Source organism: Methanosarcina thermophila TM-1 (assembly GCF_000969885.1).
Taxonomy (GTDB): Archaea; Halobacteriota; Methanosarcinia; order Methanosarcinales; family Methanosarcinaceae; genus Methanosarcina; species Methanosarcina thermophila.
The window spans coordinates 634,386-692,056 of sequence record NZ_CP009501.1; the positions used below are offsets into that span (position 1 = coordinate 634,386).

Consider the following 57,671-nt stretch of genomic DNA (forward strand, 5'->3'; position numbering starts at 1 on the left):
ATGGATCTGTACGATATCGGGATTTACTTTTTCAATCAGCTTTACAGCTGTATCCGAATTCTCAGGCATAATAACCAGTACAGCACTCAGGGTTTGAGGAACACTGGAAACCAGGTAAGCAGCAGTAGAGGAATCAAGCCTTCTTGGACTTTCGATAGGAACCTCTGTGATAAATCCCACTGCATCGGCTCCGTAGAGATCTGCGAGTTCTATTTCTTCAGGGGTGCGGATCCCACAGATTTTCGTTCTTGTTTTTAATTTCAAGCCCTCTCCCCCGAAGCCGGGCTTAATATAGAAGTTCTGGAACAAACTTTGATGTCTTTTCCCGAAAGACTTACCTTACTGCTCTGCCTGTAAAACCCTGAGGTAAAAGTCCTAAACTGGTTGAATTTAACCATGACTTTTCCGCTGTCAATAGCATCCTCAGCGATAGGAATAGCCTGCCGTATAGAACTCACAATCCCGCTAACGTAAAGAGCTGCGGCAGCATTTATTATTACCAGATCCCTTTTCGGACCTTTCTTGCCCTTGAAAATCTGCAGCAAATCCCTGGCATTTTCCTTCGGAGAGCCGCCTAAAACATCATCCAGGCTTGCTCTCAGTATACCCAGGGATTCAGGGGTCAGGGTATAAGTCGAAACCTTCCCCTGTTTTAGTTCTGCAACATAGGTCTCACCCGTATTTGAAATTTCATCCATTCCATCTCCATGCACTACAAGGGCATGTTCGGTTCCAAGTTCAGCAAGGGCAAAAGCTATTGGCTCGCAGAGTTTCTTATCAAAAACCCCTATAACCTGTCCTTTCGCACCTGCCGGGTTTGTAAGGGGTCCAAGAATATTGAATATCGTGCGGACTCCGAGCTTCTTCCTGACCCCCGCAACCCTTTTCATAGCAGGGTGGAAAACCGGAGCAAACATGAACCCTATTCCTATTTCTTCAATTGTCTGCTTGACGGGTTCAGGTGCCAGGTCAATTTTAATTCCCAGGGCTTCGAGCACATCCGAACTTCCTGACTTTGAAGTAGCAGCTCGGTTTCCGTGCTTGGCTACAGGTACGCCTGCAGCTGCTGTTACTATTGCTGCGGCTGTCGAAACATTAATTGTATTAAGCCCGTCCCCTCCTGTACCGCAGGTGTCTACAAGCCTGAAAGGTGTTCTGGGCTTGATTGTGTTTGCGGCTTTCTTCATTCCCCTTACAAAACCTGCAATTTCAGCGGGCTTCTCCCCTTTTGCCCTTAGGGCAAGCAAAAACATCCCGATCTCCTCATCATTTGCAGTGCTGAGGATTTTGTCTATTGCTGCTTCGGCTTCGTCTGGGCTCAGATCACAGCCTTCTTCCAGCTTTTTAATATACCTCTGCATATCTCCTGCCTCCTTTCAATTCCTGATCTTTCCCTTTCCAATCTGTTCCAGAAGCTTCGCAACTTTTCACGTCATTGACTTTCCTGGTTTTTTTCCAAAATCTCTTTTAACTGGCTCTCTTCATTCCGGATTTGAGTTCTTTTGCAAGAGCCTCCAGCCTTTCGTTCACGTCCTTTCCTTCTTCTATAATCTTGACAAAAGCCGAGCCGACTATGACCCCATCCGCTCCTGCTGCTCTAATTTCCTCTGCCTGTTTTCCCGTAGAGATCCCGAATCCTACAGCCTTCGGGAGTGTTGTTTGTATTCTAGAAAGCAACTCTTTTGTTGAGGACGAGACATCTTTCCTGGCACCCGTGACCCCTAACCTTGAGATAAGGTAGAGGAAACCTGAACCCTTTTCCAGGATCTTTCTAACTCTTGCTTCGGTTGTTGTGGGAGCAACCAGAAAGATAAGATCAAGCCCATGCTTCTCACAGCTATATTTCAGGTCAGCCACTTCCTCAACAGGAATATCAGGCACTATCAATCCACTTATTCCGGCGTCAGCAGCCTGTTCTACAAATTTTTCCACTCCGTACCTGAACACAGGATTGTAGTAGGTCATGCAAACAAGCGGAATCCGGACCTTTAGGGCTTTAACAAGCTCAAAATAACGTTCTGTATCCATGCCAGCTGCAAGTGCCCGCTGACCTGCTACCTGGATGGTTGGTCCGTCCGCTACAGGATCTGAAAAGGGGAAACCCAGTTCTATAATGTCCGCTCCTCCGTTTACTAGAGCCTTAACAATCTCCCCTGTTTGCTCTGCGGTTGGATCTCCTGCCATTATGTAGCATATAAGGGCTCCTTCGTCCTTCTTTCTGAGTTCGGAGAATTTCTCGGAGATTTTTTGCCTTCTCATCTCAGACTCCCCCCTTCAGGCTCAGGACAGTTTCCAGATCCTTATCCCCTCTTCCGGAAAGGTTTACAACCACTACCTCTCCCAGTTCTCCGGCTTCTGACGCTTTTTTCAGGTAAGCAAGGGCGTGAGAGGATTCAAGAGCAGGAATTATTCCTTCAAGCCTGCTCAGTTCATGAAAAGCTTCAAGGGCTTCGCTGTCGGTCGCATATCGGGCTGTAACCCTGCCGCTTTCAGAGAGATAAGCTAGTTCAGGCCCGACTCCTGAGTAATCAAGACCTGCTGAAACGGATTCGGATTCAAGGATCTGCCCGTTTTTATCCTGCAGCACCTTTGTTCTTGCTCCGTGCAGGATCCCTTCTTCACCTGCACAGAGGGAGGCTGAGTGGAAGGCTGCTTTTTCCGTGCACTTCAGGGCTTTTCCACCGGCTTCGACAGCAATCAGCTTGACTTCAGTATTCTCTACAAAGGGATGGAAAATTCCCATTGCATTGCTTCCGCCGCCTGCGCACGCAATTATCGAATCGGGCATATGCCCCTCCTTTTGCAAAATCTGTTCTTTTACCTCGAGTCCTATAACGCTCTGGAAATCCCTTACAATTAAAGGATAAGGATGGGGACCTACAACCGAGCCTATGAGATAGTGCGTGTTTTCTATATTCGTGACCCAATCCCTGAAAGCCTCGTTAATGGCATCCTTAAGGGTTTTTGAGCCAGTCTCCACGGGCTTTACTTCCGCACCCATGAGTTCCATACGATAGACATTCATCTGCTGGCGTTTGACATCCTTGGCTCCCATGTACACAACAGTTTCAAGTCCGAGATTCGCCCCTGCCATAGCTGTTGCAGTTCCGTGCTGTCCTGCCCCGGTTTCGGCAATTAGCCTGGTTTTTCCCATATATTTTGCAAGCAGTGCCTGTCCGATGGCATTGTTTAACTTGTGGGCTCCTCCGTGCACGAGGTCTTCCCTTTTGAGATAGATTTTTGATCCGTATTTTTTGCTCAGATTCCGGGCAAAATAGAGTGGGGTCTTCCTGCCGGCAAATTCCCGCAGGTAATAGTCAAGCTCGGCAAGGAATTCAGGGTCGTTTTTATACCGCTCATAACCTTCTTCCAGCTCTTCTAAGGCTGGCATGAGGATTTCAGGTACATATTGTCCCCCATAATTCCCGTATTTTCCTTTTACCTGGGTGGTCGTTCTGGAATATTCCTTCGAACCTGCAAGCTCATTTAAACATGAATCTTCTGTCGGAAATTTTGAAATTTTAATCCCTGTCAACTCAATTACTCCCTTATTATTTGTGCAATTCTGTAGCATGGCTTTGATATCGCATCTGGCAGCATGGTTTTTGGTATAATGATTAAAGCAAAATCCAAGCAAAGTTCAGTTTGAATCTATCCTGAAAGAATCCTGAACAAATCTTAATGAACCTTGAATGGATTTTGAGAGGATTTTTCAACCCTGTCCAGCAGGCTGAAAGCTCCGAAAAGTCTGAAAAATAGTTATTAACGCCAGCAAATGCCCTGGACAAATTCTTTCGTTTTATCAAAAACAGAATCACTTTCCATAAGTGCAGATCCTATGAGCACGGCATCTGCGCCTGCCTGGACTGCCCTCCGAACATCCTCTACTCTGTTCATCCCGCTTTCGCTTATTATAAGGTGCCTGGTCCCATGGTCAAGGTCGTATTCCCGGATAAGAGGAGCCAGTTCTTCCGTGGTAGCGAGGTTAGTTTTAAGTGTCTCAAAGCTCCGGTTATTTATTCCTATAATTCTTGCATCAGTTTTCAGGGCGGATTCAAGTTCTTCTCTGTTATGGACCTCAACCAGTGGCTCAAGTCCTTTTTCAAGGGCAAGCTCAACAAAAAGCTCAAGTTCTTCCCCAAGAATGCCTGCAATGAGAAGCACAAGATCACTTTCGGCTTCTTCAAGCTGTCTTTTGTCAATAATAAAGTCTTTTCTCAGAACAGGCAAACATACGGCTTTTCGGACTGTATCCAGGTTTTCAAGCGAACCCCGGAATACTCCGGGCTCAGTCAGAACAGACACTGCAACAGCACCTGCTTCTTCCATCTCCCTGGCAAGCCTGGCTGCCATTTCAGGCGAAATATCCCTGAAAGTTCTCCCTGGTGATGCGGGCTTAATCTCTGCAATTACAGGCACCCGCCCGTCATTCTTTGCATCTGCCACCGCAGAGAAAAAATCCCTTTTCTCAAAGCCCGTACTCAGGTCTTCACGGCAGGTTTGTGACCCGAAAGCCTGTACGCGGGTTTTTGTTGTGTTGAGGATATGGAGGATTGAAGTGTGCATTGTTTATCACTGATGTATATTTATGCTCATCAGTGACTAATGACGGACATAGTATAAATAGATTTTGGGTAAGGTTGTGTAGTTTATGGAGTTAAGATCTTTCTACCCTCATTAAAAAAATCGGGGACTAAAATTGATGCATATCAATAAATAAGTCCCATTATTGCTTTGAATTGCAGCAATCTGATAATACTATATTTTCACATTACTTTCCACAGAAACAGATACCTCTCCGTGTACTGGTGATATGAAGAGGTTGTATAAGCCCGGCTGCCTGTTAGAAAGAGAAGCCCAAGAATATAGTTTCTAATTATACCTTCTCAGGAAATTTTATACTATTATTCCAATTAGTGAGTATCTTATATTATGCCAATTGACAAAACGCAATTATTAGAAATCATTGAAAATCAGGTGATATATATGGCAATTTCTGGACAGTGGAATCTTCATTATAGTTGGGGCTGCAGTGGAAGTTACATTCAGGTTGGGATAACTTTCAATAGTAATGGCACTTTCAGTATCCCATCACAAAACCTTGCTGGAAGATGGACTCAAAACGATGGAATGATACTCTGGCAGTTTAATAACAATGCAAGTTACGGGGGAAATCTTGCTGGAAACGCAATGGTTGGTATAATGTCTACCTTTGCCGGATTAAATGGCTGCTGGTATGCAATAAAGGCAGGAAGCACAGTAATGCCGGCTGAAGAGGAAAAGGTAGAATTTGACGCAGCCGGCGAAGAGGTGAAATAACAAAAACAAGTGGATTATTTGAAAAGTTGTCAAAATGAGTATTTACCAGACATTTGCTCACAAAGCCTGTACATCCAAAGCATCCTTCTCGATTTCATTATTAACGTTAATCCTCTAGATTTCAGTATTAGCATTAACCCTTCAGATTTCACTATCAACCTCAGCCCAGCACCTCTACCATTGTTTCTAGGCATTTGAGCATATTTGCATTTGTGGACATGCTGCTGTCAGGCTCTCCAAAGATCGAATTGGCAACTTCTATCATATCTCCCATGTATTCGAGGCTTGTATTGAGCTGTGCCCTATTTTCATTCAAGGAAATCAACGCAGTTTCCATTTCGCTCAGGTTTTCAGGAGCCTGTTCGATCTGTTCAGTTCCATTGTATGTTAATGCAGAATTCGTTTTCTCAATTTCATCCACCAGAATATTCTCCACTTTGTGATTTAATGCTACCGAAACTGGAAGCACCAGTAGCACAACCAGGAGAATTGCTGCTATCTGCAGGTAAAATCCCCGGCGTCTCTCCATAAGAATTTCCCCCACTGTCACTTATCTAGATTTAATAAAAGTTTCCTCCTTGGTAGGAAATAATCTAATTAGTATATAAAAAATTAGTTATTCGTATAAAATTACAAATCAAGTATAACACATTGTAAAGAGCAAAGAATCCCTAAAAACCCTAGAGAAATGTTATCCAGCTTATTAGCTGTTAGCCTCAGTGAACGAAATATGATGGTGCCGTCAATAAACTGATACTTTTCCTCTAAATTAGCCCTCTTGAGCGAAGCGAAAAGGGCAGCGTGCTGTTGCACTTGCAGTGCAACTCCTAGAAAATCTTCGATTTTCTGTGATCCCGAAGCGCAATTCGGGCGGTACGGAACTCGGGCAGCGAAGCATTTACATGCAAGACGAACATAAAGTGCACAAAAAGCTGCCAGAAAGGTTTGCGCAATAAAGACTAAACCAAAAGACTATCAGAGGAAAATTAATGGTTGTTTGGAAGGGAAAGAAAGTGGTCCTGCATACCACTATGGGCGATATAACAATTGAACTGTTTGAAGACATGCCAATTACGGCAGGAAATTTCGCAAAACTTGTTGAGCAAGGTTTCTATGATGGAGTTATTTTCCACAGGGTAATTGACAACTTCATGATTCAAGGCGGAGATCCGACAGGTACGGGCATGGGTGGACCTGGCTATACTATTCCGGATGAGTTTACAAACCACAACCGGAACGACAGAGGCACCATAGCAATGGCAAATGCAGGTCCCAATACCGGTGGCAGCCAGTTCTTTATAAACCTCGTGAATAACAATTATCTCGATAAAATGCACCCTGTTTTCGGGAAGGTAGTTGATGGCATGGATGTTGTGGATTCTATCGGTAAGGTGAAGACTGACCGCCAAGATCGTCCGAAAACTGAGGTAAAAATTATAAAGGCTGAACTGGTCTAAAATTTCTTTTATTTAAGGGTAATCCCTGCTCTTATTTTTACTCTTTTTTATTTTTTAATTTTCTACTCTATTTTAATTTTTAACTTCTTTTAATTTTTAATTTCTTTTAATTTTTTAATCTTTTTAATTTTTAATCTTTTTTAATTTTTTAATCATTTTTACTCTTCTTTACTTTTTTTCTCTTTGTTCTTACTCTCTGTTTTCTTAACTTTTCTTTCTAATCGAAATTACTGACCGCATTTTCGGATACAATGATAAAAAAGCCCGTCCAATATGAATATAATTTCTTTTTGCGGAAATTGAAGCCTGCTGAATTTTCACAGGAGAAGAGATTTGTGTGGGAAACAGAAGAAGGATTAGATTTTCTGGCAAGTGAAACCCTTAAAGCCAGATATCTGCTTGAGGGAGAAAAGGATTGGAACGATATTTGTGAGAGAGTTGCAAAGGCAATAGCGACAAGTGAAAAAGAGTATCTGGAGTTTAAAGACCTAATCATCAAAAAAATCTTTCTTCCGAGCTCTCCCACGCTCATGAATGCGGGCACAGAATTCGGACAGCTTGCAGCCTGTTTTGTAATACCCGTTGAGGACAGCGTTGAGGAGATCTTTAATTCGATCAAAATCGCAGCCCTGATTCAAAAAACTGGAGGAGGCACAGGTTTTAATTTTTCAAAAATACGCTCTGGCTGTTCTTCCGGCTCCTGTGCTGATAAAGAAGAGATCGGTCCTGTATCCGTCATGAAACTTTTCAATGAGGCAACTGAAATCGTAAAGCGATATGGAAAACGCCGGGGAGCCAATATGGGCATCCTTGATATTTCCCACAATGACATTCTTTCTTTTATCAGGGCAAAACGTGTAGAGGGAGAATTAAGCAATTTCAATATCTCGGTCATGATTCCTGACGCTTTCATGGAACTCGTTGAGGCTGATAGGGTCGATGAAGTCTGGAACAGACAGACAGGTCTGACGGTTGGGCAGATCTTTTCTGAAATTGTTGAGGGAATCTGGAGAAACGGCGAACCAGGAGTTCTTTTTTATGACCGCATAAATAGAGACAATTTCACGCCCGCACTTGGCGACATCTCGGCTACCAATCCTTGCGGGGAAGAACCGCTTCTGCCATTTGAATCCTGCAACCTGGGTAGCATTAACCTTTCCCTTTTCGTTGTTGACGGAAAAGTAAACTGGGATTTTCTAAGGGAAGTAGCCGGAAAAGCTATCCGTTTCCTGGATAATGAAATTGACAAGAATGCATATCCTGTACCAGAGATCGAGGCTGCAACAAAAAAGACCCGGAAAGCAGGGCTTGGGGTAATGGGTTTCCATGATATGCTTTTGAAGCTTGGGTTGCCTTATGACTCCCTGGAAGCTCTTGAGCTTGCGGAAAAACTTATGGAACAGATTACCTGGGCTGCAATTCGGGAATCCAGAAAACTCGCTGCGGAAAAAGGACCTTTTCCGGAATTTGAGGACTCCACATGGGAACTTCCGATGAGAAATGCAGCATTAACTGCGATCGCCCCAACAGGCACAATTAGCATTCTTGCCAGTTGCTCTTCAGGAATTGAACCAGTTTTCAGCTGGGTATACAGGCGAACTCAGCTCTCAGGCAGGAAATTCACGCTTGTTCATCCTTTGTTTAAAGCACACTTTAAATCAAAACTGACCGAGACTGACTATAACTGGCTTCTTGAGCACGTCTATAAGTACGGTACCCTGCAGAACGTGGAAAAACCTGAACTCGTAAGTGAAGAAGAAAAGCGGCTCTTCAGGTCAGCCCTTGATATTGATTGGAAGGCTCATATTGATGTACAGGCGGCATTTCAAAAGCACTGTCACGGCGGTATTTCGAAAACTATCAATATGCCTCATTCTGCAGGAAAAGAGGATATTAAGCAAGCTTTGATTTATGCCTGGAGGCATGGGCTCAAAGGACTTACCATCTACAGGACAGGAAGCAGGCAGTATGTGGTACTCAGCCTGCAAAAATCTCAAGACTAAAACACAGCGTTTAAATAGGGCTTTGTGCCCTTAAAGCTTATTAATTATACACAAAACAAGATCGGGAGAAAACTTATTAATTATTATTAGAAAGTATTATCTTACTAAAAATATATATACATTCCTTTCCTTCTAAATAATCTATGACTGCTGTTACTAATCATCATCTGGAACTGTTAATCGCTTGCATAATTTACGGTACTGTCGGAATCTACATGCAACACCTGGATGATATGTCCATTGGTTCGATTATTTTTTATAGAGTGCTATTCGGACTTTCAGCCATTATGCTTTATCTGGCAGTTACCGGAAATTTAAATCAACTCGCATTGAAAAGAAAGAAGAACTACCTGCTCCTCCTCGGGATCCTGTATGTTTTGCAAATGTTTTCATATTATTCAGCAATTCGCTATTTAGGAGCTTCTTCAGCCGTTCTGCTTCTTTATACAGATCCTATTTATCTAACAATCCTTGCCCCCCTCCTGCTTGGAGAAAAGAATACAGGAAAAACCATCTTTGCACTTTTCTTGGGCTTGATAGGAGTCTTCTATGTAACAAGGCCAGAAGGAGGTTTTGAACAGCTTGAATTCGGGAGTGATTATCTTAAGGGAGTGCTTTTCGGGCTTGCAGGAGGCCTTTTCAGCAGCGGTGTAATAATCTCAGTTCGTTACCTCAGAGATGAATATAATGGGCTCACCCAGCTCTTCTGGCAAAGTGTAATCAGCCTGTTCTTCTTTTCACCATTTGCAGTTTCCGTTCCACGGAATGTGCTTGCTGAAAACCTTCCAGTCCTTGTACTCTTCGGGGTATTAATAACAGGCGTCGGGGCGGTGTTTTATATAAGGGGTGTAACAGGCGTGAACGCAGTTACAGCCAGCATCCTTACTCTGCTTGAGCCGGTCTCCTGTATATTTTTTGATTACACTATACTTGGAAACCCGATTCACAGTGGGATGCTTACTGGCTGCATTTTCATCCTTGCGGCAGCAATTGTTATAAGCCTGGACGACTCGGTTTCTCTAAGAAAACTGTTTATATGGGACAGAATAACCTTCAACAAGGGAGCTTTTGTCAGAAGAAAACCGGTTTTAAGAGCACATAATAAGTAAAAGTTTCTTTTAATCTTTCTTTTACTTTATTTTTTATCTTTTATTAAAATTTTAATCTTTTCTTGCCCATAAAGGTATATATCAGCAAGCTTTTAACTCTCGTCCATGCCTGTGCAAGAAAGCTCATTAAAACCGCATTTTGAAGTTATAACTGGCAGCATAATTTACGGTACTATAGGGGTTTTTCTGAATATGACTGAAGATATGTCAGCAGGATCCCTCCTTTTCTCAAGGCTCTTTTTTGGCTTCTTTATCATTCTCTTTTACCTGTTGCTCAACAGAGAAATCGAGCAGCTAAGACCTAAAAAGAGAAGAAAGTACTTATTGCTCCTTGGCTTTTCAAATGCAGTAACAGGCATATGTTATTTTTCATCTATCCAATATAGTGGAGTCTCGGTAGCTGTCCTTCTGTTTTATACGGCTCCAATATACGTTAATATACTAGCTCCACCCATTCTCGGGGAGAGTAGAAGCAGTAACAGCTTTCTATCCCTCCTGCTTGCAATCACGGGAGTTTTATTGATCGCCCGACCGTCAGAGATTCTGATTGATACAGGTTCTGACTTTCAGAAAGGGTTTATATTCGGGCTGCTATCAGGGCTATCATTCAGTGTGACTATAATAACAATCCGATATCTCAGGAACGACTACACAGGAATAGCTCAGACTTTCTGGCTGACAGGTATAAGTCTTCTCTTTACACTGCCAGCCGCACTTGCCACCCCACTTGCTGTTTTCGTAAAAAATCTAGACGTCCTGTTTTTCTTCGGCTTAACAATTACCCTTGCGGCTGTAATCTACCTTAAAGGGATCTCAGGAGTCAAGGCACAGACAGGAAGTATTCTTGCCCTAATGGAGCCTGTCTCCGGAATTTTCTTTGATGTGACGATCCTTAAAACCCCTCTTTATATCTCGACTTTTCTGGGCTGTGCTCTGATCCTTGCAGCAGCGTATATTGTAAGTAAAAAAGATGGATAAAAAAGTGGAACGAAAGTCTAAACCGCAAGAATGAGATCTACAGCTCCATTAATAAGAAAGAAGATAGAATGAAGCCTGGTTCATATTAGAGATTTTCCGCAGGATCCTGGGCTTTGCCCAAAAGCTATTTACTAAAAGAGCCTCTATTTTTATCACAATGGTTTTGAAAATGCAGGAAAAGCATGACTGAAGAAAGCCCAATTATCGAGCTTAAAAACCTAACAAAAATATATAAAAACGGAATGGAATTTCGCGCGCTCGACAATGCAAATCTGAAAATTAAGAAAGGAGAATTTGTAGCAATTGTCGGGCCATCGGGTTCAGGCAAAAGCACTCTTATGCACCTTATAGGTCTGCTCGACACTCCAAGTTTTGGGACACTCCTGATAGACGGCAAAGATGTAACGAAAATGTCGGATAAGGAGCGCTCCGAGATGCGGAACAGAATGCTCGGTTTTGTCTTCCAGTACCATCACCTGCTCCCAGATTTCACAGCCCTGGAAAATGTAGCGATGCCGCTCTTGATTGCGGGAAAAAGCAGGAAAGAAGCAAAAGAAATTGCCGAAAAACTTCTTAAGGAGGTTGGGCTTGAAGACCGGATGAATCATAAACCCAGTGAGCTTTCAGGAGGGCAGAACCAGAGGGTTGCAGTAGCAAGAGCACTGAGCTGCTCTCCTGCAATCGTGCTTGGGGACGAGCCTACAGGCAACCTTGATACAAAAACGGGTAACCTGATTTATGATTTGCTCAGGCGGCTGAACAGGCAGTATAATCAGACCTTTATCGTTGTTACTCATAACGAAGACCTGGCATCAAAAGCTGATAGGATTATCAGACTTGTGGATGGGAAAATTACAGATCAGTGAGGAGATAAAATGGAATATGCAAAAGGAAGAATAGGCAGGGTGTTTACTGTCAGGATAGATCATGGGGATGACCTGATTCTGGAGCTGATTAAACTTGCTGAACTGGAGAACATAGAATCTGCTGTCTTTATGCTACTGGGAGCATTAAAAGAAGCAAAACTTGTTACGGGTCCAAAAGAAAATAAAATCCCTCCTGAGCCTTTATGGTTCAGTTTCGGTGACGCCCACGAGATCCTGGGAATAGGAGATATTTTTTTAAAGGATGGAAAACCGAAGATCCATCTGCATACATGTGCAGGTAGAGGAGATAACGCAAAACTTGGGTGCTTGAGAGGTGAGAGCGAAGTTTTTATGGTAGTTGAGGCTTTCGTTTTCGAGCTGGAGGGCATTTCTGCCAGAAGAGTTGCAGATGAAGAGCAAGGTTTTGCTCCTGTGAATTTTGGGCGGGTCTCAGACCAGGAATAACACTCAGATAAAACAGGCGTTATTATCAGTGCCCGAAAATCTGGTTACAAAAAGAATTAAAAAATAGGCATGCAAAAGATCCGGTATTTTCTCAAGCTCAATTTTGCATCAATGTCTCCAGTTCACGAAGCCTTTTGAGTGCAGTTAATTTTTCTTTGTTGTCTTTTAAAAATTCTTCCTCAAGGGCTTTTATTATTTCAGTGAAGGGTACTGTTAACTGATAGTACTTTACAGGTCTGCCTTTTCCTTTGTTCTTTTTTTCAGACCTTTCGTTCACCCAGCCTCTCTCTCGCAGGGGACGCATGGCTACACTTACTTCCGGTTGTCTCAGCCCTGAGACATGTTCAATATGAAGGGATCTTAACTCCTTGCAGTCTTTCAGACATACGAGCGCCGTGGCTTCCGTCCTCGGAAGTCCCAGGCTCTGGAGCATATCAATGATTGAATAATCTTTTTCGGTTAAATTAACTGGAGAATCGTCAGTCATCAGAAATGAATAATACTTTCATGTTTATATATTTTATGTAGATAAAATTATTTTTTTAAATAAATTGGGCATTGTTAAAGAGTAAAATAATAATCAAACCCGATTAAAAACTTCCTTTGATAAGTTTCAATATAAAAACTTATATTTATAAATCTTCGAGAAAAAAATAAGTTTTGCAATCATGACCAAAGCCTCTAAAGCTGGTGTTCACAGGAAATGAAGATTCGTAAAATCCGGAATACCTGAATTAAGGGTTGCCAAATAAGAGGATCTCCTGCAAACACTTGAGTAGAACATTCCTAAATAAATTTTCAAAGATTTATTAGGTTACGGTATCAGATGCTTGAGGCAGCAATATCTCTGGGACTGGGAATTCAATACATATTCTTTATATGTTAATCAGGGTATCGTATGAGAAAATAACGTAAAACTTAATTAAAATTATCTGCGTTAACCGGATAAAGAATTAAATACAATTCAAACATGCAACGTTTAATTTGAGGTTAAGCTTCAAATTAGGTTAAGCTTCAAATAACAGAATATATGTATAGATAGATCAGAGATTAAAAAGGGTGAAATGATGTCATATATCGGTCTACAGCAGGATTCTGGAGAATATAAGATCCAAAAGATACATGCTCGGGAGATCCTGGATTCAAGGGGAAATCCCACAGTTGAAGTTGATGTGTTTACACCGAAGGGATTTGGCAGAGCCAGTGTTCCTTCAGGGGCTTCTACTGGTACAAATGAGGCTCTTGAGCTGCGGGATGAAGATCCTAACAGGTACGGAGGAAAAGGAGTTCTCACTGCAGTAAAGAATGTGAATACTATCATCCAGAAGGAACTGCTGGGGCTCGATGTCCGAAATCAGCGAGAAATCGATGAGCTGATGATCGAGCTCGACGAGACCGATAATAAATCAAACCTCGGGGCAAATGCAATCCTTGGAGTATCCATGGCTGTTGCAAAAGCCGCTGCCGATTCTCTCAATATTCCTCTCTACCGTTATTTCGGAGGCTCAAACGCCTTCACTCTGCCCGTGCCGACAATGAACGTCCTTAACGGGGGCAAGCACGCAGGCAATGAGCTTGCAATTCAGGAATTCATGATTCAGCCCAAAGGTGCTGAAACCTTTTATGAAGCTATCCAGATGGGGGCAGAAATCTATCATGTGCTCGGAAAACTGCTGGAAAGGAAATATGGCAGATCTTCCACCAATGTAGGCTATGAAGGAGGATATGCTCCCAAAATGAGTGAGTCGGTCGAAGCCCTTGATGCCCTTGTCCAGGCTATTGAGGAGGCTGGCTACACCGATACCGAGGTTACTATAGGGATTGATGCTGCAGCTTCCGAATTTTACGAAGACGAACTCTACACTATTGACGGAAAAAAGCTCACTGCTCCTGAACTGATGGATTATTATATTGAACTTGTGAATACCTATCCAATCCTCTCAATTGAAGATCCTTTCTATGAGGAAGCCTTTGATGATTTCGAAGCTCTGACCAACGAGCTCTGGGACACGATTATTGTTGGTGACGACCTTTTTGTTACAAACATTGAAAGGCTTTCAAAAGGCGTTGATATGGGAGCAGGAAATGCTCTTCTTTTAAAGATCAACCAGATCGGAACACTTTCCGAGGCTTTTGATGCCGCAAGCATGGCTTCCAGGAACGGCTATACCGTAATAGTAAGCCACCGCTCTGCCGAAACCGAAGACACCACAATTTCGGACCTCTCAGTCGCTATTGGCGCAGAAATGATTAAGACCGGCGCCCCAGCCCGCGGAGAGAGGACTGCAAAATACAACCAGCTTCTCAGAATCGAGGAAGACCTGGGCGAAGTTGCACATTATGTGCAGCTCTAATTTTTCAATTTCCTATTTTAATTTCTATTAATCTCTATTTTAATTTCCATTTTAATTTTCCATATTAATTTCCTATTTAAATCTTTTTTTAACTTTATTTTTCTGAATTTTCTCTTTTTATGCTTCTTAGATTTATTACAACACTGTGCATTCTCCTAAATAGTCCTTTGAGTTTATTTCCTGAAAGTACTGGAAACTAATTTATAATTAGCTTCACAAGAATAATTACAGGAATAATATCAGAAACCTGAAATCTTTGAAAAATCTCAAGCCAGAGCCGAATCTAAATAAGATCCGAATCCACATAAAGTCGAATCTAAATAAAAGTCGAATCCAAACAGAATTCGAATCTAAATAAAAGCCGAATCTAAGTAAGAGGAATCTAAGTAAGAGCCAGGAAAATAAAATATATTTACTAATATTTTGAGATTATGAAGGCTTCATTTTTCTGTAAATTGTAAAAATAGTCGCTCACTGAAACTGGCTTGAGAACTTCTTGTACATACAGAATCATTCATATGGAGTTTATCAGATAGAGTCCATCCAGAATAGGGATTCATACTGATGATCTACAGATAGGATTCATACTGTGATGGATCTACAAGATAGGGATTCATACTTTGATGAGTCTACAAGATAGGAGTTTATGACATGTACGAACTGGAAATTGCCTTGAGGCAGGTTTTCTCCAGAAGAAGGCAAACTTTCTTTGCCATACTGGCAGTTGCCCTTGCAGTAGCTGTCATTACGGTAATGATGGCTATGCTCACTGGTTTTCAGGCGGAGCTTGTACAGTCAAGCATTGAGAATAATCCGCATATTGTCATAACTCCTCAAAATGAGGAAGAAGAGTATATTCATCTTTACAAGTATAATTCAGCCCGGTTTGCGGAAATGAAAGGAGTCATAGCGGTATCTCCCAAGTATCTAGGTCAGGCAGCCCTGGAATACAGGGACAATGCCGAAGGAATTTCGCTTCAGGGGATTGACCCTGAGGCTGAAGATAGGGTTATGCGAGTAAGCGAGGATGTAATAGAAGGAAATTTCCTATCGCTTGCCCATACAAGAAATGGGATTGTGCTTGGAGACAAACTTGCAGAAAATCTTGAAGTCCAGACCGGAGATCGTGTGAATGCGGTTTTTCCAGGTGTGGAAACTACTTCTTTTAAGGTGCTGGGTCTTATTCATACCGGAACTGGTGCAGATGAGGTAACAGCCTATGCAAGGCTCGATTCAGTGCAGCATTTTTTTAATAAACCGGGCGTTGTGAGCACGATAGGCATCAGGGTTGCAGATCCATACCAGGCTGAGGCTATTGCAGCCTCAATTGAAAGGGAATCCGGGTTTGATGCTGTCAGTTGGCTTGAAGCAAATGCTGAAATCCTGAATCTTCTGAATACCCAGAAGATCTTTGTAAACATATTCTATTTATTGATTTATGGAATAGCAGGTTTTGGGATAGCAAATACCCTGATTACAATTGTTGCCCAGAGAACCCCAGAAATCGGAATCCTGAAAGCCATGGGAGCTTCTCAGAAGAGCATAATGACAATCTTCCTTTTCCAGTCCTTGATTCTCGGAGCAATAGGGCTTTTGTTCGGCATTGTTCTTGGCTACATTACAACTATAGCGCTCCAGAACTACGAAATCGAGGTTCCGCAGGAAATGTATTTCGGGCTCCAAACTTTGCCTCTTGAAGTCGAGCCCCTTAATTTTTTATATGCGGCTATCTTCGCTTTCATAATCAATATAATTTCAGGAATCTACCCTGCTCGGAAAGCTGCAAAACTCGATCCTGTAGAAGCTATTGAGAGCGCTTGATGTAATACCGTTATCAAAAATGCTTTCTCAGAAATCTTACACCAAAATTCTTACCTGATATATTGCCCAAAAAACGTTATCCCAAAAATCTTACAGAGAATCTTTCCGGCAGCTAAATTTCAAATAATTCCTATCATTTTCAGCCCTACATAGATCATGAGAAGCACAAACAAATGCTTCAAGTGTTCCGGGTTTACCACATGGGCAATATCCGCCCCCTTTCTTGCTCCAAAAAATCCTGGGATTACAAGCAAAATCCAGTCAATGAGATTGATATATCCAAGAGAATACGGAGGAAGCCCAGGCTGACCTATACCATTGATTATATATCCTATCGACCCTCCAAAAGAGGTAAACATTATTACTGCAGACGAAGTTCCTACAGCTTTTCGCATATCAAAATGCAGAAAAATAAGCATGATCGGAATTGCAATTACTCCTCCGCCGATCCCAAGTAGCCCTGAGAAAAAGCCTATGGAAACTCCGGCAAGAATATAAAGCATTTGATTAGAGCTTATTTCACCATTTTCTCGAACTGCAGGCGTCACATAGATTTTGAGCGCTCCTATTATGACCACGATTCCAAAAATTGTGCTCAAGGTTAAAGCTGATAACCTGGAAGCTACAGCCGCTCCCCCAAAACTGGTAATCGAACCTACAATTCCCATAAGCGTTGCCTGTTTCCACTGGACTGCGTGCTTCTCATGATATTTTAAAGCAACGCTTATGGAGTTCAACAGGATTACAAAAAGGCTTGTGCCGAGAGCTATCCGTATAGCTATATCAGGCTCTAGCCCGGTTTCCTGCAAAAGCCAGTCTGGACAGGAGTCATAATAAAGCCCCCTCCTACACCAAGCAAGCCCGAAATAACGCCTGTAAACGCACCTGTGAGAATTAAAATTCCAAGATAAAGAGGATCTGCAGGAGTCATTTCAATCCAGTGTTTTTCCATTTCGGTTTCCGAATTCAGGAACAGCCAGATTTAAGAAGAGGTTTCTGGCTGCTCTCTAAAAGGGGTTGCAAGTTTATTTAAGTTAACAGGCTCATATAGATGAAATAAAGTGCTGTTGCTCATATTCAAATAAAAATAGCTGGAATTGGCAGAGAGGTTGTACCTGAAAGGATAAATCATAGGTTAAGAGGATAACTGTTTTTCTTAAATAGTTTCCCTACGGGGACGGTCTTACTTTATTACCTGTCTAATTTCCCAGTGTTTAAAATCAGATAGTTTATTTAAAACTGTTTTATTGTTAAAACAAACTATTTCAGTCAAACCCTGCCGTCTGTCTGAATAATCATTCTGTCTGGATAACCATTATTTTACAACGAATTACTCGATTTACAATGAACAGGATTATAAACTGCCCACCACGTAGGTTTATGAATTATCCGCAACAAACAGATTTATAAATTGATTATCGTAATGGGTCTAAGAGGCGTTTTTATGATTAGAATGAAATTACACGGCACATACAATATCTATTATGCTATTCTCGGCATGCGGAACCCCATGAACTCCTGGCATCTTATGGACAGCAGTGAGCCTGATGAGGCAGGGAACTGCAAGCTCGGAGAAAAGGATCTGAACCTGGCTCAGCGCCTGACCCTTGCAGGGACCGAACACAGTAAGTTTTTAAGGTTCATCACGGTCTGTTTTGATATCACAGCCCCACTCTACTGGTGGAAAGAGTTTGATACCTACAAGTTCGCAGAAAAGAACTCCACTTCAACAATGCACAAGCTGACCAGCAAGGAGCTTGCTCCCCACGATTTTTCCTATGATATGCTGACCGATTACAGGGAAGCCCAGATCCGGCACCTGAATGACCTTATTAAAGCCTACAACTCCCGCGAAGGCGACAGCGAAGAGGATAACGCATACCGGAAAGCAGTTTTCAGGGAACTTGTCCAGGACCTGCCGAGTGCATACAACCAGAAAAGAACAGTTATAACGAATTACGCTGAACTCCGCAATATTTACTTCCAGCGCCGCTATCACAAGCTTGACGAGTGGAGGGATTTCTGCAACTGGATTAAAGAGACGCTGCCGTATGCAGAAGAGCTCATCTGCCTGGAAAAGAAAGAATAAAATCGAAATATCTTTTCAGTAGTCCCGGCTGGAAAGAATTGATCTTAGAAACCTTGCTGGGAATGGATTAATAGAACTCCAGGCTCTCACCGGTCATACCCATGACCGGCTTTTCCCTAAAATTTTAATAAAAATAATACTCAGTTGCCTTTATCAGCTTTATATTGCAGGTTTTTGAAGCTTAAATAGCGATCTAATCGGATTAATAGATTTTATTAGCTTAATTTGATGTTTCAATGGGTTTTCTGAGTTCTTATTATACTCATTATTGCTTTTTTGCATTCTCTGGGTGTATTTTATTGAGGATAGATGGATAAAAAACTAAAGGCTTATATATTTAGGATGCTTGCTACTGTCCTGTATATCATTGTAAATCGGAACTTTACTTCATGTTTTTCTCGTGTGTACTCTTATTTAGTTATTCTCTTTTACTGAGAAGCGGAGTATGAACGTATATAATGAAGCAGGAATAGTCTGAAAGCCTCTTTGCGAATAAATAAATATATCGAACATTTTACAGATAGTTTAAGAGATAAAATGACAGAGCTTGAAAAAACAATTTCCTTCAGTCGGGGTATGGGACTTGCAGTCTGCATGCTTATAGGGACAGGCATTCTGGCATTGCCAGGACTGGCGCTTGATGCAGGCACGGTACATGAAGCAATCCTGGGCTGGTTCCTTATAGCCATTGCAGCAGTCCCTCTTATTGCGATCTGTTCCCGCCTTGGCTTGAGATTTCCTTCAACAGCCGGGCTTGCAGGATATGCTGAAGAGGCTGTGGGACCCTGGGGAGGATATGCAGTTTCCTATCTTGTAGGGGGCTCATTCTTTTTCGGGCTTCCTGCGGTTGCCCTTATAGGCAGCGAGTATATGGGGCAGCTTTTCCAACTATCCGGAGCAGAAACAGCGCTTTTTGCAATCCTGCTTGTAACCCTGATGTTTCTTTCCAACCTGGCGGGAATGAAGGTTATTTCCATGATCAATTATGCGGCTCTGGCTGTTCTCTTCCTGCTTATCAGCCTGCTCATTGCCTTTAACCTTGATTTTCTGGGCTCGGGGTTCGCAATTGCCAGCGAGGCTGCTAACAGTGGAGGGAAAATAGACCTGAATAACATCTGGAAAGTTGCAGCCCTGCTTTTCTGGGCTTTTCTGGGCTGGGAAAACCTTTCTTTCTCGTTGGGAGAGATAAAAGATCCTGAGAAAAATGTTCCGCGCCTATACTGGCTGAGTTTTGTTCTTGTGACCTCTATTTACCTTATGCTTGCCCTTATCAGCGCGGGAGCCAGTGCTTCAGGCACAACCCTTGAGGGTGCAGCCGGGCTATCCAGCCTTGTATTTTTTACGCCCGGAGGAGATCTGCTTATCTGGCTCATGATAGTGGTTATTGCAGCCAATGCCTGTTCCTGGAATTTTACTGCAAGCCGCCTGCTCTATTCAGGGGGCAGGACAGGCATCTTCCCTGAGATGTTTGGAAAACTTTCAGCAGGGAATATTCCTGTAGCCAGTCTGGTTGGGCTGTATATTCTTTCAATCATCCTGATTTGCGGAAGCTATCTCCTCAAAATTCCCGTATCAGCCATGATGTTGCTCGTAAACCAGAACTTTGTTTTCCTCTACGCCTTCATTATAATCGCTTACTGGAAAACCGAAACAGGCTGGAGGAAATGGATCTTTTCAGTTCTTTCACTCATGTCCCTGAGTTTTTTAATCTCAGGATTTACCTGGAAGGTTGCATATCCAATCTTTCTGATTGGCTCTGGTTATTTCAGGTTTCTCAGGAGTATGGATAAGGCTCCTGTATCCAGAGTCCCTGTGCAGGGAATCCCTGCATCAGGAAGTTCTGAATCCAAAAATCCCGTATCAGGAAAATAAAATGCTTTGTAAATAGAAAATAAAATGTTTTGTAAATAGAGAAAATGGTTATTGGCTGTGGATCCCTTTATGATCATTCATACGCCCCTAACGCAAGGACAAAGACTTCGAGAACAACCTCCTGAATTTTGAAGAAGAGGTATTACTTCTTCAGACTGTCCTCTCAGGTTTTCAACACTTTTTTCTTCTCAATCCGCTTGAATTTATATGCGGCAGGCACGAAGACTATATTTTCTTCAACAGCCTTGTAATAAGAGATTGGGCTCCAGAATCTTATTCCGTGTCAATTTGAGCCTGAGTACTTATGAAAATTCATAAACAAAAGGAATTAAAAATGGATGACGTACTCCTCACGATTTTTCGGGTAAGCATGCTCGAGACTTTCTACGTTACAGGCTCTCTTATTCTTGCAGGCATAATACTCGGTCTTATTGAGAATCGTGCCAACTTCTACGTCCAGAGAACCTTTGGCAGGAAAGGAATTCTGGTTACAGCCTGGATAGGCACCCCCATCCATGAACTCGGACACCTGCTGATGTGCTACATTTTCAGGCATAAAATAAACAAATTCAAGCTTTTCGACCGTAAAGCAAAAGATGGAGTCCTTGGATACGTTAACCACAGCTGGAATTCAAAAAGTCTTTACCAGAATATAGGAAACTTTTTCATAGGCATGGGTCCGGTCTTCAGCGGGACTGCAGCCCTTATTTTCGGGATGCACCTGCTCCTGCCAGACTCCTTTGCCAGGGTTGCCGGCTATCTTTCCCTTGAACCTGCCCAGCCTGACCAGTATATGTTGACAAAAATCTTCACCCTTACTGCTGACCTCTTTGGAAGCATTTTCTCGGCAGAAAACCTTATTTCTCTCAATTTCTGGATCTACTTCGCCCTGGCAATCTGCATCTCTTCCCATATAGCCCTGAGCTGGGAAGATCTTAAAGGGGCAGGCAGGGGTCTGATTACGATCTTCACCTTTATTTTGCTGGTAAATCTGGTTGCCCTCTTTCTCAATGCTGATTTTTCCTGGCTTTTTGCGGATATTCTGGCTTTGAATGTATATCTTGTGGCTTTTTCAATGATTTCGATTATTTTCTCATTGATCAGGCTGGTTTTGAGTGCTTTTGCGTATTATCTGGGTTACAGATTTTCCTGATATGGAATAGTTAGAATCTCTCTAATGCGGTCAGGTAGACTGTTACCTTTCCGGCTGCATAAAAAATGCAAACTTGGTGGGAAGAAAATCAAAATCCATGCTGCTTCCCTGTCATTTCTTCGATTTCTATCTTAATCACGCACAGCCTGTTAACTTTCCATTCCACAAACTCAAAAGGTCCCTTTTTCCCGTAGTGTTCGGAAAGAACAGTAAGTCCTTCCACCTTTTCATTGTAATCTTCAACAAACTTCGCCTGTCCGTTCCCTACAACACTCCTGTAGCGGACATTGTATTTGCAAATATCCCCGGCTGTTATGATTTCAGCCTCGGCATCGGCTTCAAAAGCGACTCTGGGATTCCTGTTAAGTATTTCGATCTTCTTACCTTCGCGGGAACAGTGGAGATAAATTTTGTTATCTTTATATCCGAAAGCCATCGGGATAATATATGGCATGTCTGAATCTGATAGAGCGAGCCGAAGGAATTGTGCTTTTGAGAGAATCGCTTCGATTTGCTGCTGGTTCTGAATAAATTCTTTGTTTCCCATTGCATTCACGCTGTGGATCTGTTTCTTAATTGAATCTGTTTTCTTAATTACCTGTAGTAGAAGCTTCTTTTTTATACAAAATATGTTTGCTAACATTCAGGTTTTTTAATAGCAGTTTCCCCTTTACTTTTTCACTATAATCTTTAACGAACCTTGCCTGTCCGTTTTCAACAACGCTCCTGCAGGCGGATAGTTAAACTAAACATCCAGTACTGCATTATAAGAAGTAATGGGGGACCATGATTATGGGAGCCAATAAGAAAATTATGATTAAGATAATCAAAGATGGACCGTATCGGGTTACAGGTGGAGTGCCGCTTCTCGAACAGGCAATTGTCACAGATGACAATGGCAACACCAGAGAATTAATTGATATAAAGGAATACCCCCGGCAGAATACCTATATCTTATGCCGCTGCGGTTCATCCAATAACAAACCCTACTGTGATGGAGCCCATCGCAAAATCGGTTTTGATGGTAGCGAAACTGCCAGCAGAAGGCCTTACATGGAAAGAGCGGAAACATTCGAGAGTCCTGATCTAAAAATCACCGATGTCTACGAGCTTTGCGATCATTCCCGTTTCTGCCAGCGGTCTGGCGGAATTAGGAATCTTATACAAAAATCAGACGATCCGGAAGCCCGACAAACCGCCATAGAAGAAGCAATGATCTGCCCATCTGGACGGCTGGTTCTGTGGGACAAAAAGACAGGCAAACCCTTTGAGAAAGAATTTGAACCATCTATTGTACTGGTTCACGATAAACAAAAAGGTTGTGAAGGTCCTCTTTGGGTTCGAGGCTATATCCCCATTGAATCTGCAGATGGCAGCATGTACGAATCCCGGAATAGAGTTACCCTCTGTCGCTGTGGGAAGTCAGAGAACAAGCCCTACTGCGACGGCAGTCACTGGATGACCCGCGAGCAAAAGCTGGAGTTCAGGAAGAAGTGGGGTCTGGAATGAGTGAATTCATTGATTCATGGTGGTTATTAACTTGCGGAAGTAGTCTCGCATAACGCTCAGGCGAACATCTCGGGTTTTGCACACCACAAAACAACGGCGTTTATCTCCAAAGTAAGAAAATTGAAGGAGCGTATTTATTTATGGAACACATTACCGATGCAACTGAATCAATAGAAGACTTCTTTGCCCGCTACACCAGGTATCTTACAGAGGGAGATATTGAAGAGCTTGTGAATATTTACAACTATCCTGCACTTGCCGTAACGGCTAACGGATGTCTCTCAATCACCGAGCCACAGCAGTCCCGTGATTTTTTCAGCCAGGGGCAGGAATTTTACCGTTCTCGAGGGATCCATGGGGTTCGGGCTCGCAATATTGTCACATGCATTGAGGTTCCTGGCATCTGGATAGGGCATCTCATTCTAGAAAATCTCGATGAGTCTGGTTCTCCGGTTGGTGAGGAGCATAACGCGTATCAGGTGGTAACGCTGCAAGACGGAACTCGCCTTATCGCGGTCTCTACTCCACTGGACACCTACAATCCTGACCAGAATAGCAGCGTTAAGTAGAGAAAACAATATATTTTTTACCAAGCAAAAGTGCCGGGTTGGCTCTCGGGCAGGACGGAGCCGCATAAGATGCTATATCAAATGTTGCTATTTTGACTACTCGCAACCTCCATCATCAACGGTAGATACAGGGAATATCGCGAATGAAAACGTTTTATCGGCTTTTAGGAGTAGCTTTTATTGCTATTACCACTACTAATTTTGTGTGGTTTGCCCTGACTTACTGGGCATATCTTACGACTAAATCCGTAATCTCAACCTCTGTGATGGCTGGCGTTTATCTGGTGGCAGCAGCGCTTTCCTCCAATTGGTTTGGCTCAATAGTAGACCGCTATAAGAAAAAGCACGCCATGATAGGATCAAGCCTTGCCACACTGCTTCTTTTTACCTCGGGTTTAGTGCTTTTCTACCTGAGTACCGAAGCTGATTTCGCTACAGTGACAAGCCTCCGTTTCTGGATCTTTGTTCTTATTCTCCTTCCAGGGGTGATAGCCGGAGGCATATACAGCATCGCCATCTCTACCCTGGTAGCTTTCCTTGTTCCTGAGGATAGGCGCGATCGAGCTAATGGGCTTTTTGGCACGGTCATGGGCATCTCCTTTACCATCACATCAGTAGCCAGCGGTCTTGCCCTCGCTTTTGCCGGCATGCCTTTTGTGCTGTTTACTGCCATCATTTTCACACTTTTTTCTGCCCTGATGCTCTGGCTTATACCCGTTCCAGAAGAAACCACCTTTAATCCAGTACAGGGCAATCTGAGAAAAATGGATATTAAAGGTACGATTGAAGTGATTAAAGCCATACCAGGTCTTTTTGCCCTCATATTCTTCACTACTTTCAACAATTTTCTGGGTGGAGTGTTTGTAGCTCTTATGGATGCCTATGGTCTGAGCCTAGTGACGGTTCAGGTCTGGGGTCTGCTGTATGGCATTCTAAGCCTTGGCTTTATCCTTGGAGGCTTCTATATCACAAAAAAGGGGTTGGGAGGAAATCCCGTACGCAATTTATTTCGCATTAATATCATTCTCTGGGCAGTGTGTATTTTTTTCCCTATTCAGCCTTCTATAGTGCTTCTGGCTGCAGGAGTTCTCATTTACATGTTTTTTGTTCCCTTTGTCGAAGCCATAGAACAAACTATTTTTCAGAAAGTCGTGCCAAAGGAACGCCTGGGTCGGGTATTTGGGTTTGCGTATAGCATTGAGCTGGCCGCCTCACCACTCACTGCATTTTTCATCGGCCCGATCGCTCAGTTTGTATTTATCCCGTTCATGACCACTGGTCGAGGTGTAGAGTTAATTGGCAGCTGGTTTGGCGTGGGAGCTGGAAGAGGTATTGCACTGGTGTTCATACTCACAGGATTCATTGGACTTATTGTTACTCTCTCAGTTATGCACTTGCAGCCCTACAAGCTCCTTGCTGCCAGATATAATGAACCTGCAAACCTTGAGGATGAAGGAAAAGAGAAATAAAACCTTTATTTTGGTCAAAACCCACAAATAAGCTTATGATCAATTTTTAGTTTCTTAAGTAACTAATATATGCACCGAATATCTATAAAACTAAATTTAAATTATCCAGACTTTACGCCTATAAATCTATAAACTCTTTATATTTTTAATTACCATCTCAATATAAGATTGTTTAACTTTCTCTATTTTTAATTACCATCTCAATATAAGATTGTTTTAACCTGCGGGTGGATTATGAGACTTGATGATATCCTCGGAATCTCTATTGAATGCGATTAATGACAAATTCTGTATAAAAATAAATTCTTTGTAAAATTAAATCCATTATCTTACGCTCCAAATTTTAATATAGTAAAACAGCTTATCTAGGTTTTAATTATAGTTTCATTAGAAACTATTATATACTAAGAAACCTATCAGGGGATCAGATTAGTTTCAAGCGTAACAATTTCATAAGTTTGCTTTTTCTCAAAATAAACTTATCTAGTTCATAAATAGTTGTAAAGGATAAATTATGGAAATTTCAGGAGAGACAGACCCAAGGGAAATATTAGGTCCGATTGCCCACATCTACCGAAGTCATCTTGCATACATGGTAAAGGAGCTTGAAGCTTACGGGGTTGGAAGCGGACAATTTGAGTTTTTACTGATTCTATATCATAAAGATGGCGTCTCTCAGGAAACTCTTGCAAAAATTCTGAAAGTGAGCAAAGCAAAAAGTGCCAGAGCGATCCAGAGCTTGGAAAAGGAAGGTTATGTATACAGGCAAAGGGACGAAAGTGATCTTCGAGCTTACAGAGTTTACCTCACTGAAAAAGGAAAGGAAATGAGAGACATCATTCTTGAAAAATTAATTTCTTTTATGGATATTCTCCTTTCGGATTTTACCCTGGAAGAGAGAGAAATTTTCAGGCTGCTCCTTCATAAAGCAGCAATTAGATTTTTTGATCCCGAGTTCGAGCATCCGACTGACACGCCTATGAACTGAAGTAAAAATGAACAACATAAAGTAAAAGATTGCAGAGAAGAAAAAATGGATAAAAAAAGTGAATTTTTGGGTAAAGAAAGTATCAGAAAGCTTCTTTTTAAGCTTTCAGCTCCTATAGTTGTCGGAATGCTGGTACAGGCTTTCTATAATGTTGTGGATACCTTTTTCGTTGGAATGGCATATGGAACAGAGAGCGTCCAGGCTATAGGCGGGCTATCTATAGCTTTTCCGATTCAGATGATAGTCATAGCTTTCGGAATCGTACTCGGAACAGGGGGCTCTTCTATAATTTCACGCGCCCTTGGAGCACGCGAGTATGAGAAAGCCGAAAGAGTACTTGGAAATATTTTTTCCCTGAGCTTAATATTAAGCGTGCTTGTAGGCATTCCCTGTCTTTATTATCTTGATACGATTTTGAAGGTTTTCGGAGCAACTGCTGGAGTTCTGCCCTATGCCAGAGATTATCTTCAAATTATAATTGCAGGAGGCACTACCTTTGTCTTTGGAGTGGCTGCTCAGCATGTTGTCCGCTCTGAAGGAAATGCCCGCCTTGCAATGAATGCTATGCTGGTAGGAGGCGGTCTCAATATTTTCCTTGACCCATTTTTCATGTTTGGCTTTGGAATGGGTGTGAAGGGTGCTGCAATTGCAACTGTATTATCCCAGGTTGTAGTGTCTGTCTGGCTCCTGCTTTACTACCTTAAAGGAAAAGGAGCTGTACATTTTAGGTCAGAAACCCTGAAGCCTGATCTGAAAATTGTTAAGGAAATAGGGGCTATCGGTATCGGGTCTTTTATAATGCAGTGCTCGAATAGTATCATGATGATTTTCGTTTACAATGCACTTGCAACGCATGGGGGAGACACCGCTATTGCCGTTTTTGGTGTAATAATGAGGATAAACTCGTTCATTTTCATGTCCCTTCTGGGCATGGCTTTCGGTCTGCAACCTATTGCAGGATTTAACTATGGGGCTAAGAAATATGGAAGGATAGCCGAAGCCGTAAAATTATCTCTTGCAGTGACAACAACTATTGGGGTTCTTGGTCTGCTTTTCATTTTCTACTTCAGAGCGCAGCTTCTACAGTTGTTCAGTTCAGACCCGCATTATCTGGAGCTTGGGAAGAATGCAATGGTGATCATGCTTCTGGGTATGCCTCTAGTAGGTCTGAACATAATAACCTCAACCCTCTTCCAGGCTCTGGGAAAAGCCAGACCCGCTTTCCTTCTTTCTATTAGCCGGCAGCTCCTCTTCCTGATTCCGGCTGTTACTGTCCTTCCCAATCTCTATGGACTTAATGGAGTCTGGGCGGCTTTCCCGGTTGCGGATTTCCTGGCATTTACCCTTTCCGGATTTCTGCTTTCCAGAATATACAGATTCTTCAAAGAATACAAAGATTCCTTAAAAGCTGGTACTGGATCAGAGGTTGCAGATAAAATATCTTCAATCTGACATTTCATAAAGATGTTCAGATTAAGACAAGCTACCTCTAAAGGAGTAGATCTAGCAACATATGATAAAAGATATTCAAATCAGGACAAGCACCTCTAAGGGAATGGATCTGAAAATCGATGTAATAGGAAGGAATTCAATCCTTCTTAATTTCCAGCTTCATCGGGACAGGCAGCTTTCTGTTCCCTGTATTCTATAAGCCTTACAAAACCGCCACTGCCTTTAGAATCGGGTTCCATTTCCACAAAATAAGTATAATCCGAAATTGCGGAAAGCCCTCCTGCTCCTCTGCTGCCCACAATCAGCGAGTAAACCTTTGCATTATACTTCTTTTTTGCCTCTTCCCAGCGGGCAAGTACAAGCTCATCAGAGACTTCGGATTTGCCGTCGGTTATAAAGAGCAGGTCTGCTCCCTGAAAATCTTTCTCTTTCAAGGATTTTAAGCCCGAGGCAAGGGCGGTGTTGAAGTCCGTTCCTCCGCCAAAGGTATAGAGCAGAAAATTCAGGAATTTCTCAGACATTTTTTTCCTGCTGCTGAGTTCAATCTCAAGATGCTGGCTTGTAGAGGCAAAAAGAATAACCTTCATATCCCGTTGCTGGGAGAGCATCCGCTTTGCCATAGCCAGCACAGCAGCCTTGGCAAGAGTCTGTGGGGCTCCGTGCATAGAACCTGAGGTATCCACAAGCACTATCATAGGACCTCTGGGTTTTATATGGGGAGGACCTGTGTAATGCTTTCCGAGTAGCTGATAACTCAGGAGCTTTCCTTCAAGCATATCGGCATAGAATTTCTTTTTCAGGGTAGGGTTGAGGAGTTTTGCAGCTTCCATTGGCAGCAAGTTATCGATGGAATCAGAAAAACACACGGTCTGGATCCGGTCTTTTCCGAAAGGTGAGAGTCGTATGCGGTCCGAGGGTGGGTCGAATTCACGCTTGCCTATAAAATCCACAATTTTTCGCAGGTCAGGGCTTTTCTCAAAAAAGGTCGAATAGTTCTTAAGCATTTTAAGCTGCACGTAGAAAGGTTCTTTCTTAAGCTCTTTTACGGAATAGCTCCAGTTGCGCTGAGGAAAAAGCAGAGCAAGCGTGTCGAATAGCTCCAGGTTTTCTTCCATCTCTGACACGAATTCATTCATTCTCCGATATAATCCTTCCATTACTCTTTCCAGAAGCTCCTGGTAGCCATCCGTCTGCATGAATGCCAGGACAGCCTCGGTCAGGGCAAATTCTACAGAATTTCTCTTTTCCTGACCATTCCTGCCTGAAAACTCCACAAATAGGTTATTTCCCCATATTAGGAAGGTTTCTTTCAAGATTTCTTCGAATTGTTTCAGAAGCTTATTCATTCCGGCATCGAGTTCCTTAAGATACTCTATACCCGAAATACTGGTTGAGGAATCTGAAAAGCGTTCCATTATCTCATAAACCAGAGGCAGGAGAATTTTCAGGCTTGCAATACCGGCTCCCCGGCTTTTTTTTGCAATTTTCCGGAGTTTGGGCCAGGGTTTTGAACTTCTCAACGTTAGAAGAATTGGATAAAAAGCTCCGAAAGTCCCTATGAACCTCGCAGAGTCCTTTATCTCATAAGGCTGCCCAAAAAGAATTTCGAGAGTAAGGACCTCAGCTATCCTTTCCCGCAAAGGGCGAGGGATAGTCCGGGGAAAGGCTATCGTGCTCCTTAGATCTCTTTCCAGCACGGCAACAGTTTGATTCTGGAGAATTAGCAAATTCTGCAGGTTTTTGTTTCCTGAGACTTCATTTTCTGAGAAAGAGGAATAAGCTTCAGACGAGGCTGTCTTCGGAATATTCGAGAAGCCTCTATAGTCTTGCATTTCGAAACCTCATTTAAGTTTCCTGCTTTGAGATCATTCAATAAGTTTATCTGAGCTTAAATCGGGAGCTAATTCCCTTCATAAAACTATTGACAGTACTGCTCGAATCGGGTACGGGAATTTTTTCCATTTCTTTTTTCTCTACTTCTTTTTTCCCCGTTTCCTGTCTTCCCTCTTCTTTTACAGGCGCAGATTCAGGATGTATTTTCCTGTCCTGCAGTCCGAGCATTGACTGGCTTTTTGAAATAAGGTCATTGAGCTCGGACAGTTCGGTACTTCGAGTGTCATGCAGGAGGAGAGCTTCATTTCTATCAAGAGTAGAAAGCCAGATATTCGCCTCCATCAGGCTTTTAAGGAGTTCCCTTTCTTCTTCAAGCCTGTGCTTTACGCGTTCCACCCTATCAGCAAGGGCTCTCAGTTCTTTTTCAAAAACTTCTCTCTGAGCCTGGGTCAGTGTACTCGCTTTCCCAGCCGCTTCCTGAAGCGAATCGATTTCCCTGACAAGATTGTCATAGGGATAAATCCTTGAGGAACCTTCCGTTTTCAGAGTGTAGCTATGATTCGGGTGGGAGGTATGGTGAGTTTCAATCTCCTGTCTCAGTCGAAATTCTTCTCCGCAGCTATCACAGACAACCTTTACAGGAAGTTCATTTTTCAGGGCAATGCTTATCGCAGCCTGGAGGTCTTCAGCTTCCTGACGCAGTTTTTCTGTACTGATGCCGCCTGAGATTGCGCACTCGAAAACTGTCCTGTGGATGGTTTCCCGCTCTTCAGGCAGGTTCCAGAGCATATGCTGAAGCAGAAGCACCATTGTCCTGTCCACGGCCGGGCATCCGCTGCTGCAGGCTGCAACCTTGAGAACCTGAACAACTTTTCTCCAGCGCCGGTCCGAGATTGCGATTTCCTGAAGCTGAAGGCTTTTTCGGAGTTCGGTTATTATTATCTCAACATCAGGGTCAACAGGAAGGGTCTTTGAGCGCTCCCGAACCTCATATATCTCGGAAATCCTGAGCCTTGCAGCAGGCATGAAATCTTCAGGACTCCTGAAAAGCAGGTCTCGGAAATTCTCCTCATCCTGGATATAGGAAAGCCTATACCTGAATAAAAAGCGGTCATAAAGGGCTTCAAGACTCTCGTCCTCATCAGGAAGCTCATTGGATGCCCCGAAAACCGAAAGCAGAGGCACATCTACAAGTTCCCTCCCATTGTGGTATTTGTGCTCGTTGAGAATGGTCAGCAGGCTGTTCAGGATGGCGCTGCTGGCTTTAAAAATCTCGTCCAGTAAAGCAATATGGGCAGTTGGAAGGCAGCCATCGATTTTCCGGCGGAACTCATCTTCTTCCAAGGCTTTTAAGGAAAGCGGACCAAAAATCTCTTCAGGGGTGGAAAAGCTTGTCAGGAGATAGTTGAAGAAATTACCACCTTCGATCAACTGGCAGATACTCTTCGCAAGCTGTGTTTTTGCCGTTCCAGGGGGCCCCAGGAAGAGGAGGTTTTCCCCGGACAGCACGGCAAGGAGAGAGCCGTTGATCTCGGCTTCCCGCTCTTTAAAATATTCCATAAACGCGGATTTGATCTCAAGAAGCTTTTCTTTCAGGGGCAGACCTCCGGAAGCATGAGTGGAAAATATATTTTTTTCGGATTTTCTCTGAAGTATTTAGCCTGATTCTATTTTGATACTATTTTAAGTCTTCCAATTGGGTCAACTATTGAAAGATAAAATAACCCTAGGTGATTTACTGAAGAGGTCAAAATCCAGAGAAATCAGAAGAAGCTTGTAAAACCTGAAGAAATCTGGAGATTCTGTTTTTCTTAGCTTAGCTCAATACCATCTGCTTATAAGGTTGAGAGAAACAGGTTCAGGCAGTGGGGAGGGTTCTTTTTCTTAGATTGGCTCACTACCCTATATATAAGGAGATGATTTAAGGAGTTGATTTAAATATTTTTAAAAAGTTAATTTAGCTCATAGAATATAATTTGAATGACGGATAAAGAGTTTAATCAAATAAAACATAATAAATATATTTATAGAAAACTTATTAACATATTATTGAAAGTCTTAATTTTGGATTCCATGCTGGATATTAAAAATATAGATTACGCTGGCTGCATAAATTCCAGACTTTTGCAGGAGTTCTGAACATGATCGAGGTAAAGAATCTTTCTAAGTTTTATGGAAGTACAAAAGCAGTGGATAATGTTTCACTTTCTGTAAGGAGAGGTGAGCTCTTTGGCCTCCTGGGTCCAAATGGCTCAGGAAAAACCACGATGATTAAGATGCTTACAGGCCAGATAAAACCAACGTCTGGTTCTCTCAGGGTTCATGGTAGGAGCTTTCGGGCTTATGGGCAGGGAGTTTATGAATCGGCGTTTCGGGCAGGCAAGCCTTATCGCATACTCTTCAAGGACGCTTCCGGTTTCCGAGAGACTTATTTTTGCAAATTTCCTAGTAAAAGACGTAGTGTATTACTTTATCTTCTACATACTGCCTTTCATTGCGGGTTTTGCGTTTGCTGCAGCTTTTGTCCCGTCTGAAGGTTTCCATTCTTCTGTTACCCTTCTCATCCTCCTTCTTACACTCTCACTTTCCTTTATGATCGGGCTCTCGCTGGTATTTTTCCTATCTACGATTTATGCACATTCTGGAAAGCTGTTGATTTCGGGCTTACTGGCTATTCCCATTTTCTTGCTCTTTATTTCAGGAAATCTGGATTCCAGTAGTTTTTACAGTTTACCAAGCCTTTCTTTTTTCCTGTTTCCTTCAAAAAACCAGCTTCTGCTTTCTTCCGTGCTTATAATTGTGTCTTCGGTTTTATCCCTGCTTTTCCTGAAGGTAGACTTTCCCCAGGCTGAAAAAAGCTTTCCAAACTCATTTTCTAAGCTTTGCGGGGAGTTTGGTTCTTACAGGTATGCAGTTTTTATTGCAAAGGATCTCCTTGACCTGAAAAAGAGTGAAGGAGGGCTCGGAAAGTTAATATTTTCCTTCCTGATTCCTGCGATTCTTCTCTGGATGCTCCTTTCAGCCCTGGGAACAGTTCTCCCGGCATTGAATACTTTAATCCTGTTTTCCCTTGTCCTGGGAGTGCTTTCTTCCTCAATGTATTACTGGCTTACAGAATACGATATCTTTGCCTCGTATGCTTTCCTTCCCCTGAAGGTTTCGGACATTATAAGGAGCAAACTTAACAGCTACCTTTTCCTGAATCTGGTTCCGCTTCTACTGCTTGTCCCTCTTACCTTCACAAAAGACCCTGATGTTTTGCTGCCAGCCCTGCTGCTTTTCATCTCTGTTTCCCTTTATATGGTTTCAATACTTGTTTACCTGACAGGTCTTTCCCCTTCCCTAAACCTCTACAACGGCAGGACTTTTGCACTTTATACGCTGTCTGTAATGCCACTTTTGATAGTGAATATTATCCTGTCGATGTTTGGTTCCCTTTATGTGCTTGTAAACCTCCTGCTTCTGCTTCTTGCCTTCTACCTGCTCAGGAAAAGTTTCAGGAAATAGGATGGGATTGAAAGCCCGCATTTCTGACTATTCCTGCTGGTTGAATAGAGATCAATTATTGCACAGCGCAGGGGCAAAGAATAAAACTTGCTGCGAATAAAAGCCCATCGAAAAAAATTATAATCGATATGTAACCTTTATTCAACCTTTATGAATCTGATTTTTTGACATCGAATATTCTGAGGCTCTTTTGATACCTGTTTTCGTAATAGTTTTCTCTTACAATTATTTAGTAAATTGGTGATAACTATTATTAATAGTAATATTAAGATTTTCAATAAATTATCAGTAATTTTATGATAATTTTAATAAATATTATTTAACAGTATAGTTATCAATTATTTTTTAATAGTAAAATTATAATTATTATTTAATAATAGAGTTATTAATTATTATTAACAGTTCTTTTAACAAATGTTTTTAATAATTGGCTGTGATATTGACTTTTTGAGAGCTTTTTTGAGATAAGTTGTGTAGACTTGAAGTGTTAAGGCTGGAAATTGACGGATTTAATTAGAGATCAAAAGTTGTTGAAAAATGTGAAGTGAGTTAAGAATTAATGCGTTTATTCTTTTATAGGAATATCAGATAAACAAATTTTTGGACAGGAAACTTATTTATAACTTCAAGACAGTATAATCAGATACTTATAGAAAATATCGGAACAGAGGTGTTTCTATATAGCAAAATGTTCTACAACAGCCGATAGTTCAAAGGCTGGGGCTGCCGGTGGGAAGCCGCAGGCAAAAGCCCGAGCTGAGAAGCCGGCAAAGAAGGATGCCAAAGCATCAAAAAAAGGAAAAAAAGGAAAGTAATTGATGTAAGTCAATTCCCCAAGCAGTAGCTTATCACCAGCCGATATCCGAAAAATACATGGAGCACAACTGGAAAATACATGGAGCACAACCGGAAAATACATGGAGCACAACCGGAAAATACATGGAACACAGCCGGAGAATACATGGAGCACACCGAAGATATGGAGTAATAAATATTAACGCCTTTTATGTAGTACAAATTTTAAAAAATACTATGTGAAAGGTGGTAAAATAGATAAGCTACTGCCTGAACTACTTCCTTCAAACTCGAATTTTAAGTTATTTATATCAGATTTTTGGGCTGTTTATGTGAGGGCAGCACAGGCAGCTTAATAGTGTTTATAAGGATTGGGCTTTGAATATCCTTTGCCCTTTCAATCACAAGTCCTTTTCCTTTCTGGGTGAGGGCAAAAAGCGGAATTGCAGCCGCAACCTGCACAAGAGGTTTTGCTAATTCCCGAATATATTTTGAAGCACAGCTGATTACAATATCCGAATTTTCCAGAATACCCTCAGCTTCTTCTTTGCTAACTCCTGTAACATGTACCGCAATTATTATAAGGTCAAGCCCGAGTTCGTTTTCAAGCTTTCGCAACTCTTTGGCGGTTTCCGCAAAAGCCACGGTTACTGCAATCTTTCGGTACCCGAGTTCGGCAGCTTTCTTTGCTCCTCTAACAGGGTCAATAGCCGCAGTTGAAGGATCGAGTACGGTTCCGCCAAATTTCTGGATTCCCTCGATTACACCGCCGATTGGCTCAGTTTCTATAAGGCCAGACATCCTGCCTCCTATGCCCTGGACAAGTGCAGGGTTGCTGGCAATGACAGTGCCTGCTCCGTCACAGGCAGTTACGGTCGTATCAAGAAAACCACGCCTGAGACAGGACATCATGATTTCCGATGCCCCGAAAGCCACATAGGTATCAAGCTCAAGGAGTTTTCGCCCTGGGGTAAACATTCCTACATCGCGAATCCGGGACTCGATGCTCTTTTTAACATCTTCCCTGGTGATATTCTGGACTCCTCTCAGCTTGGCAAAAAGAGGACACCACTCGATTTCCGGCTCCCCTACTTCTACAACCCTGCCGTCTTTTACGACCACTCTTGCTTTTCCCAGCAATTCCATTACATGAGGCATATAATACACTCTATTATAATATACTCTATTATAATCACTCTATTAATTTTTCATTCTGGCGATGACAATTCCATCACAATACATTTTGTTAATAAATCTGCTAAACATAAGAAATGCTGTGCTATTAAGTATGAGAAATAAAGTTGGATACAGATAATGCCATGAGGTTTACCTGTTCTTTCCTCTAAGGTATTCATTTATGCAATATCTGATATGTTAACATGGATAAGGAGCAGAATGATAGATGCAGGCGATAAAGCCGTTAAAACAAATGATAAAATTGAGATAATCAGGTGAGGATGACGAAACTGAAATAATGAAGCTGAAATAAAAAATACAGGATTTATATCCCTGCTCTATCTACTATTGTGTCTGCAACCTCTTTTGCATTCTTGAACGGAAAATCCTCTGCAGTCAGCAGTTTACCTGCTTCTCCGGCAGTAACTTCAAGGTCTCCTGCTTTGCATGTAGTGTCTGCACCCGCTGGAAAGGCAGCAAGCAATTCTTCAGGTGTGTTTATGGGAAACTTTGCATCTTTAAGCCCTGCAACAATCTGTCTGTGAATCTCATCTCTTACAGTCATTGTTTATCCCTCTGTTCTCTTGTTCTTTTGCTTTTCTTTGCTTTTCTTTTCCTTATTTTCTTTTATTTTTTCTTTGTTTTCCTTTTTTTCCTTATTTTACTATTTTTCTGTTATTTTGGCTCCTTTTTGCTTTTTTCGTTTTTCATTCTCCTCGTTTTTCGTTCCTCGTTTTTCTCTTTCCTTGTTTTTCGTCTTCCTTCTCGTACTCGTCCACAGTTACTTTTCTGCTTCTTTAAAGTTAGATATTAGCGAGGAAAATGGAATAAATCTTCTACAATCTAATATTATCAGGTTATTGATATATACTTAATCGGCATTTGAGTGTAGTTACTACACTCTAGTGTATTGCAGCATTCCTTTGTAATCAGACTGGAACAGGACTGGATTTCTGTAATAAGAGGAATGAGTTTGATGGGAGGAGCTTGATATGAAAAAAGACAGAGAGAATTTATTGAGAAACAGTAAAAAGTTTCGACTATCCCGAAAATAGTAGCAGAAATTCAGCAATTTTGCAGTTAATGATTAAAATAATAATTTCGACCTGGAAAGAGAAATCAAATCGGGCTCTTTTCCCCGGCTCTGGAGAGTAACTCTGCGGGCTTCTGCACCTGGGATGTTTGAAGTGAAGCATAGATCTCGTTTAAGCCTTGCAGGATTTTGAAACCTTTTTCAGTAATCATATAATCTCCTCTTTCGTGCTGTTGCATTATCAGTCCGCTAGCGATGAGTCTCTGGAGATGGAAAAGCAGGTTTCCTCCTCTAAGGCCTGTCAGCTCGGAAAAAGCCGAAAAACTTTTCGTTTCAAATGCAATGGCTTTAAGCATCTCAAGACGCTGCGGGTTTGAGACCGGCTCAAGGATTTCGCTCATAACAGCGCAGGTCTTAAGGGCTGCAATGCTGGGTTTCTGCTCCTGATTTTCTGCATAAATTTTCATGGAGCGCATTAAATTGACTTGTTTTACCAGCAGGCTTGAGACTTCGGAAAAGCATTTTTCACATTTACTGTAAGGGGCTCCGCATCTCAATTCTTCAAGTTGTTTTTTACTGTTTGAGATCAAATTGTCCTCGACATTACTTCGTTTTATCAGTTCTGCATTCTGCCTCAGGACAGCTGTAAATGCCTGGGTGCAGCTTTCCTTTTGAGGGCACTTCTTTATCATGTTCCATTCAAGCCCGGTGTCGATATCTTCATAAAGGTGATTGAGAAGCGCATTTGAGTAGTTTTCTCTCAGGCTCTCGAAGGCAGCTTCAAAACGCAGCCTGTTGGTATATTGCATAACTTTCTTAATGTCATTATGCATCTCGGAAAGTTTTTCCTTTATAGCCTGCACTTCCACCATTTCCTGGGTCTCAGAGATCGCCTGGCTCTCAGGTTGTTTTTCCTTCTTACGTCCGCTGTTTCTATTATTCATAATTTTTATGTATTCGCTTCTATTATTAAAGTTTCTGCTACAACTTTTAAGGTCATTCGAATATACAGGTCGCGCAGGCTGAAGGTGCAGTCCAGAAACTTGACTAAAGTGCCTTCCCAAGAAAAGAATGAGGTAAAAAGGGAAAGGGAAAATAAAAAGGGAAACAAAAAGGAAAAAACAAAATTAATAGAAGAATAAACTAAAGAGAAAAAATAAAAAACACAGAATAATAAAAACAAAGAGTAACAAAAACAAAGAATAATAAAACAAAGAATAAAAAGAAAGTATAATTCGTTTTTACTTCAACTCTCTTGGCTGCTTGTTTTCAGGCAGCACCGGCAGAGGCATGGTATTTATCAGAATCGGGCTTTTGATATCCTTTGCCCTTTCGACTACAAGTTCCTTTCCTTTCTGGGTAAGGGCGAAAAGCGGGACCGCAGTTCCCACCTGAGCGAGCGGTTTTACAATGTCCCTAACCCACTTTGAGGCGCAACTGGTTGTGATATCAGCGTTTTCAACAAGAATCCTGGCTTCTTCTTCGTTAAAACCTGTGATATGCACACCAATTATTATAAGGTCAAGCCCGAGTTCGGATTCAAGCTCTCGCAACTCTTTTGCGGTTTCTGCGAAAGCCACGGTTACTGCGATTTTTTTGTATCCCAGTTCAGCTGCCTTTTTCACGCCTGCAACCGGATCTATTTTCGCAGTCGAGGGGTCAAGCACAATCCCGCCGCGCTCTGTAATCCCATTGATTATTCCGTCAATCGGCTCGGTTTCGACAAGCCCTGACATCCTGCCTCCCATGCCCTGAACAAGGGTGGGGTTATTGGAAATTACTGTTCCTGCACCTTCGCAGGCGGTCACGGTTGTATCAAGCAGACCCCTGCTCAGCCCTGTCATCATGACTTCCGACGCCCCGAACCCTACAAAGTCTTCAAGTTCAAGCCTGCGTTTATCCGTGAACATCCCGAAATCGGCTATCCTGAATTCCATATTTTTCCTTACTTCTTCCGGGGTTATCTTCTGGATTCCGCGTATCTTGGCAAAGAGAGGGCACCAATCGATTTCAGGCTCCCCGACTTCAATAACCTTCCCATCTTCTACGACTACTCTTGTTTTTCCAAGCAATTCTATTATATGAGGCATGGCTACTCCTTCATATTAGCAAAATAACATTATTAAGGAACTGAGATCCGATAAAAATAGCATTTAAGGTTTGTGTCTATTTATATAATAGCTTTTGGATTTAGGGTTTTGATTTAAGATAATCTGTTTAATGTTTTAATTGATTCAACCTTATTGCTACTTTTTAGATTTCAGCCTGCTAACAATAGTCTGAAAAAGACTTTTTAAAACTGGAGGGTAGTTTGGAGCTTGAGGATTGCTGAGGTTGGAAATAACTTTAGTTTTCATTGTCATCAGTTCCGTCAAGCTCTTTCAATTTCTTCTCGCAAAAACTAATTATCCTTGGGTCTTCAATTGCTTTTCCAATAGATAGAGATTGCTTCAAAAATTCAATTGCTTTTCTGGTCTCTCCCAGACGAATGTATGCGTTCCCCAGATTTCCAAGGACTGTGCCCTCTACTCTCCTGTCTCCTATTTCTCTGGAAATCTTTAAAGCCTGTTCATAATACTCAATTACTTTTCTGGGCTCTCCCAGATGACTGTATGCTATCCCCAGATTTCCGAGGACAGTTTCATGAGTCTGTTTGTCTTTGAGAACTGGTTCGTCTTTGAAATGGTCATCAGGAAGTAATTTTTTGTAAATTTCAATTAGTGTCTTCGGATTTCCCCAGAGATCCAGAAGAGTTGGGAGATCGCATCTCCATATGATATCGGCTGCAAAATCATACTCTCCAGCTTCGCAAGCGTGGTAATGGGCTTCTATTACTGGTTGAAGGTCTTCTTTCTTGGTGGGATTTTTTGGTAGTGGAAGAGAAAGGTAGTATTTTACTGCAAGCATATGTACTTCTTTTTTGTCTTTGAGATCCCCATAGGAAAATTCCTGAATTAAGGGGTGTAACCAGTAACTTCCATTATGGTCGGTTTCGATAAGGGACTTATCAACGAGTTTCTTAACAGTGTCTATTGGGGTATTTTCCGTAAACATATCTTAGAGACCTTTCATACTCACAGGCTCACGATAGACTGAAATGCGCTCAAGAAACTCTTTTTCATCTCCTGCCAGTTTATCGAATAATCTTCTCGCCTTTTTGATAGTATCCTCTTTTTCTTTTTGATAAATAATTAAATCAGCAAGTATGTCTTTTGCCCCAAATTCTTTTACAAGCATCAAAAGCAATTTTAAGGCAAGAGGATGACCATCCACACCTGTAGCCAGTTCTTCCAGCTTTTGAGGCTCCACTTCACCAAGCCCATTTCTAGCAAGGTAGTCAACTGCAAAATCCGTTCTCAAACCATTGAGATGCTGTTTTTCTTCATCTTCCACCACATCTATCAGACTTTCCCCATTTTCGAATATGGGCAAAACTCGACTTGTTATAATGACTTTTGCGTTGTGGGTATTGTGTCGCAAGGAAAAAAAGAGAAGTTCAATTTCTTTGTATGTATAATTTTGGTCTGCAAGAATGGTGCTCAAATCATCGAAAATTAGCCAGATTTCGCTCCTTCTATGAAGTTCGCCAGTGAGTTTGTCAATATCAGTTTTTCCGGGTTCTCTTCTCTCCGCTTTAAAAGATACAATTTCAGGAGCATTCATGTAAGCAGCGAGTTTCTCAAGAATATCACCCAGTTTTGCATCCTGATTATCATAGAAGCTGAACCAGAAAGGTCCAGGGACGTTTACAGGTCTGAGGTCTACAAGAGCTCTTGCTAGAGTGGACTTGCCGACACCACCAACTCCGCTGATTAGTAAAATCTGGTGACTTTCGAGGTATGTAAGGGCTTTTATTAATTCTTCTGAACGGTTTTCGCTAACGAACTCTTTCAATCGTCTTGGATACGGCGTTAGCGTTGAAGGATTATAGCGGCTCAGAATTTCCTGATTTGCTGCTTCTTTTCTTCTTTGGTCAAGATATTCAATGATTTTGATGTATTCATCGCCGGAAGGCGTGTTGAAGTTTAAAAAAGTATTGTAGTTTCCCACCGCGAGTTGATCAATATTCTCTATATTGAAATTTATGATTGGTTGAATTTCTCTAGCAAAGTCTGAATTTTCATTGAGCAGTTTCAGGATTTCCTGCTGAAGCTCTTCTTTTGCTTTTGGATCATCGGGGCTTCCGGAGACTTTTTTAAGTGCCCTCTCAAGGGATTCACCCATTCTAGGGTTTATTTTGTCCAGCAAAGCCTTTGCTCTCTTCAAACCTGCGAAACCGAGTTTTTCAATGCCTCTTTCTAAAAGCATATCTTTGCTTTTATCTACTACAGCTTTGCCTCCCGCATAAATAAACGGCAGGGCTGGAGCGAGAAGATCTGTTGCTCGCTGGGCTAGAAAAGGCTGGATCCATAAACTCCTCCGAATTCTTTTTGACATTGGAGGCATTACAAAATAAATCTTGCTGTTTTGAGCGGATGAAAAGAAGAAATTTTAGATTTCGACTTTTCCAGATCTCGATTAGATAAAATTTACAAACTTCATCTTTTTTGCAAAATTTACGTGAAGGCCGCTCTCCTGCGTCGAATCTTGCACAGGATATGGAAGCAAATGACACAGAGGCTTTTCAACAGGCTTTAGAACAGGATGGATTCACAGTACAGGAAGGTGAACTGGCTTACTTTGATTTACTCAGGTTATTGGAGGAAGGAGTATTGCCTTCTGCATACGGAAATAATCCTACCACAAAATATGTGATATATTTTGTTCCACCGGCTCCAGGTTATGAAGTAGAGGAACAGATGTCTGAAATAGCCAGTACGCTTGGGGTGAGCGGGAACACAACTCCATTCTGGAACCTCCGTCCTGACGAAGCAGTTGTTTTTGTGGGAAGAACACCTCCGGAATGCAGGTATTTCAGTTATGATAATATGTTAATGCGCAGAACAATTGGAAATGAGAGGAGATGGATCTTTTCCAACTTAGTAGATACGATAAACAACCTTGTTATCAAAACCGAAGGAACGCCAGATGGAGCTTCCGGAGATCCTTTCAACCAGACTACAATAATAATCATTACTGCTGATAGAGGCATTGACCAGCGCATCCGGGATGCTGCCGAGTCTGCAGGATACTCAAACAATACAATTAACACCCAGGTGCTGCCCTCGGTCATGCTGAACATGGGTTTGGATAATGATTCCGTTACATTTGCATCATTTATCCGCCCAGCCTTATTCAATGATACCCAGGCTGGTGACGATTACATTAATAATACACCTGCAACTATTTTCCGCATTACTCCCAACAATACAACAGAACTGGATCCATATGATTATCCGGAATTAAGGATTCGTGGGACCGGACAAACAGAGTTTGAGCTTATGGATGATCTCGAAGAGCTAAGGGTTGCAATTCTCGAAAAATACAACAAGTCAAATGCAACAGAGCTCCCGACCAGTCAGGGAGGCCCTATAGGGAGTGATGCTATTCAGAGAGGAATTAACGCCGTAGGTCCTACCAACGATGAATGCTATCTATGGACAGCAAACCAGACTATCTTTTCGCCGACACCTCCTTTCTTTGACACTTCGGAATACTATCCTTTCCTGCGAGACCCGGCAATTACTTTAGGTAATGATACCGATGAATTCATAATTGTATATGGGGTCAACCATGTAGCTGCAGGAAAGGCGACGTACTCTAATTTTGCAATATACGGAGCTGATGTGTTTAACGGCGTTATAGCAATCACAAATGAGGATTTCAATGGATCTGCTGAGGAATACCTCCCTGATAATCCCAATGCGAAATATCTTTATGTCTACAAGCTATCCAGAAACTGCAGTGAGGATGATCAATACTGCTACGAAGTTCCTTATGGTCAGGGAGTTCACGGTATAGAGCTGGATCAGCCGCTTTTCATTGGCTGGAGAGCCTACCTGGAAAACGCTACAAAAACCGGGCCAGCTTACTCAGAGATCGTGTACGATAGGGCTATAAAGTTTGATCCAAAAAGTTAAGGTAAAATGGAAATGGAACTGAATATAGGAACGTTAAGGCGAGTTTAAGCTCTGGTTGAGGCGTATTACCTCCAACAAAATTTTTCATTTTTTATATTTTACTATTTTTAGATTTCCACTTTATAGTCAGGGATTTTTAGTTTCATCACATACTTTGTGGTTGTCTGGGTTCTAGAAATCAGTGATTCAAAACTGTTGTTGTTTAAAAAAAGAAACTATACATTGCTCAACGGAAGAAAAAAGTTGGAGGAATCAGAGAATAGAAATCCCCTGACCATTTAAGTTAGTAAACAATGACTCTAAACTGTGCAGAGTTCAGAGCTGCGGGCGCCTGTCAATGATTCTCTTTGCCTTGCCTGCAGTTCTCTCGATGCTACCTTTCTCAAGGAGTTCGACGTTTGTGCGGATGTTCAGGACGGACTTGAGTTCACGCTGGACGTAGTCCTGAACGGCTTTGAGGTCCTTGAGTTCGCCGGTAAAGGCGTTGTCTTCTAGCTCGACTTCGATTGTGAGTTCGTCGAGCATGTGTCTGTTGCGGTCAAGGATTAACCGGAAGTGATCGCCCACCTGCGGAATCCGGGAGATGACATCCTGGATCTGAGAGGGGAAAACATTGATTCCTCTCACGATCAGCATGTCGTCAGCCCTGCCCATGAGGCGGGAAATTTTTGTGGTGGTTCTGCCGCATTCGCATTCGGATTCAAGAAGTTTTGCCATATCGCCTGTGCGGTACCTGATGTTGCAGAAGCCTTCCTTGTTGATGGAGGTGAGGACAAGTTCTCCTTTTTCGCCTTCTGAGACCTGCTCTCCGTTTTCATCAAGGACTTCGACAAGGAAATTATCGCTCCAGATGTGCAGCCCGTTCTGCTCCTGGCACTCAAAACCTATTCCAGGTCCAAACATCTCGGATAGTCCGTAGCAGTCATAGGCTTTGAGGTTGAGCCTCTTTTCAAGCTGTTTGCGCGTATTTTCCGACCAGGGCTCACCACCGAAGATAGCGGCTTTCAATGAGAGCTTGTCTATAATGCCGAGTTCTTCAGCCGTTTCGGCAAGGTAAAAGGCATACGAAGGTGTGCAGTGCACAGCCGTTACCCCGAAGTCGATCATCATCTCTAGCTGCCGGGCGGTATTTCCGGTCGCAGCCGGCACGACCATTGCGCCCATCCTTTCAACGCCGTAGTGGAAACCCAGGCCTCCTGTAAAGAGCCCATAATTCATGGAGTTCTGGATTATATCGCCTGCAGAAAGGCCTATCATTGTGAGATCCCTGGCAATCAAATCTGACCAGGTCTCAATATCCTTTGCCGTATACCCTACGACTGTAGGCTTCCCGCTTGTGCCGGACGAGGCGTGGATACGCACTATGTCTTCTTTTCTGGCAGCAAAGAGCCCGAAAGGATAGTTTTCCCGAAGGTTGGCTTTCCGGGTAAAAGGCACTTTACGGATATCATCAAGAGTTTTAACATCCTCGGGAGTGACTCCAGCTTCCTTGAATTTCTGCCTATAAAAAGGAACATTTTCATAAACCAGCTTTAAGCTCTTTTTAAGGCGTTTAAGCTGTAATTTCTTCATTTCTTCGGGATTCATTGTTTCGTATTTCGGCTGCCAGTATTTCATTAACAGAACCTTCTTTTTTATTTGTGAAACCATTCTCAGGTCATAAATTTTAATGTATAATGCCATGTCTCTGCATGGCATGATATATTAAATAATCTAATCAATAATATAAAATGTTTGGAAAAATCCTTCTGTACTGTAATCGTTAATAGATATAAACGTTGTTGAGGTGAAGAGGTTTTAAATTATGGAGTTAGCAGATTTAAAAGAACCGAATTTTATTTGCTGCGTAAGATTCGGCAGTTTAGATCCCATAAAAAAGCAACACTGTTTTCTGAGAGTAACGCATATCTTCTTTTTCAAAAGTAGTCCTAACTAATAAACTTATACAATTCTTTGTAAAATTCTAATATAAAAAAACAAAATAAAAAAGGAATTTAAGATATTTTATTAATACTTGAGCGGATTAGAACCATATCTTGTGCCAGTTCTTTTTTCACCTTCTTCTCTTACTTCAGATTCCTGTACTTTTGCCTTAGATTCGTATACTTTTGATTTTAATCCTTCCACCTTTGCTTTAAGCCCCTCTGCTTTTGTTTTAAAGCCCTCTACCTTTGTTTTAAAAACTTCTGCTTTTGTTCTAGATCCTTCTTCTTTTGTTTTAAATTTATTGCACAAACAGCAGCCTTCTTTGCAGCGTGAGATGTGTATATGTTTTACAACACTGACAAATCCTATTGCGGCCAAAATATAAACTATTACTTTCTTAAGTGTATCCATGTTAATCCCCCAAAATTATTTGTATCTTTTTGTTTATGAAATTTATTCATAAAATGGTAAAGTTCTTCGGAGCCATAGAAGGCTACCAACCACTTATCAAGTCTTGACGTGTATATGTTTTACAATATAAACAAGCCCTATTGCGGCTAAAATACCAACTGCTATTTTCTTAAGTGTATCCATATTGATCCCCCAAAACTATTATTGTATCTCATTGTTTATGAAGTTTATTCATAAAATAATAAAGTTCTTAGGAACAAAGAAAGCTGCCAACTATACATTAAGGTTTACTGATTATTATCAGGCTGATATATCAATAGCAGTGTATGAAGGATAACAGCTTTTTATCCGGTTGATATATCATTAGAAACATACACATTTTTACTTTTGGCTTGAAACCAATACTTCCCACTTATTCACCTTTTCCATAGTATGGCTATTAGGAGTAAACGGCTTATCTGACTTTGCATTCTGCTTCATGTAACGAAATATCCCTTTAGAAAATCCTAACTTTTACCTGTCAACATAAGAAATATTGAGAATCTCTTGTCTTATATCATAAGGAGCAATAATTTTAATTTCATGTTCAAGCTTAACCATATCCAGTTATTCCTTTTTGCTGGTAAGGTAATGGGCTAGTTCCCCAATATTCCGAAAGATAACATAACCCTAAGTTCTTTTCTCTCCTTGATAACTCACTTTTTTATTCAGCATATTGGAAAGCTATTAACAATCTTCCTGGCTCCAGTTAGTTTTAACCTGAGATTTTAATTCTAAGTTTTATGAAATCTTTACTTTACAGCCCCGTTTTCAACCAAGCTGATAACTGTCAGGTCAACAAGGAACCTGAAAGGCTCCTGAAGGTTATATACTAAGCTGTCTTTCTTGGGTTTATCCCATGCCAAAATCCTACGTGGGGATCTAACCTTAGTATTTATGGCTCTCAAGCATTCAGACTGTAGAATCTTTACATCGTGCAAAACAATGTTAATGAGCGTAATCCTGAACTCCAAAATGTCTTCGTTTACTCAAAAAATTAAGCAAAGTACCTGGCCCAGTGCAAAATAGGAAAATTTAATTGCTATTATTTAACTAAGTGAAATAGTTTGTAATCGTGATATATCTAATGCTGACGGGGATGAATAGTGATCTCAGAATTAGCTTTGAGTCTTCTTGCTAACATATTATCTGATACCGCCAAGGAAACCCTTGGCAAACATTATGATCCTTCTTTGAAAGCATATAAAAATGCAATTAAAAGTTTAAGCGATAAGTATAGATTAAATATTACTCAAATTGAAACTTTTTTGCATCAAGAAAATGTAAAGGTAGCAATCAAAGAATATCTAGAGAATCCAAATAACCATGATTTATTAAATAGTTTAACTGATGAGTTTCTGTCCTCATTTAATGAAAATAAATTTCTGAAAGAGCGTGAAAGTTCAATCTTAAGTGAGTTTTTTGAATTTTTATATACTGAGATTAAAAAAGATCCAGAACTTAGAAACTATCTTCAACATTATCTAATAACTGAAATTCATCATGGAGTTCAAGAACTGTCTCAAGGAGCTCAGGAAACAAATCAAGGAATTCGGGAAATATCCTTCAAAATTGACGAACTATGTTTGTCTTTGAAAAATCTTACATCTCGTGGACAAAAAATTGGAGAGGCAGATATAGATATAGGGAGACAAATTGATAGGGATATAAAAGAATGGCTTGAAGGAAATAAAGAGTTCTATATTATTTATCTGGGTATTTTGGGACTTGAACAATCAGTTGAAGTAAGTGCAAATTATAATATAGAACTGCTGGAAAGAAAAAAGCTTATAGCTCTATTAAAAAGTGAGCTTAGGGAACTGGGGGATTATATTAAAATTATTGAAGTGTCTAACTCGAACGATTTGATTCTCTGTGTAAAATACTTTAGTAACATTTTTGAAGCAGCTTCAGTAGCTTTGGGTGCTAAGAGTTGTTTTAAAATAGTTATTGGAACAGTAGAATTAAGTGACTATAATAATTGCTATAAAAATATAATTAAAGAATGCCAAGATTTAAAAGAATGCAAATTCTGTTACGAATGGGAGTCTATTGGAAAAATATCAACGCCATTTGTTATTGCTGCAGATACTGTTGTTAATAGTATGACCTTAGGGATGAGAAAATACTTTATGGAAAAGAACTTCGAATACATTGATAGAAGAAAGGATAAAAAATATTATTTAATAAATAAAGAAAGTTTAATAAAGGAGAGAAAAGTTTCGGAATTTATCAAGTCTATTGGGCAACAAAGGGTTGACTACAATGGAGCATTAATAGATAGGCTATTTGTTCCACCAGATGAATTCGAGGAAATAAAAGAAAAACTCAATAATGATAGAATAGTGTTTATTACTGGACCGCCAGGATATGGAAAGACATATACAGCTATAAGATTGATGTGGGAATGGTACTCCAGAGAAAATAATATTTGCTTTCCAGAGTGGGTCCCTGGTAAAGAATATGAACAAAGAAAAGAAGTTAGAGAAAAGTTAGCAAATATCGATGCGATACTAAGACCACATCATATATACTATTTTGAGGATCCTTTCGGAAAAACAAAGTATGAGGGTAGAGACGATTTAAAGCAAAGAATAGGTCATATTATCGATTCTGTTAAAGGAAAATCGGATACATATGTTATAATTACATCAAGAAAAGATATTTTTCAAGAATTCGAGAAAGAGATTTATTTCCCTGAGGAAGTAAGGAAATTCGAAAAAGAATTGAACATTATAAAACCCTCTTACAATCATTTTAAAAGAATAGAAATTCTTGAGAAGTGGGCAGAAGAAAAAGGATGTGAATGGCTAGAACATCAAGAACTGAGAAATTTAATTATTGAGAAGTTAAAAAATGAGAATAAATTGCCAACGCCTCTTAACATCTATGATTTTGTTGTTGCAACTGCAGGAAAGCAGCTAGCGATTGATAAAGAAAATGCAAAAGAAGAATTGCGAAAATTTTATGAAAAAGAGATAGAGCCAAAGATAGATAAAAATTCGCAAGCAACTGAAAAAGCGTTTGCGGACGAAATTAAAGAATTATATAAGTCTAAAAGATACGATAGAATCTACTTTCTCTCAATAATTTTTATATCGCAGCTATCTTACTCATACTTTAGTTGTGATTTTGTCAAAAAGCAATATAACATATTAAAGAAAAGAAATAGAGACAAAGACTTTAGAGATTTCAACAAAGTTTTAAAAGAAGAGTATAGAATTAAATTAGTTAAAGAGAACCTATTCAACGGACAGGAAGAAAAATATTCTTTAGAGTTCGCTCATCCTTCTTACTCAAACGCTCTTAACTATATACTTGATCACGATGGGTGCAAAGAGTATTTCTGTGATGTGTTAAACCAGCTTATAGAGGAGGAGTACGCTGCTGGGGGCGTTGCATGGATAATTGTACACTTTTATAATAAATTTTCATATGATGAACAAAAAGAATTAATTTCTAAACTTGAGGAGAATAAATATGCATTTGGAGATGCTACTTTAGCGATAATAGAAAAATATGGTGAATTGCCTCTTAACGTAAGAAGTTTAGTATTTAAATTTGTTAACAATCTATGTGAGTCCGAGTTCATAATAAGAAGGATGGGAAAAGATTATCATAAATTGTCTAAGGATGTAAAAGATCTGATAATAAATATTGCAAGCAATATATACGCTAGTGGGGATGTCTTTAATGAAATGGGCAGATACACTCTATTACCTAAAGAGTTGATGGATTTAATATATAAGATCTCAGAGAATATTGTCGACACTGGTGACATTGGGTGGGGAATTGTAAAGAATTATGGACAAAATGAGAATTATAGGAATGAATTAGTACCTTTACTTGATCTACTTAAAGAGAACAAAATCGGCTGCAGAGGTCTTGTATCAGCAATACTACAGAACTATAATAACTTACCTAAACATGTACAGGATTTAATATTCACTCTTAAAAGTAACGAAGATGTCGCAGGGAGTATTGCATGGGGAATCATTAGAAATTATAATAATTTACCTGAAAATGTAAGAAATCTAGTTCCAAGTGTCATAGATAATATAGAGACCAGTAAATATATTGGGGATCTTGTATGGATTGGAATAGAAATAATTGAGAATTACGGTAGATATCCTGAAGAAATAACATGCCTAATAGAAAAAGAAAAGCTTCAATATGGGCTTAATGAGCTCAGAAGGTTATTATTAGAATCCCAAGATAGAGACTGTATAATTAAGGCGAGGGAATTTGAACAATATATTAAAATTGTGCCTCCAAACTATAGATGATAGGTATATAATAGTTAGAAAGGAGACAAACTATGGAAGAATTTATAATCCGTAATGCAAAGCAGAATGACCTCTCAATAATTCTATCACTTTTCACAGAAGCTTATAGAGAAAATTATATTTCTCATGGAGAGATACAATTAGGAATTGCTGATAACAAGAATTCATTGAATCCAGATGGTTTAATCATAAAAAAAAAGAACTGGAAACCTTGTTGGATTCTCCAAAATCCTTTGTAAGAGTTGCATATAATCAGTCAAAGAATATTATTATTGGTGTGGCAGTTTCTAGTATTATCTCGGAATATCCTTGGAGTAAAAAATATGGGGTTATAGCCGATATTGTAGTCGATTCCAATTTTAGACGTATGGGCGTAGGAAAAAAACTAGTTGAAGATGCAGAAAATCTATTAAAAACGAACTTTGTCAAAGATATATTTATAGAAATTAACAATGATAATACTATATCAAAGTCTTTTTTTTCTAAATTAAGCTATAGGATAATATCGGTAACTGCATGTAAACGAATTGACTAAAATGTCAATTCGTAATTATAAAGCTGATCCAAAAACTCAAAACTATATTTTTGAATCTCGAGTTTAGAGTTATCAATCAGGCGGTTGGTCATGAAAAATAAGTTGAAACTTTACAAATTTTAAGAATAAAATTAATTCTTAGAAATTAAAACTTTAGTTTCTTTCTTTAATTTCTAACCTTAAAACCTAACCCTAAACTTTAAAACTTGCCTCTCAAATCTTAAAATTTAGCCTCCTAATCTTAAAGCTTAAGACCCTCATTAGCCTCAATATCCCTCTCTGAGACCAAGTTTTCCCAAGACTTAACTCTCTCCAAACATGGTTGTTAAGTAAAAGGCTATCACTTTTGCATTTTGTTTCATGTAGTGTTAACCGCCTTAGAAAAATCTAACTTTACTCAGATTCAAACAAGACAAGCTATAATAAGCATTATAATTACCATTATAAGTCGCTTGTAGAAAATAAAACGAGCAACATTACCTACAGCTTTTAGTTTTTGGCATCATAGGTCGCCTTATAAAGAATAAAGCCATAATAAATAGAAAAGTTAAAAATTAAAAAGTAGTTATGACAGGACTCTGAAACAATTCAAAATCAGTCCTGTCACTTATTTATAATTATCTTACATCAATTATTTCTCAGAGTCCCTAAAACTTACTGAGTAAGTAAAACTATTGACATTTTTCGGGAGAATTGAAAGTTCCCAGGTTCCGATTGCTCCAGATACTTCATAGGTTTCGGTGTATTGTTTGACGCTGTCATAGGTTAGATCATCTTCGATTGCCCAGATCGGGTAGTAGGAGGACTCCAGAGCTGATACACTGCCACCCTGAGTTTTTTCTACAAGGGTCAGATTAACAGGGTTTGAATTGCATTTCAGATTCATTTCAAAAGATGGTTCTTCTTTTTCCGGGGAGATGCGCAGCATTGGAATAGGGTCATAAATATCAGCCGAAACTTTAATCGTTATTGGGTCTGCGGTTTTAGTGTTAAAGGTTTTTACGAAAGGAACGGAAAGCGGATTAATAACAAAAAAGTTCAAGCCCAGTTGTTGCACTGACCCATCGTTTGCTTTTCCGTCTGCGTTCATTTCTATGAAACCGTCAAAGGTTCCACTTACATTGTCGGGAACAGGAACACGGATGGTCATGTTTGTGATTTCGCCGGCTTTTATGACTGAAGGTGCGGAAATTTCTATCAGGTCACTACTGAAAGCAGGCTTAATATCTGGATCAAAATAGATGTTTTCCACTACTTTCGGATCGATAGTTACATCTTTGCCTGCCACGTTTTTGATTTTTATCTTATATACGTATTCCTTTCCTGGATCAACATTATCGAAAATGTAGTCTCTCTGAAACTCAAGCTTCGGAGGGACAGGCACTGAGATCCCGAGATTCATTACATTAATGTACTGGGCACCGTATTCTGGAGGATACATGTCATCTGTAAAGACTATCTGAGCATCATATTCTCCGCTTTTTGCATCCTCAGGCACATTTACTTCAACCGCAAATTCCTGCTTTATGCCCGGATCTGCAGTCACATTTGCCGGAGATATTGTAATCCAGCTTTTGTTGAGGGGGTAGATACTGCCAGGCATATTCATAACTTTCGGAGCTACATTGAGCGTTTTGTTACCTTCGTTCGTGAAACTGACATTGAAGGTTTCACTGCTTCCCGGCGTGAGATACACAGCATAATAGGTCGGGTTTATTGAGTGTAAGGTGTAACCTTCGTTGTCTGCTACCGGTTCAGAGATAGTAGAATCTTCGTAAGTTCCGCTCTCGCTGGTTACATCTCCGGTAAGCTCATCAGGCTGAGCAAGCGCAGACGGTATTAACACCAGGCAAAGTAGTAAACATAAGAATTGAAATGTCAATTTTAATGCAATATTTTTACTCATATCTCTGACTCCTTTCATTTATTCATAAATATATTCACCAGTAATGGTCATGAGTAAATCTGGAACTTAAATGACCTCTCCAAATCCCATTTTGTAAGTAACGGATTAAGTCTCCAGATTCCGATTTCAATCGCATATTCCAAATCGATTGAATCACGAACTGTATAACTTCTAGACATATATAATTTTTTATGAAAAATGTTTCTAGCAGTTAACACATAAATCAACTTTATAAAAAATCGGAATTGTGATCAAGCAGTACGCTAGAAATTTTATTGGAACAGACATAACAGAGTAGAACACTATTGAACGAAACTTTACTTGTTGCTCCCTGCGGAACGCAAAATAAAAAAATGTGAAACTTTAACAAAAAATAAATTAAAATTTGCCTTGAATGTGAAAATTTCCCCTGCAATAATCTAAAACATCTGGATAAAAGGCATCGTACTAGATACAGAACCCATCCCAAAACAGAAATATTTCTCACATCAATAAGAATTCCCAGAACAAACTTTTGATGAAAACTCGATTGGTTATTGGGAATTTTAGATTAGGGGATTCAATTTTGAGTTTTGCGATCAACTCATAAATAAAATAACTCATAAATAAAATAATAGATAAAAAATAGAAGTTGGTAGTAGATTTTTAATTTTTTTCAAATCTACTTAATAACAACATTCTTGTGAACCCACAATTTCCCATTACAACCTTTACATTTAATAGTCAAACAGGAAATATAAAATCCAGTCTTTTTATACTTGTGTACCGGATTTTTCAATGCTGGAGTTATCTTTGTTCCTTCAAGAGAAGTTCCATCTCCAAAATCCCATCTAATATATGTCTCTGTACCTTTTGAGAGGTCTTTAAACTGCACTACTCGTGGATCGCTGCTTGAAGCTGCTACCGCTGTATAATCAATACGATGATCCTTACAACAGGATATACGGGCTGTAGCTGGAGGAGTCCCTGCGCCTAGGGGGGTGGGGGTTACGGTAATTTTTGCAAAGACTCCTTCAGACAATAAAGTCAATATCAACAGTGTGGTGAGAACGATCGCTGTCATTCTCCATAAAGACTTCCTATTATTTTTCATATTTTCCTCCTGTGTTTCTTAGTTTAACCAAGAAATTGGTAAGTGAAAACAACAGGAGAAATTATCATATAAACATACTTATTTTCAAGAAATAAAATAAAAGTCCTGATACGAGTTTAAAGCTTTATAATGCTTTATTATCCTTTTTAAAAGATTAAGATAAAGAGAAATTCTTTAACACTGTTCTCAATTGTTACAGACATAAAACTAGGGATTATGGAAAGGTCATGTAATAAAAAATCTTAAGAAAACTCTCTACTTTAAGTAATAATCTATAAAACTTTCTCAATTTATTAGAGCAACATTTATTTCTCAGGAATCTGGCTATAAGTCGTTACGAAATATCGAGAGCCTTGCTCCTAAACGGACTTTAACGCAGTATTTTAATAAGACTTGGAAACCCAATAAATCAGGTCAGAACAAAATTTGCAGGTTGATAAAAGCTTATGATAAAAGCAGGCAGTTCCTTTTCTCACAATGGAAAACGCGGTACTATCGGTGCGGTTATCTCGCTCAAAGGAGTGCTTTATGCGGTTACAGTTTCACATATCTTCAGAGGAGAAAGAGACCGCCTGACCGTTGATGGAAATACACTCGCTGTTACTAGAATTTTAGAAGACCATCACTTAGCCCTGATAGAGCTCCCTCCAGGCAGCGAGGCTGAAATCACGGAATTTGGCAGCCCGGCTGAACTGGAACTGGCTAAGCTCATTAATGATACCCGTACTATCCATTACTGCAGGATAGCTAATTCTGGGGCTTCATTGCTTTTTCTGGGCTTCCAGTGCCATGACATGCCGGGTCCGGAAGATAGCGGCTCTCCTATCGTACAGAAAGGGAAAGTAATAGGTATAATGACTTCGGCAACCTTGGATACCTGCATGGGGTTTGCGATCTCATCTAAAATTCTCAGAAACCTGAAAGTATAACGGTGCTGCAGAATTGAGCCTCTGGAACCTCAGTATAGAGTTTCTTCAGACTAATATAATTGGGCAAAATATCACAGCCTTTAATTATTATTAAGGAGAATTCTTTTTCATGACAGAAAGAATATACCTACTTTTTCCTATTTTTTATGCTATTATTAACGCAGCCTCTTTTACACTGTATGGAATGGATAAATTCAAAGCGAAAAACGCAGGGTGGAGAATCTCCGAGCAGAGCTTGCTGATCGCTTCTCTCTTCGGTCCGATAGGTGCACTGCTCGGGATGCAGCACTTCAGGCATAAGACCCAGAAGCCCATATTCAGAATTCTTGTACCTGCCTTTGCTGGAGTTCACATACTGCTTGTGCTCTGGATCAATCTGTGACAGCTCTTATAATTCAATAACAAAAACAAAATTCAATAACTAAATAAAATTCAATAACAAAGTCAAGTGGCTTCTATAACATTTGCAGCTACCAGAATAAAGTGGCTTCTATAACATTTGCAGCTACCAGAATAAATCCTGACAAGAGTATAGGTTTATAAGTTAAAAATATAATCAGAGGATACATTATGAGAGAGGCGACAGACCCATCCCACCTTTGAGAAGGCGGAAATTCTCCTTCACTCTACAAAAATACAAAATTCGCCTCAAGACGATGGGAGATTTGAATCTGTCCTCTCATACCTGTTATATAGATCTATTTTGGTGATCTCTTGCCCTCAAAAATCAGCCGTGAAACCTTTATTCAGTCTATTGTAGACCTTTTGCGAAAAGCAGAAACTGAACTTCCTGAAGATGTGGTAGATGCACTCAGAAAAGCCGAAACCGCCGAGGAAAATGATGTTGCAAAATCCCAGCTCCAGACAATTCTGAAGAATATTGAGATTGCAAAAAAGCATGGAGTTCCAATGTGCCAGGATACGGGTATAATGATCTTTTTTGCAGAAATTGGGAGCGAATTTCAGCCAGGTTTTGACATCGAAGCTGCGATTCAGGAGGCTGTAATCCTTGCGACAGCTAAAATTCCACTCCGCCCGAATGCTGTAGATCCATTGTCCCGGAAAAACAGCGGGAATAATACAGGGGCTGGAATTCCGGATATTCACTGGAAGCTCGTTCCCGGAAAACATTTAAAAATTACTGTTGCTCCCAAAGGCGCAGGCTCTGAAAACATGAGTTCTTTGCGGATGTTTAACCCGACAGAGATTGGGAATATCAAAAACTTCGTACTCGAGACCGTAGTGAACGCCGGAGGGATGCCCTGCCCTCCTTTGACCATAGGAGTCGGAATTGGGGGTTCTTTTGATGCAGCAGCCAGGCTTGCAAAAGAAGCTCTGCTTGAGCCCCTTGACACCCAGATGGATGTGTTGGAAAAAGAAATCCTTGAGGCTGTAAACGCACTCGGGATAGGCTGCATGGGTTTGGGAGGTAGCACAACCGCCCTTTCAGTGCACGTGAAAACTGCTTACTGCCACACCGCATCCCTTCCAGTTGCAGTAAATATCCAGTGCTGGGCAAACCGGCATGCTTCGATTGTTTTTGGAGGGGAGGAATAATGGAATATCACCTGAAAACCCCGCTGGAGATTGAAGATATCAAGAAACTTAACGCCGGAGACATCGTCTATATCTCGGGAGAAATCCTGACAGCCAGGGATGAAGCCCATGCAAGGATCCTTGAAATGGACGAAAAGCAAGAGGAACTTCCTTTCTCCCTTGAAGGGGCAGTAATCTATCATTGTGGCCCACTTATGCAGCAAACCGAGAACGGCTGGAAAGTAATTTCGGCAGGTCCTACAACCAGCGGCAGAATGTCAAAAATGACGCCCCCTCTCCTGAGATCTCACGGAATTCGGGCAATTATTGGAAAAGGTGGTATGAAAGGCGTAACTGATGCCCTGAAGGGCAAATGCGTTTATCTGGCTTATACAGGCGGATGCGCTGCCCTTGCTGCAGAATTAATCAAGGAGGTAAAAGCAGTCCACTGGCTTGATCTTGGAATGCCTGAGGCTGTGTGGGTGCTCAGTGTAGAAGAGTTCGGACCGCTTATAGTAGGAATTGATGCAAAAGGAAAGGATATTTTCTCAGAGGTAAGGGAAAAAGCTCAAGAAAAGTTTGAAAAGCAGAAATAAACTCAAAAATGCCTCTTCGCATTTCAGCAGTCTGCCGGATTCGCGATATCAGGAAAAAGGGTTCTGTAAAGTTCTCAAATAAGAGATATCATACATCTAATGGGCTTAATAATAATCATTCTCAAGCTGTCTGAAGGCGGTTACAAGGGATTCCATTTTCTGAACAATAACCCTGCCGAGCAGGGAAAGTTCGTATACCTTATCTTCATGAATTACAAGCCCATTTTCTTTTAGCTTTTTTAGCTGGGGCAGGATTACAACGGAATTCGTACCAAGCTCACTGTTGATCTCTTCAATTGTCCGGGGTTTCTCTTTAAGAAGGAGAAGCAGATTGGTCCTTTTTTCGGAAGAGAGAAGAACTGTGATCAGAGAAGATCTCATCACTTCTACTGTAAAAAAAGATAGATATATAATTTTTCATTTTCATATAAAAATCATTTAATAAATTAGCTCAAATCTTTAGCTGGAAGGCAGACTCAGTTTTTTAAATAAAACTGACACAAAAAAGGATAAATAAATTCTGCCCTCAACAAGAGAAGTGAAAAAGATAAAAAGCGTTTTTCCCTGAGATAGAGTTTAGAGAAATAGATCCAGAACTGAACCTCAGACTCACTCGTTCTTTCAGGAGCTGCCCTGAAAAGCATTTTCACCCTCTAGTCGTCCTGAATGCCTCTCTCACTCCAGGCAGCATCATATAGATGATGATAAGGGCGTTAATAATTACTGAGGAATTAACGTCAAACCATGAACCGCCTGTGACCAGAATCACGAAATCCAGGCAGAGGTTAAATATCGCAATAACAGCCATAAACATCCAGCCCTGTGGATTTAACTCCCAGAGCATCTTAGCCGCCCATGCCCATATGTAGGTCATCAAACCGTACAGTAGAGCGTACCAGAGATTGAAAATACGTATATCCAGAGGCCCTACAAAAGGCAAAAAGCCAAGAAAACGAAGCGTTGCAATAGCGTTTAAAACTGCTAGCAATACAGCCAGAGCAGCTAGAATGGTAACACCAATAGGTCTATCCATATTCCTGTCTCCTTATTTTTTCTCCTTGTCTCACGTATTTACTTGAAAATCCTCCTTCAGTTCACATTCTAAATCCTTCAATAAGTGTCCCGATCCCCCCGAGAATAAGGAAGAGCCCGAATACCCATGGTAGAACAGCAACTCCTGCCGCAAAATTGACCAGGAGAAGCAAGCCTAAAATTATGGTTAGGATACCGATGATTCCTACACCCCTTCCTCCTCCTTTAAGGGCAAGGAGGATTTTCACAGCTCCGGTGACAACAGCCCATATCCCTATGAAAATAACGAATAAAGTAAGAACTATAACGGAGCTGTAGATAGGGTACATCAGTATAACTGCTCCTGCAATAATGCTCAGGATGCCCGATAGCAGTTTCCATACCCTGTTCCCAGAGTATATCAGCGCCCCTAAAACAGAAAGCATTCCTTCTGCCAGCCAGAAAATACCCAAAATCTGTATAAGAAAAGTAGTGGTTTGACCAGGCCTGAATAAGAGAAATAAGCCTATAAGAATAGCAATAATACCTTCAAGCAGGACAATCCACCTGGGTAACTCAAGTGGTGCATAATCCATCTCGTCATCAGGATCGAACGATACTTCCGTAATATCAACTGGTTGTTCCATATAATTCATCTCCCCAGGTTATTTGCTCCATGTAGTTCATCCCCAGATTTGTTCCATGTAGTTCATCCCCAGGTTACTAGCTTTTCATACCTTCTGCAGCCAGAATAAGGACTTGACCACAGCTAAGCATATATTCTATCCGGACACAGAATTTCATGTTGGGGATGATTTATTTCCATTCAGGAATGATCAGAGTCAAATAGAGTATGCCTTTCCCCCACAAAGTAGGCAATCTTTCATCCCTGTTTAATTCATCAATGAGGTTTACTGTAATTTATATAATCTACCTTGAATAACCCACGCCGAAATATCTCTTTCCACGCCTTACTAAAGACGAAGCGGTTGCATAGATAAAGATATATAAACAATTATATATAAATTAACTTATGATTAATTCTAAAAAACGTTCAGTTAAGGATAAATCTCTGATACATATATGCAAAGAAGCAGATACAAGAAAAAACTGTAAATAAGGAAACCATTTAAGTAGAATTCCATATCTCAAAAGATCAAGATGAAACCGACTAATCAACGGGATATTCCCCTTTATATCTACCATGCCGGGCAGTGTGACCCTAAAAAATGTACAGGAAAGAAACTGGCTCGCTTTGACCTTGCCCGTCTTTACGATAGGATATCAAGGCTGCCCAGGTCGGCGATCCTTCTGGATCCGACTGCTGAAAAAGCCCTTTCACCTGTCGATGATCCAGGAAAAGGAATAATCGTGCTTGATTGTTCCTGGGAAGAGGTAGAGAAGGTTTTTCCCGAGCTTGGAAAGCTGAACCTTAAGCATAGAGCCCTTCCTTACCTGCTCGCAGGCAATCCTGTGAATTTTGGAAGACCCTTGAAACTTAATTCAGCTGAAGCCTTTGCAGCAGCTCTCTACATCCTGGGGTACAAAGAACAGGCTGAAAGAGTT

Annotated in this window: 53 protein-coding genes and 1 pseudogene (2 of these 54 cut by a window edge); 28 read left to right on the forward strand and 26 right to left on the reverse strand. The window is 40.8% G+C overall.

Annotated elements, in window-relative coordinates:
• From MSTHT_RS02720 to MSTHT_RS02740, 5 genes are all read right to left on the reverse strand, one after another.
• A protein-coding gene (locus tag MSTHT_RS02720) for a phosphoribosylanthranilate isomerase (protein WP_048166456.1) crosses the window boundary here: on the reverse strand, positions 1-264 show its start. It extends 447 nt beyond the left edge of the window; the window shows 264 of its 711 coding nt (coding positions 1-264); it begins with the start codon at positions 262-264; the stop codon falls past the left edge of the window.
• Positions 261-1,361 (reverse strand): anthranilate phosphoribosyltransferase, encoded by a 1,101-nt coding sequence (gene trpD / locus MSTHT_RS02725; protein ID WP_048166457.1) that lies wholly within the window; start codon positions 1,359-1,361, stop codon positions 261-263. Before trpD ends, MSTHT_RS02720 begins: the two co-directional genes overlap by 4 nt.
• Before the next feature lie 106 nt (positions 1,362-1,467).
• Complete coding sequence (trpA, locus tag MSTHT_RS02730) at positions 1,468-2,259, reverse strand: tryptophan synthase subunit alpha (RefSeq protein WP_048166458.1); 792 nt, start codon at positions 2,257-2,259, stop codon at positions 1,468-1,470.
• Between the two features lies 1 nt (position 2,260).
• Positions 2,261-3,535: a tryptophan synthase subunit beta gene (gene trpB, locus MSTHT_RS02735; protein WP_082086733.1), complete on the reverse strand. Its 1,275-nt coding sequence runs from the start codon at positions 3,533-3,535 to the stop codon at positions 2,261-2,263.
• Between the two features lie 227 nt (positions 3,536-3,762).
• Positions 3,763-4,566, reverse strand: coding sequence for an indole-3-glycerol-phosphate synthase (locus MSTHT_RS02740; protein WP_048166459.1), 804 nt, complete (start codon positions 4,564-4,566; stop codon positions 3,763-3,765).
• Positions 4,567-4,986: 420 nt separating this feature from the next.
• Between MSTHT_RS02740 and MSTHT_RS02745 the strand changes: the two genes are divergently transcribed.
• Complete coding sequence (locus MSTHT_RS02745; RefSeq protein WP_048166460.1) at positions 4,987-5,319, forward strand: hypothetical protein; 333 nt, start codon at positions 4,987-4,989, stop codon at positions 5,317-5,319.
• A gap of 160 nt (positions 5,320-5,479) precedes the next feature.
• On the opposite strand, the gene MSTHT_RS02750 is transcribed toward MSTHT_RS02745, so the two are convergent.
• Positions 5,480-5,869, reverse strand: coding sequence for a hypothetical protein (locus tag MSTHT_RS02750; protein WP_149761731.1), 390 nt, complete (start codon positions 5,867-5,869; stop codon positions 5,480-5,482).
• Between the two features lie 439 nt (positions 5,870-6,308).
• Here MSTHT_RS02750 and MSTHT_RS02755 point away from each other — a divergent pair, with 439 nt between their 5' ends.
• From MSTHT_RS02755 to MSTHT_RS02780, 6 genes are all read left to right on the forward strand, one after another.
• Positions 6,309-6,776 carry a peptidylprolyl isomerase gene (locus MSTHT_RS02755; RefSeq protein ID WP_048166462.1) on the forward strand — a complete coding sequence of 156 codons (468 nt, stop codon included), beginning with the start codon at positions 6,309-6,311 and terminating at the stop codon, positions 6,774-6,776.
• Between the two features lie 335 nt (positions 6,777-7,111).
• Positions 7,112-8,779, forward strand: a complete 1,668-nt coding sequence (locus tag MSTHT_RS02760; RefSeq protein ID WP_048166463.1) for an adenosylcobalamin-dependent ribonucleoside-diphosphate reductase — start codon at positions 7,112-7,114, stop codon at positions 8,777-8,779.
• 143 nt (positions 8,780-8,922) lie between these two features.
• Positions 8,923-9,888, forward strand: coding sequence for a DMT family transporter (locus MSTHT_RS02765; RefSeq protein ID WP_048166464.1), 966 nt, complete (start codon positions 8,923-8,925; stop codon positions 9,886-9,888).
• A gap of 105 nt (positions 9,889-9,993) precedes the next feature.
• Entirely contained in the window at positions 9,994-10,866 is an 873-nt protein-coding gene (locus MSTHT_RS02770) for a DMT family transporter (protein ID WP_048166465.1), read from the forward strand.
• A gap of 182 nt (positions 10,867-11,048) precedes the next feature.
• Positions 11,049-11,732 (forward strand): ABC transporter ATP-binding protein, encoded by a 684-nt coding sequence (locus MSTHT_RS02775; protein WP_048166466.1) that lies wholly within the window; start codon positions 11,049-11,051, stop codon positions 11,730-11,732.
• Positions 11,733-11,741: 9 nt separating this feature from the next.
• Positions 11,742-12,197 carry a PPC domain-containing DNA-binding protein gene (locus MSTHT_RS02780; RefSeq protein ID WP_048166467.1) on the forward strand — a complete coding sequence of 152 codons (456 nt, stop codon included), beginning with the start codon at positions 11,742-11,744 and terminating at the stop codon, positions 12,195-12,197.
• A gap of 97 nt (positions 12,198-12,294) precedes the next feature.
• On the opposite strand, the gene MSTHT_RS02785 is transcribed toward MSTHT_RS02780, so the two are convergent.
• The gene (locus MSTHT_RS02785) at positions 12,295-12,684 is read right to left on the reverse strand and encodes a transcriptional regulator (RefSeq protein WP_048166468.1); all 390 of its coding nucleotides are present in this window, start codon (positions 12,682-12,684) and stop codon (positions 12,295-12,297) included.
• Positions 12,685-13,264: 580 nt separating this feature from the next.
• On the opposite strand from MSTHT_RS02785, the gene eno reads away from it, so the two are divergent.
• Together eno and MSTHT_RS02795 are read left to right on the forward strand one after the other, a co-directional pair.
• Positions 13,265-14,551, forward strand: a complete 1,287-nt coding sequence (gene eno / locus MSTHT_RS02790) for a phosphopyruvate hydratase (RefSeq protein ID WP_048166469.1) — start codon at positions 13,265-13,267, stop codon at positions 14,549-14,551.
• 651 nt (positions 14,552-15,202) lie between these two features.
• The gene (locus tag MSTHT_RS02795) at positions 15,203-16,372 is read left to right on the forward strand and encodes an ABC transporter permease (RefSeq protein WP_048166470.1); all 1,170 of its coding nucleotides are present in this window, start codon (positions 15,203-15,205) and stop codon (positions 16,370-16,372) included.
• Between the two features lie 119 nt (positions 16,373-16,491).
• On the opposite strand, the gene MSTHT_RS02800 is transcribed toward MSTHT_RS02795, so the two are convergent.
• Together MSTHT_RS02800 and MSTHT_RS14950 are read right to left on the reverse strand one after the other, a co-directional pair.
• The gene (locus MSTHT_RS02800; RefSeq protein WP_231588162.1) at positions 16,492-17,181 is read right to left on the reverse strand and encodes a sulfite exporter TauE/SafE family protein; all 690 of its coding nucleotides are present in this window, start codon (positions 17,179-17,181) and stop codon (positions 16,492-16,494) included.
• Positions 17,163-17,324: a sulfite exporter TauE/SafE family protein gene (locus MSTHT_RS14950; RefSeq protein ID WP_231588163.1), complete on the reverse strand. Its 162-nt coding sequence runs from the start codon at positions 17,322-17,324 to the stop codon at positions 17,163-17,165. Before MSTHT_RS14950 ends, MSTHT_RS02800 begins: the two co-directional genes overlap by 19 nt.
• A gap of 492 nt (positions 17,325-17,816) precedes the next feature.
• Between MSTHT_RS14950 and MSTHT_RS02805 the strand changes: the two genes are divergently transcribed.
• The 3 genes from MSTHT_RS02805 to MSTHT_RS02815 all read left to right on the forward strand — a co-directional run bounded on the left by MSTHT_RS02805 (position 17,817) and on the right by MSTHT_RS02815 (position 21,486).
• Positions 17,817-18,461 carry a hypothetical protein gene (locus MSTHT_RS02805; protein ID WP_048166471.1) on the forward strand — a complete coding sequence of 215 codons (645 nt, stop codon included), beginning with the start codon at positions 17,817-17,819 and terminating at the stop codon, positions 18,459-18,461.
• 537 nt (positions 18,462-18,998) lie between these two features.
• The gene (locus MSTHT_RS02810) at positions 18,999-20,333 is read left to right on the forward strand and encodes an APC family permease (RefSeq protein WP_048166472.1); all 1,335 of its coding nucleotides are present in this window, start codon (positions 18,999-19,001) and stop codon (positions 20,331-20,333) included.
• 334 nt (positions 20,334-20,667) lie between these two features.
• The gene (locus MSTHT_RS02815; RefSeq protein ID WP_048166473.1) at positions 20,668-21,486 is read left to right on the forward strand and encodes a hypothetical protein; all 819 of its coding nucleotides are present in this window, start codon (positions 20,668-20,670) and stop codon (positions 21,484-21,486) included.
• Positions 21,487-21,574: 88 nt separating this feature from the next.
• Here the strand turns inward: MSTHT_RS02815 and MSTHT_RS02820 are convergent, their stop codons facing one another.
• Complete coding sequence (locus tag MSTHT_RS02820; RefSeq protein ID WP_048168332.1) at positions 21,575-22,033, reverse strand: pyridoxamine 5'-phosphate oxidase family protein; 459 nt, start codon at positions 22,031-22,033, stop codon at positions 21,575-21,577.
• 245 nt (positions 22,034-22,278) lie between these two features.
• Here MSTHT_RS02820 and MSTHT_RS02825 point away from each other — a divergent pair, with 245 nt between their 5' ends.
• The 5 genes from MSTHT_RS02825 (at position 22,279) to MSTHT_RS02845 (ending at position 27,473) form a co-directional block, all read left to right on the forward strand.
• Positions 22,279-22,995 (forward strand): CDGSH iron-sulfur domain-containing protein, encoded by a 717-nt coding sequence (locus MSTHT_RS02825; protein ID WP_231588164.1) that lies wholly within the window; start codon positions 22,279-22,281, stop codon positions 22,993-22,995.
• A gap of 140 nt (positions 22,996-23,135) precedes the next feature.
• The gene (locus MSTHT_RS02830; protein WP_048166475.1) at positions 23,136-23,564 is read left to right on the forward strand and encodes a hypothetical protein; all 429 of its coding nucleotides are present in this window, start codon (positions 23,136-23,138) and stop codon (positions 23,562-23,564) included.
• Between the two features lie 143 nt (positions 23,565-23,707).
• Entirely contained in the window at positions 23,708-25,033 is a 1,326-nt protein-coding gene (locus MSTHT_RS02835; protein WP_048166476.1) for an MFS transporter, read from the forward strand.
• A 514-nt stretch (positions 25,034-25,547) separates the two neighbouring features.
• A complete protein-coding gene (locus MSTHT_RS02840; RefSeq protein ID WP_048166477.1) occupies positions 25,548-26,021 on the forward strand; it encodes a MarR family winged helix-turn-helix transcriptional regulator in 474 nt (157 codons plus the stop codon).
• Positions 26,022-26,066: 45 nt separating this feature from the next.
• Complete coding sequence (locus MSTHT_RS02845; protein ID WP_048166478.1) at positions 26,067-27,473, forward strand: MATE family efflux transporter; 1,407 nt, start codon at positions 26,067-26,069, stop codon at positions 27,471-27,473.
• 146 nt (positions 27,474-27,619) lie between these two features.
• Here the strand turns inward: MSTHT_RS02845 and MSTHT_RS02850 are convergent, their stop codons facing one another.
• Together MSTHT_RS02850 and MSTHT_RS02855 are read right to left on the reverse strand one after the other, a co-directional pair.
• A complete protein-coding gene (locus MSTHT_RS02850) occupies positions 27,620-29,305 on the reverse strand; it encodes a vWA domain-containing protein (protein ID WP_048166479.1) in 1,686 nt (561 codons plus the stop codon).
• A gap of 46 nt (positions 29,306-29,351) precedes the next feature.
• Positions 29,352-30,866: an AAA family ATPase gene (locus MSTHT_RS02855; protein WP_082086735.1), complete on the reverse strand. Its 1,515-nt coding sequence runs from the start codon at positions 30,864-30,866 to the stop codon at positions 29,352-29,354.
• A gap of 581 nt (positions 30,867-31,447) precedes the next feature.
• On the opposite strand from MSTHT_RS02855, the pseudogene MSTHT_RS13930 reads away from it, so the two are divergent.
• A pseudogene (locus MSTHT_RS13930) lies at positions 31,448-31,588 on the forward strand (ATP-binding cassette domain-containing protein); the annotation flags it as partial.
• Between the two features lie 40 nt (positions 31,589-31,628).
• Entirely contained in the window at positions 31,629-32,813 is a 1,185-nt protein-coding gene (locus MSTHT_RS02860) for a hypothetical protein (RefSeq protein ID WP_231588165.1), read from the forward strand.
• Positions 32,814-33,914: 1,101 nt separating this feature from the next.
• Here MSTHT_RS02860 and MSTHT_RS02870 read toward each other — a convergent pair.
• The 6 genes from MSTHT_RS02870 to MSTHT_RS02895 form a co-directional block, all read right to left on the reverse strand.
• Positions 33,915-34,766 carry a methanogenesis marker 8 protein gene (locus MSTHT_RS02870; protein WP_048166483.1) on the reverse strand — a complete coding sequence of 284 codons (852 nt, stop codon included), beginning with the start codon at positions 34,764-34,766 and terminating at the stop codon, positions 33,915-33,917.
• A 343-nt stretch (positions 34,767-35,109) separates the two neighbouring features.
• Positions 35,110-35,349, reverse strand: a complete 240-nt coding sequence (locus MSTHT_RS02875) for an MTH865 family protein (RefSeq protein ID WP_048166484.1) — start codon at positions 35,347-35,349, stop codon at positions 35,110-35,112.
• Between the two features lie 554 nt (positions 35,350-35,903).
• Positions 35,904-36,761, reverse strand: a complete 858-nt coding sequence (locus tag MSTHT_RS02880) for a winged helix-turn-helix domain-containing protein (RefSeq protein WP_048166485.1) — start codon at positions 36,759-36,761, stop codon at positions 35,904-35,906.
• Positions 36,762-37,058: 297 nt separating this feature from the next.
• A complete protein-coding gene (locus MSTHT_RS02885; protein ID WP_048166486.1) occupies positions 37,059-37,907 on the reverse strand; it encodes a methanogenesis marker 8 protein in 849 nt (282 codons plus the stop codon).
• Between the two features lie 256 nt (positions 37,908-38,163).
• A complete protein-coding gene (locus MSTHT_RS02890; RefSeq protein ID WP_048166487.1) occupies positions 38,164-38,871 on the reverse strand; it encodes a tetratricopeptide repeat protein in 708 nt (235 codons plus the stop codon).
• Between the two features lie 3 nt (positions 38,872-38,874).
• On the reverse strand, positions 38,875-40,254 hold the full coding sequence (locus MSTHT_RS02895; RefSeq protein WP_187148752.1) for an NB-ARC domain-containing protein: 1,380 nt from the start codon (positions 40,252-40,254) through the stop codon (positions 38,875-38,877).
• A 110-nt stretch (positions 40,255-40,364) separates the two neighbouring features.
• Here MSTHT_RS02895 and MSTHT_RS02900 point away from each other — a divergent pair, with 110 nt between their 5' ends.
• On the forward strand, positions 40,365-41,837 hold the full coding sequence (locus MSTHT_RS02900) for a hypothetical protein (RefSeq protein WP_048166489.1): 1,473 nt from the start codon (positions 40,365-40,367) through the stop codon (positions 41,835-41,837).
• 315 nt (positions 41,838-42,152) lie between these two features.
• On the opposite strand, the gene MSTHT_RS02905 is transcribed toward MSTHT_RS02900, so the two are convergent.
• The 3 genes from MSTHT_RS02905 to MSTHT_RS14955 form a co-directional block, all read right to left on the reverse strand.
• Positions 42,153-43,454, reverse strand: a complete 1,302-nt coding sequence (locus tag MSTHT_RS02905; protein WP_048166490.1) for a phenylacetate--CoA ligase family protein — start codon at positions 43,452-43,454, stop codon at positions 42,153-42,155.
• 390 nt (positions 43,455-43,844) lie between these two features.
• Positions 43,845-44,174 carry a hypothetical protein gene (locus tag MSTHT_RS02910; protein WP_048166491.1) on the reverse strand — a complete coding sequence of 110 codons (330 nt, stop codon included), beginning with the start codon at positions 44,172-44,174 and terminating at the stop codon, positions 43,845-43,847.
• Positions 44,175-44,965: 791 nt separating this feature from the next.
• A complete protein-coding gene (locus MSTHT_RS14955) occupies positions 44,966-45,079 on the reverse strand; it encodes a CRISPR-associated endonuclease Cas1 (protein ID WP_231588166.1) in 114 nt (37 codons plus the stop codon).
• A gap of 240 nt (positions 45,080-45,319) precedes the next feature.
• Here MSTHT_RS14955 and MSTHT_RS02920 point away from each other — a divergent pair, with 240 nt between their 5' ends.
• From MSTHT_RS02920 to MSTHT_RS02930, 3 genes are read left to right on the forward strand one after another with little or no spacing between them, the layout of a single operon-like run.
• Positions 45,320-48,499 (forward strand): nSTAND3 domain-containing NTPase, encoded by a 3,180-nt coding sequence (locus MSTHT_RS02920; protein WP_048166492.1) that lies wholly within the window; start codon positions 45,320-45,322, stop codon positions 48,497-48,499.
• Between the two features lie 32 nt (positions 48,500-48,531).
• A complete protein-coding gene (locus tag MSTHT_RS02925; RefSeq protein WP_048166493.1) occupies positions 48,532-48,738 on the forward strand; it encodes a hypothetical protein in 207 nt (68 codons plus the stop codon).
• The gene (locus tag MSTHT_RS02930; protein ID WP_048166494.1) at positions 48,714-49,034 is read left to right on the forward strand and encodes a GNAT family N-acetyltransferase; all 321 of its coding nucleotides are present in this window, start codon (positions 48,714-48,716) and stop codon (positions 49,032-49,034) included. The genes MSTHT_RS02925 and MSTHT_RS02930 overlap by 25 nt, the downstream gene beginning before the upstream one ends.
• 631 nt (positions 49,035-49,665) lie before the next feature.
• Here MSTHT_RS02930 and MSTHT_RS02935 read toward each other — a convergent pair.
• A complete protein-coding gene (locus tag MSTHT_RS02935) occupies positions 49,666-50,880 on the reverse strand; it encodes a COG1470 family protein (protein WP_231588167.1) in 1,215 nt (404 codons plus the stop codon).
• A gap of 721 nt (positions 50,881-51,601) precedes the next feature.
• Positions 51,602-52,003 (reverse strand): PKD domain-containing protein, encoded by a 402-nt coding sequence (locus MSTHT_RS02940; protein ID WP_231588168.1) that lies wholly within the window; start codon positions 52,001-52,003, stop codon positions 51,602-51,604.
• A gap of 476 nt (positions 52,004-52,479) precedes the next feature.
• Between MSTHT_RS02940 and MSTHT_RS02945 the strand changes: the two genes are divergently transcribed.
• The 4 genes from MSTHT_RS02945 to MSTHT_RS02960 all read left to right on the forward strand — a co-directional run bounded on the left by MSTHT_RS02945 (position 52,480) and on the right by MSTHT_RS02960 (position 55,094).
• Positions 52,480-52,962: a hypothetical protein gene (locus MSTHT_RS02945; RefSeq protein ID WP_048166496.1), complete on the forward strand. Its 483-nt coding sequence runs from the start codon at positions 52,480-52,482 to the stop codon at positions 52,960-52,962.
• 109 nt (positions 52,963-53,071) lie between these two features.
• Positions 53,072-53,344 carry a DUF1294 domain-containing protein gene (locus MSTHT_RS02950; protein WP_048166497.1) on the forward strand — a complete coding sequence of 91 codons (273 nt, stop codon included), beginning with the start codon at positions 53,072-53,074 and terminating at the stop codon, positions 53,342-53,344.
• Between the two features lie 332 nt (positions 53,345-53,676).
• Positions 53,677-54,519, forward strand: coding sequence for a fumarate hydratase (locus tag MSTHT_RS02955; protein WP_048166498.1), 843 nt, complete (start codon positions 53,677-53,679; stop codon positions 54,517-54,519).
• On the forward strand, positions 54,519-55,094 hold the full coding sequence (locus MSTHT_RS02960) for a FumA C-terminus/TtdB family hydratase beta subunit (protein WP_048166499.1): 576 nt from the start codon (positions 54,519-54,521) through the stop codon (positions 55,092-55,094). The genes MSTHT_RS02955 and MSTHT_RS02960 overlap by 1 nt, the downstream gene beginning before the upstream one ends.
• Before the next feature lie 105 nt (positions 55,095-55,199).
• Here the strand turns inward: MSTHT_RS02960 and MSTHT_RS02965 are convergent, their stop codons facing one another.
• From MSTHT_RS02965 to MSTHT_RS02975, 3 genes are all read right to left on the reverse strand, one after another.
• On the reverse strand, positions 55,200-55,475 hold the full coding sequence (locus MSTHT_RS02965) for an ArsR family transcriptional regulator (protein WP_052721817.1): 276 nt from the start codon (positions 55,473-55,475) through the stop codon (positions 55,200-55,202).
• A gap of 265 nt (positions 55,476-55,740) precedes the next feature.
• Complete coding sequence (locus MSTHT_RS02970) at positions 55,741-56,127, reverse strand: hypothetical protein (protein WP_048166500.1); 387 nt, start codon at positions 56,125-56,127, stop codon at positions 55,741-55,743.
• A gap of 61 nt (positions 56,128-56,188) precedes the next feature.
• Complete coding sequence (locus MSTHT_RS02975; RefSeq protein ID WP_048166501.1) at positions 56,189-56,752, reverse strand: HdeD family acid-resistance protein; 564 nt, start codon at positions 56,750-56,752, stop codon at positions 56,189-56,191.
• Positions 56,753-57,266: 514 nt separating this feature from the next.
• Here MSTHT_RS02975 and MSTHT_RS02980 point away from each other — a divergent pair.
• Positions 57,267-57,671 carry the 5' portion of a DUF367 family protein gene (locus MSTHT_RS02980; protein WP_048166502.1) on the forward strand. The gene runs 117 nt beyond the window's last position, so only the first 405 of its 522 coding nucleotides appear in the window; it begins with the start codon at positions 57,267-57,269; its stop codon lies off the right edge, out of view.

Excerpts from the sequence above, each read along its gene's own strand:
- MSTHT_RS02780 (WP_048166467.1), top strand. The coding sequence starts at position 11,742 with ATGGAATATGCAAAAGGAAGAATAGGCAGGGTGTTTACTGTCAGGATA.
- MSTHT_RS02970 (WP_048166500.1), bottom strand. The coding sequence starts at position 56,127 with ATGGATAGACCTATTGGTGTTACCATTCTAGCTGCTCTGGCTGTATTG.
- MSTHT_RS02815 (WP_048166473.1), top strand. The coding sequence starts at position 20,668 with ATGGATGACGTACTCCTCACGATTTTTCGGGTAAGCATGCTCGAGACT.
- MSTHT_RS02850 (WP_048166479.1), bottom strand. The coding sequence starts at position 29,305 with ATGCAAGACTATAGAGGCTTCTCGAATATTCCGAAGACAGCCTCGTCT.
- MSTHT_RS02810 (WP_048166472.1), top strand. The coding sequence starts at position 18,999 with ATGACAGAGCTTGAAAAAACAATTTCCTTCAGTCGGGGTATGGGACTT.
- MSTHT_RS02945 (WP_048166496.1), top strand. The coding sequence starts at position 52,480 with ATGATAAAAGCAGGCAGTTCCTTTTCTCACAATGGAAAACGCGGTACT.
- MSTHT_RS02825 (WP_231588164.1), top strand. The coding sequence starts at position 22,279 with ATGGGAGCCAATAAGAAAATTATGATTAAGATAATCAAAGATGGACCG.
- MSTHT_RS02925 (WP_048166493.1), top strand. The coding sequence starts at position 48,532 with ATGGAAGAATTTATAATCCGTAATGCAAAGCAGAATGACCTCTCAATA.
- eno (WP_048166469.1), top strand. The coding sequence starts at position 13,265 with ATGTCATATATCGGTCTACAGCAGGATTCTGGAGAATATAAGATCCAA.
- MSTHT_RS02880 (WP_048166485.1), bottom strand. The coding sequence starts at position 36,761 with ATGAATAATAGAAACAGCGGACGTAAGAAGGAAAAACAACCTGAGAGC.
- MSTHT_RS02785 (WP_048166468.1), bottom strand. The coding sequence starts at position 12,684 with ATGACTGACGATTCTCCAGTTAATTTAACCGAAAAAGATTATTCAATC.
- MSTHT_RS02870 (WP_048166483.1), bottom strand. The coding sequence starts at position 34,766 with ATGCCTCATGTAATGGAATTGCTGGGAAAAGCAAGAGTGGTCGTAAAA.
- MSTHT_RS02845 (WP_048166478.1), top strand. The coding sequence starts at position 26,067 with ATGGATAAAAAAAGTGAATTTTTGGGTAAAGAAAGTATCAGAAAGCTT.
- MSTHT_RS02855 (WP_082086735.1), bottom strand. The coding sequence starts at position 30,866 with ATGGAATATTTTAAAGAGCGGGAAGCCGAGATCAACGGCTCTCTCCTT.
- MSTHT_RS02975 (WP_048166501.1), bottom strand. The coding sequence starts at position 56,752 with ATGGAACAACCAGTTGATATTACGGAAGTATCGTTCGATCCTGATGAC.
- MSTHT_RS02885 (WP_048166486.1), bottom strand. The coding sequence starts at position 37,907 with ATGCCTCATATAATAGAATTGCTTGGAAAAACAAGAGTAGTCGTAGAA.
- MSTHT_RS02745 (WP_048166460.1), top strand. The coding sequence starts at position 4,987 with ATGGCAATTTCTGGACAGTGGAATCTTCATTATAGTTGGGGCTGCAGT.
- MSTHT_RS02740 (WP_048166459.1), bottom strand. The coding sequence starts at position 4,566 with ATGCACACTTCAATCCTCCATATCCTCAACACAACAAAAACCCGCGTA.
- MSTHT_RS02835 (WP_048166476.1), top strand. The coding sequence starts at position 23,708 with ATGAAAACGTTTTATCGGCTTTTAGGAGTAGCTTTTATTGCTATTACC.
- MSTHT_RS02890 (WP_048166487.1), bottom strand. The coding sequence starts at position 38,871 with ATGTTTACGGAAAATACCCCAATAGACACTGTTAAGAAACTCGTTGAT.
- MSTHT_RS02820 (WP_048168332.1), bottom strand. The coding sequence starts at position 22,033 with ATGGGAAACAAAGAATTTATTCAGAACCAGCAGCAAATCGAAGCGATT.
- MSTHT_RS02860 (WP_231588165.1), top strand. The coding sequence starts at position 31,629 with ATGGTAGGAGCTTTCGGGCTTATGGGCAGGGAGTTTATGAATCGGCGT.
- MSTHT_RS02905 (WP_048166490.1), bottom strand. The coding sequence starts at position 43,454 with ATGAAATACTGGCAGCCGAAATACGAAACAATGAATCCCGAAGAAATG.
- MSTHT_RS02960 (WP_048166499.1), top strand. The coding sequence starts at position 54,519 with ATGGAATATCACCTGAAAACCCCGCTGGAGATTGAAGATATCAAGAAA.
- MSTHT_RS02875 (WP_048166484.1), bottom strand. The coding sequence starts at position 35,349 with ATGACTGTAAGAGATGAGATTCACAGACAGATTGTTGCAGGGCTTAAA.
- MSTHT_RS02840 (WP_048166477.1), top strand. The coding sequence starts at position 25,548 with ATGGAAATTTCAGGAGAGACAGACCCAAGGGAAATATTAGGTCCGATT.
- MSTHT_RS02950 (WP_048166497.1), top strand. The coding sequence starts at position 53,072 with ATGACAGAAAGAATATACCTACTTTTTCCTATTTTTTATGCTATTATT.
- MSTHT_RS02775 (WP_048166466.1), top strand. The coding sequence starts at position 11,049 with ATGACTGAAGAAAGCCCAATTATCGAGCTTAAAAACCTAACAAAAATA.
- MSTHT_RS02910 (WP_048166491.1), bottom strand. The coding sequence starts at position 44,174 with ATGGATACACTTAAGAAAGTAATAGTTTATATTTTGGCCGCAATAGGA.
- trpA (WP_048166458.1), bottom strand. The coding sequence starts at position 2,259 with ATGAGAAGGCAAAAAATCTCCGAGAAATTCTCCGAACTCAGAAAGAAG.
- MSTHT_RS02765 (WP_048166464.1), top strand. The coding sequence starts at position 8,923 with ATGACTGCTGTTACTAATCATCATCTGGAACTGTTAATCGCTTGCATA.
- MSTHT_RS02770 (WP_048166465.1), top strand. The coding sequence starts at position 9,994 with ATGCCTGTGCAAGAAAGCTCATTAAAACCGCATTTTGAAGTTATAACT.
- MSTHT_RS02795 (WP_048166470.1), top strand. The coding sequence starts at position 15,203 with ATGTACGAACTGGAAATTGCCTTGAGGCAGGTTTTCTCCAGAAGAAGG.
- MSTHT_RS02895 (WP_187148752.1), bottom strand. The coding sequence starts at position 40,254 with ATGTCAAAAAGAATTCGGAGGAGTTTATGGATCCAGCCTTTTCTAGCC.
- trpD (WP_048166457.1), bottom strand. The coding sequence starts at position 1,361 with ATGCAGAGGTATATTAAAAAGCTGGAAGAAGGCTGTGATCTGAGCCCA.
- MSTHT_RS02755 (WP_048166462.1), top strand. The coding sequence starts at position 6,309 with ATGGTTGTTTGGAAGGGAAAGAAAGTGGTCCTGCATACCACTATGGGC.
- MSTHT_RS02805 (WP_048166471.1), top strand. The coding sequence starts at position 17,817 with ATGATTAGAATGAAATTACACGGCACATACAATATCTATTATGCTATT.
- MSTHT_RS14950 (WP_231588163.1), bottom strand. The coding sequence starts at position 17,324 with ATGGAAAAACACTGGATTGAAATGACTCCTGCAGATCCTCTTTATCTT.
- MSTHT_RS02830 (WP_048166475.1), top strand. The coding sequence starts at position 23,136 with ATGGAACACATTACCGATGCAACTGAATCAATAGAAGACTTCTTTGCC.
- MSTHT_RS02940 (WP_231588168.1), bottom strand. The coding sequence starts at position 52,003 with ATGACAGCGATCGTTCTCACCACACTGTTGATATTGACTTTATTGTCT.
- MSTHT_RS02965 (WP_052721817.1), bottom strand. The coding sequence starts at position 55,475 with ATGAGATCTTCTCTGATCACAGTTCTTCTCTCTTCCGAAAAAAGGACC.